Source organism: Hyphococcus formosus, from assembly GCF_046736345.1.
Lineage (GTDB): Bacteria > Pseudomonadota > Alphaproteobacteria > Caulobacterales > Parvularculaceae > Hyphococcus > Hyphococcus formosus.
Map to the genome: position 1 here is coordinate 2,384,259 of NZ_CP157210.1, position 57,671 is coordinate 2,441,929.

Annotated in this window: 56 protein-coding genes and 1 other RNA gene (2 of these 57 cut by a window edge); 23 read left to right on the forward strand and 34 right to left on the reverse strand. The window is 54.5% G+C overall.

Annotation, left to right across the window (positions count from 1 at the left end; translation table 11 throughout):
* On the forward strand, window positions 1–36 hold the final stretch of the coding sequence (locus ABFZ83_RS10950) for a PAS domain-containing protein (protein ID WP_411816591.1). 879 nt of this gene lie to the left of the window's left edge; only the last 36 of its 915 coding nucleotides appear in the window; its start codon lies off the left edge, out of view; its stop codon occupies window positions 34–36.
* Window positions 37–93: 57 nt separating this feature from the next.
* On the opposite strand, the gene ABFZ83_RS10955 is transcribed toward ABFZ83_RS10950, so the two are convergent.
* Both ABFZ83_RS10955 and ABFZ83_RS10960 read right to left on the reverse strand, forming a co-directional pair.
* Complete coding sequence (locus tag ABFZ83_RS10955; RefSeq protein ID WP_411816592.1) at window positions 94–1,317, reverse strand: acyl-CoA dehydrogenase family protein; 1,224 nt, start codon at window positions 1,315–1,317, stop codon at window positions 94–96.
* A 63-nt stretch (window positions 1,318–1,380) separates the two neighbouring features.
* Window positions 1,381–1,839, reverse strand: a complete 459-nt coding sequence (locus ABFZ83_RS10960; RefSeq protein ID WP_411816593.1) for a nucleoside deaminase — start codon at window positions 1,837–1,839, stop codon at window positions 1,381–1,383.
* 99 nt (window positions 1,840–1,938) lie between these two features.
* On the opposite strand from ABFZ83_RS10960, the gene ABFZ83_RS10965 reads away from it, so the two are divergent.
* From ABFZ83_RS10965 to ABFZ83_RS10995, 7 genes are all read left to right on the forward strand, one after another.
* On the forward strand, window positions 1,939–2,703 hold the full coding sequence (locus tag ABFZ83_RS10965; RefSeq protein ID WP_411816594.1) for a pseudouridine synthase: 765 nt from the start codon (window positions 1,939–1,941) through the stop codon (window positions 2,701–2,703).
* Entirely contained in the window at window positions 2,700–2,879 is a 180-nt protein-coding gene (locus tag ABFZ83_RS10970) for a DUF4169 family protein (protein ID WP_411816595.1), read from the forward strand. The genes ABFZ83_RS10965 and ABFZ83_RS10970 overlap by 4 nt, the downstream gene beginning before the upstream one ends.
* Complete coding sequence (gene rsmD / locus ABFZ83_RS10975; RefSeq protein ID WP_411816596.1) at window positions 2,879–3,442, forward strand: 16S rRNA (guanine(966)-N(2))-methyltransferase RsmD; 564 nt, start codon at window positions 2,879–2,881, stop codon at window positions 3,440–3,442. Before ABFZ83_RS10970 ends, rsmD begins: the two co-directional genes overlap by 1 nt.
* Window positions 3,443–3,559: 117 nt before the next feature.
* Window positions 3,560–3,847: an XrtV sorting system accessory protein gene (locus ABFZ83_RS10980; RefSeq protein WP_411816597.1), complete on the forward strand. Its 288-nt coding sequence runs from the start codon at window positions 3,560–3,562 to the stop codon at window positions 3,845–3,847.
* A 54-nt stretch (window positions 3,848–3,901) separates the two neighbouring features.
* Window positions 3,902–4,059, forward strand: a non-coding RNA gene (gene ssrS, locus ABFZ83_RS10985) — 6S RNA.
* 25 nt (window positions 4,060–4,084) lie between these two features.
* A complete protein-coding gene (locus ABFZ83_RS10990; RefSeq protein WP_411816598.1) occupies window positions 4,085–4,669 on the forward strand; it encodes a 5-formyltetrahydrofolate cyclo-ligase in 585 nt (194 codons plus the stop codon).
* A gap of 25 nt (window positions 4,670–4,694) precedes the next feature.
* Window positions 4,695–5,513 carry a YmdB family metallophosphoesterase gene (locus ABFZ83_RS10995; protein ID WP_411816599.1) on the forward strand — a complete coding sequence of 273 codons (819 nt, stop codon included), beginning with the start codon at window positions 4,695–4,697 and terminating at the stop codon, window positions 5,511–5,513.
* Here the strand turns inward: ABFZ83_RS10995 and ABFZ83_RS11000 are convergent.
* The 3 genes from ABFZ83_RS11000 to ABFZ83_RS11010 all read right to left on the reverse strand — a co-directional run bounded on the left by ABFZ83_RS11000 (window position 5,510) and on the right by ABFZ83_RS11010 (window position 8,584).
* Window positions 5,510–7,423, reverse strand: coding sequence for a serine hydrolase domain-containing protein (locus ABFZ83_RS11000; protein ID WP_411816600.1), 1,914 nt, complete (start codon window positions 7,421–7,423; stop codon window positions 5,510–5,512). The genes ABFZ83_RS10995 and ABFZ83_RS11000 overlap by 4 nt on opposite strands.
* A 60-nt stretch (window positions 7,424–7,483) precedes the next feature.
* A complete protein-coding gene (locus ABFZ83_RS11005) occupies window positions 7,484–7,744 on the reverse strand; it encodes a YjhX family toxin (protein ID WP_411816601.1) in 261 nt (86 codons plus the stop codon).
* A 237-nt stretch (window positions 7,745–7,981) separates the two neighbouring features.
* Window positions 7,982–8,584 (reverse strand): hypothetical protein, encoded by a 603-nt coding sequence (locus ABFZ83_RS11010; protein WP_411816602.1) that lies wholly within the window; start codon window positions 8,582–8,584, stop codon window positions 7,982–7,984.
* A 130-nt stretch (window positions 8,585–8,714) separates the two neighbouring features.
* Between ABFZ83_RS11010 and ABFZ83_RS11015 the strand changes: the two genes are divergently transcribed.
* Window positions 8,715–9,590: a LysR family transcriptional regulator gene (locus ABFZ83_RS11015; protein ID WP_411816603.1), complete on the forward strand. Its 876-nt coding sequence runs from the start codon at window positions 8,715–8,717 to the stop codon at window positions 9,588–9,590.
* Here the strand turns inward: ABFZ83_RS11015 and ABFZ83_RS11020 are convergent, their stop codons facing one another.
* A complete protein-coding gene (locus ABFZ83_RS11020) occupies window positions 9,591–10,346 on the reverse strand; it encodes an SDR family NAD(P)-dependent oxidoreductase (protein ID WP_411816604.1) in 756 nt (251 codons plus the stop codon).
* A 176-nt stretch (window positions 10,347–10,522) separates the two neighbouring features.
* On the opposite strand from ABFZ83_RS11020, the gene ABFZ83_RS11025 reads away from it, so the two are divergent.
* Both ABFZ83_RS11025 and efp read left to right on the forward strand, forming a co-directional pair.
* Window positions 10,523–11,269 carry a YebC/PmpR family DNA-binding transcriptional regulator gene (locus tag ABFZ83_RS11025; protein ID WP_411816605.1) on the forward strand — a complete coding sequence of 249 codons (747 nt, stop codon included), beginning with the start codon at window positions 10,523–10,525 and terminating at the stop codon, window positions 11,267–11,269.
* 70 nt (window positions 11,270–11,339) lie between these two features.
* Window positions 11,340–11,903, forward strand: coding sequence for an elongation factor P (efp, locus tag ABFZ83_RS11030; protein WP_411816606.1), 564 nt, complete (start codon window positions 11,340–11,342; stop codon window positions 11,901–11,903).
* Here the strand turns inward: efp and ABFZ83_RS11035 are convergent.
* From ABFZ83_RS11035 to mutL, 6 genes are all read right to left on the reverse strand, one after another.
* Window positions 11,900–13,636, reverse strand: a complete 1,737-nt coding sequence (locus ABFZ83_RS11035) for an amidohydrolase (protein WP_411816607.1) — start codon at window positions 13,634–13,636, stop codon at window positions 11,900–11,902. The two genes, efp and ABFZ83_RS11035, sit on opposite strands and share 4 nt — an antisense overlap.
* A 66-nt stretch (window positions 13,637–13,702) precedes the next feature.
* Window positions 13,703–15,502, reverse strand: coding sequence for a translation elongation factor 4 (lepA, locus tag ABFZ83_RS11040; protein ID WP_411816608.1), 1,800 nt, complete (start codon window positions 15,500–15,502; stop codon window positions 13,703–13,705).
* Between the two features lie 195 nt (window positions 15,503–15,697).
* A complete protein-coding gene (gene mscL, locus ABFZ83_RS11045) occupies window positions 15,698–16,123 on the reverse strand; it encodes a large conductance mechanosensitive channel protein MscL (protein ID WP_411816609.1) in 426 nt (141 codons plus the stop codon).
* A 181-nt stretch (window positions 16,124–16,304) separates the two neighbouring features.
* A complete protein-coding gene (locus ABFZ83_RS11050; protein ID WP_411816610.1) occupies window positions 16,305–16,988 on the reverse strand; it encodes a nitroreductase family protein in 684 nt (227 codons plus the stop codon).
* A 29-nt stretch (window positions 16,989–17,017) separates the two neighbouring features.
* A complete protein-coding gene (locus tag ABFZ83_RS11055; protein ID WP_411816611.1) occupies window positions 17,018–17,548 on the reverse strand; it encodes a hypothetical protein in 531 nt (176 codons plus the stop codon).
* A 36-nt stretch (window positions 17,549–17,584) separates the two neighbouring features.
* The gene (gene mutL / locus ABFZ83_RS11060) at window positions 17,585–19,489 is read right to left on the reverse strand and encodes a DNA mismatch repair endonuclease MutL (RefSeq protein WP_411816612.1); all 1,905 of its coding nucleotides are present in this window, start codon (window positions 19,487–19,489) and stop codon (window positions 17,585–17,587) included.
* 211 nt (window positions 19,490–19,700) lie between these two features.
* Here mutL and ABFZ83_RS11065 point away from each other — a divergent pair, with 211 nt between their 5' ends.
* The 3 genes from ABFZ83_RS11065 (at window position 19,701) to ABFZ83_RS11075 (ending at window position 21,920) form a co-directional block, all read left to right on the forward strand.
* On the forward strand, window positions 19,701–20,423 hold the full coding sequence (locus ABFZ83_RS11065) for a helix-turn-helix transcriptional regulator (protein ID WP_411816613.1): 723 nt from the start codon (window positions 19,701–19,703) through the stop codon (window positions 20,421–20,423).
* A gap of 104 nt (window positions 20,424–20,527) precedes the next feature.
* Entirely contained in the window at window positions 20,528–21,274 is a 747-nt protein-coding gene (locus ABFZ83_RS11070) for a LuxR C-terminal-related transcriptional regulator (RefSeq protein ID WP_411816614.1), read from the forward strand.
* A gap of 241 nt (window positions 21,275–21,515) precedes the next feature.
* Complete coding sequence (locus ABFZ83_RS11075; RefSeq protein ID WP_411816615.1) at window positions 21,516–21,920, forward strand: hypothetical protein; 405 nt, start codon at window positions 21,516–21,518, stop codon at window positions 21,918–21,920.
* A gap of 120 nt (window positions 21,921–22,040) precedes the next feature.
* On the opposite strand, the gene ABFZ83_RS11080 is transcribed toward ABFZ83_RS11075, so the two are convergent.
* The 8 genes from ABFZ83_RS11080 to ABFZ83_RS11115 form a co-directional block, all read right to left on the reverse strand.
* Entirely contained in the window at window positions 22,041–22,601 is a 561-nt protein-coding gene (locus tag ABFZ83_RS11080) for a DUF3035 domain-containing protein (protein WP_411816616.1), read from the reverse strand.
* Between the two features lie 86 nt (window positions 22,602–22,687).
* Window positions 22,688–23,242 carry a signal peptidase II gene (gene lspA, locus ABFZ83_RS11085; protein WP_411816617.1) on the reverse strand — a complete coding sequence of 185 codons (555 nt, stop codon included), beginning with the start codon at window positions 23,240–23,242 and terminating at the stop codon, window positions 22,688–22,690.
* Entirely contained in the window at window positions 23,239–26,142 is a 2,904-nt protein-coding gene (gene ileS, locus ABFZ83_RS11090) for an isoleucine--tRNA ligase (RefSeq protein WP_411816618.1), read from the reverse strand. The genes lspA and ileS overlap by 4 nt, the downstream gene beginning before the upstream one ends.
* A 276-nt stretch (window positions 26,143–26,418) precedes the next feature.
* Window positions 26,419–27,153, reverse strand: coding sequence for a hypothetical protein (locus tag ABFZ83_RS11095; RefSeq protein ID WP_411816619.1), 735 nt, complete (start codon window positions 27,151–27,153; stop codon window positions 26,419–26,421).
* Window positions 27,154–27,286: 133 nt separating this feature from the next.
* A complete protein-coding gene (locus ABFZ83_RS11100) occupies window positions 27,287–28,180 on the reverse strand; it encodes a bifunctional riboflavin kinase/FAD synthetase (protein ID WP_411816620.1) in 894 nt (297 codons plus the stop codon).
* Window positions 28,174–29,025 (reverse strand): TIGR01459 family HAD-type hydrolase, encoded by an 852-nt coding sequence (locus ABFZ83_RS11105; RefSeq protein ID WP_411816621.1) that lies wholly within the window; start codon window positions 29,023–29,025, stop codon window positions 28,174–28,176. The genes ABFZ83_RS11100 and ABFZ83_RS11105 overlap by 7 nt, the downstream gene beginning before the upstream one ends.
* Window positions 29,026–29,135: 110 nt before the next feature.
* Entirely contained in the window at window positions 29,136–30,206 is a 1,071-nt protein-coding gene (locus tag ABFZ83_RS11110; RefSeq protein WP_411816622.1) for an EAL domain-containing protein, read from the reverse strand.
* A 195-nt stretch (window positions 30,207–30,401) separates the two neighbouring features.
* Window positions 30,402–31,064 carry an OmpA family protein gene (locus ABFZ83_RS11115; protein WP_411816623.1) on the reverse strand — a complete coding sequence of 221 codons (663 nt, stop codon included), beginning with the start codon at window positions 31,062–31,064 and terminating at the stop codon, window positions 30,402–30,404.
* Window positions 31,065–31,441: 377 nt separating this feature from the next.
* Between ABFZ83_RS11115 and ABFZ83_RS11120 the strand changes: the two genes are divergently transcribed.
* Window positions 31,442–31,729 carry a co-chaperone GroES gene (locus tag ABFZ83_RS11120; RefSeq protein ID WP_369312495.1) on the forward strand — a complete coding sequence of 96 codons (288 nt, stop codon included), beginning with the start codon at window positions 31,442–31,444 and terminating at the stop codon, window positions 31,727–31,729.
* A 30-nt stretch (window positions 31,730–31,759) separates the two neighbouring features.
* Entirely contained in the window at window positions 31,760–33,418 is a 1,659-nt protein-coding gene (groL, locus tag ABFZ83_RS11125) for a chaperonin GroEL (RefSeq protein WP_411816624.1), read from the forward strand.
* Between the two features lie 90 nt (window positions 33,419–33,508).
* Here groL and ABFZ83_RS11130 read toward each other — a convergent pair whose 3' ends face one another.
* Window positions 33,509–35,419, reverse strand: a complete 1,911-nt coding sequence (locus ABFZ83_RS11130; RefSeq protein WP_411816625.1) for a LysM peptidoglycan-binding domain-containing protein — start codon at window positions 35,417–35,419, stop codon at window positions 33,509–33,511.
* 150 nt (window positions 35,420–35,569) lie between these two features.
* Here ABFZ83_RS11130 and ABFZ83_RS11135 point away from each other — a divergent pair, with 150 nt between their 5' ends.
* Window positions 35,570–36,214 (forward strand): MarC family protein, encoded by a 645-nt coding sequence (locus tag ABFZ83_RS11135; RefSeq protein WP_411816626.1) that lies wholly within the window; start codon window positions 35,570–35,572, stop codon window positions 36,212–36,214.
* Here ABFZ83_RS11135 and ABFZ83_RS11140 read toward each other — a convergent pair.
* The 4 genes from ABFZ83_RS11140 to ABFZ83_RS11155 all read right to left on the reverse strand — a co-directional run bounded on the left by ABFZ83_RS11140 (window position 36,211) and on the right by ABFZ83_RS11155 (window position 39,738).
* Window positions 36,211–36,681 (reverse strand): hypothetical protein, encoded by a 471-nt coding sequence (locus ABFZ83_RS11140; protein WP_411816627.1) that lies wholly within the window; start codon window positions 36,679–36,681, stop codon window positions 36,211–36,213. The two genes, ABFZ83_RS11135 and ABFZ83_RS11140, sit on opposite strands and share 4 nt — an antisense overlap.
* Before the next feature lie 61 nt (window positions 36,682–36,742).
* Entirely contained in the window at window positions 36,743–37,603 is an 861-nt protein-coding gene (locus ABFZ83_RS11145) for a DUF4908 domain-containing protein (RefSeq protein ID WP_411816628.1), read from the reverse strand.
* A gap of 118 nt (window positions 37,604–37,721) precedes the next feature.
* Window positions 37,722–38,447: an acetoacetyl-CoA reductase gene (gene phbB, locus ABFZ83_RS11150; RefSeq protein ID WP_411816629.1), complete on the reverse strand. Its 726-nt coding sequence runs from the start codon at window positions 38,445–38,447 to the stop codon at window positions 37,722–37,724.
* A gap of 115 nt (window positions 38,448–38,562) precedes the next feature.
* Window positions 38,563–39,738, reverse strand: a complete 1,176-nt coding sequence (locus tag ABFZ83_RS11155) for an acetyl-CoA C-acetyltransferase (protein ID WP_411816630.1) — start codon at window positions 39,736–39,738, stop codon at window positions 38,563–38,565.
* 258 nt (window positions 39,739–39,996) lie between these two features.
* Here ABFZ83_RS11155 and phaR point away from each other — a divergent pair, with 258 nt between their 5' ends.
* The gene (gene phaR, locus ABFZ83_RS11160; protein ID WP_411816631.1) at window positions 39,997–40,605 is read left to right on the forward strand and encodes a polyhydroxyalkanoate synthesis repressor PhaR; all 609 of its coding nucleotides are present in this window, start codon (window positions 39,997–39,999) and stop codon (window positions 40,603–40,605) included.
* 12 nt (window positions 40,606–40,617) lie between these two features.
* Here the strand turns inward: phaR and ABFZ83_RS11165 are convergent, their stop codons facing one another.
* The 3 genes from ABFZ83_RS11165 to ABFZ83_RS11175 form a co-directional block, all read right to left on the reverse strand.
* Window positions 40,618–42,393: a putative bifunctional diguanylate cyclase/phosphodiesterase gene (locus tag ABFZ83_RS11165; RefSeq protein ID WP_411816632.1), complete on the reverse strand. Its 1,776-nt coding sequence runs from the start codon at window positions 42,391–42,393 to the stop codon at window positions 40,618–40,620.
* A 413-nt stretch (window positions 42,394–42,806) separates the two neighbouring features.
* Window positions 42,807–43,217, reverse strand: a complete 411-nt coding sequence (locus ABFZ83_RS11170) for a hypothetical protein (protein ID WP_411816633.1) — start codon at window positions 43,215–43,217, stop codon at window positions 42,807–42,809.
* Between the two features lie 116 nt (window positions 43,218–43,333).
* Entirely contained in the window at window positions 43,334–44,074 is a 741-nt protein-coding gene (locus ABFZ83_RS11175) for a glycosyltransferase family 2 protein (protein WP_411816634.1), read from the reverse strand.
* A gap of 116 nt (window positions 44,075–44,190) precedes the next feature.
* On the opposite strand from ABFZ83_RS11175, the gene ABFZ83_RS11180 reads away from it, so the two are divergent.
* Window positions 44,191–45,849 carry an ArnT family glycosyltransferase gene (locus ABFZ83_RS11180; protein ID WP_411816635.1) on the forward strand — a complete coding sequence of 553 codons (1,659 nt, stop codon included), beginning with the start codon at window positions 44,191–44,193 and terminating at the stop codon, window positions 45,847–45,849.
* Window positions 45,850–45,869: 20 nt separating this feature from the next.
* A complete protein-coding gene (locus tag ABFZ83_RS11185; RefSeq protein ID WP_411816636.1) occupies window positions 45,870–47,354 on the forward strand; it encodes an ArnT family glycosyltransferase in 1,485 nt (494 codons plus the stop codon).
* A 1-nt stretch (window position 47,355) separates the two neighbouring features.
* Here the strand turns inward: ABFZ83_RS11185 and ABFZ83_RS11190 are convergent, their stop codons facing one another.
* The 4 genes from ABFZ83_RS11190 to yidD all read right to left on the reverse strand — a co-directional run bounded on the left by ABFZ83_RS11190 (window position 47,356) and on the right by yidD (window position 52,021).
* Window positions 47,356–48,336 (reverse strand): glycosyltransferase, encoded by a 981-nt coding sequence (locus tag ABFZ83_RS11190; RefSeq protein ID WP_411818827.1) that lies wholly within the window; start codon window positions 48,334–48,336, stop codon window positions 47,356–47,358.
* Between the two features lie 6 nt (window positions 48,337–48,342).
* Window positions 48,343–49,608, reverse strand: a complete 1,266-nt coding sequence (locus ABFZ83_RS11195; protein ID WP_411816637.1) for an O-antigen ligase family protein — start codon at window positions 49,606–49,608, stop codon at window positions 48,343–48,345.
* Between the two features lie 9 nt (window positions 49,609–49,617).
* The gene (gene thrS / locus ABFZ83_RS11200) at window positions 49,618–51,582 is read right to left on the reverse strand and encodes a threonine--tRNA ligase (RefSeq protein WP_411818828.1); all 1,965 of its coding nucleotides are present in this window, start codon (window positions 51,580–51,582) and stop codon (window positions 49,618–49,620) included.
* Window positions 51,583–51,673: 91 nt separating this feature from the next.
* Complete coding sequence (gene yidD, locus ABFZ83_RS11205; RefSeq protein WP_411816638.1) at window positions 51,674–52,021, reverse strand: membrane protein insertion efficiency factor YidD; 348 nt, start codon at window positions 52,019–52,021, stop codon at window positions 51,674–51,676.
* Between the two features lie 123 nt (window positions 52,022–52,144).
* On the opposite strand from yidD, the gene trpA reads away from it, so the two are divergent.
* From trpA to ABFZ83_RS11220, 3 genes are read left to right on the forward strand one after another with little or no spacing between them, the layout of a single operon-like run.
* On the forward strand, window positions 52,145–52,969 hold the full coding sequence (trpA, locus tag ABFZ83_RS11210) for a tryptophan synthase subunit alpha (RefSeq protein ID WP_411816639.1): 825 nt from the start codon (window positions 52,145–52,147) through the stop codon (window positions 52,967–52,969).
* A 47-nt stretch (window positions 52,970–53,016) separates the two neighbouring features.
* Complete coding sequence (gene accD / locus ABFZ83_RS11215; protein WP_411816640.1) at window positions 53,017–54,003, forward strand: acetyl-CoA carboxylase, carboxyltransferase subunit beta; 987 nt, start codon at window positions 53,017–53,019, stop codon at window positions 54,001–54,003.
* Window positions 54,004–54,035: 32 nt separating this feature from the next.
* Window positions 54,036–55,337 (forward strand): bifunctional folylpolyglutamate synthase/dihydrofolate synthase, encoded by a 1,302-nt coding sequence (locus ABFZ83_RS11220; RefSeq protein ID WP_411816641.1) that lies wholly within the window; start codon window positions 54,036–54,038, stop codon window positions 55,335–55,337.
* Here the strand turns inward: ABFZ83_RS11220 and trxA are convergent.
* Complete coding sequence (trxA, locus tag ABFZ83_RS11225) at window positions 55,334–55,669, reverse strand: thioredoxin (RefSeq protein ID WP_411816642.1); 336 nt, start codon at window positions 55,667–55,669, stop codon at window positions 55,334–55,336. The genes ABFZ83_RS11220 and trxA overlap by 4 nt on opposite strands.
* 80 nt (window positions 55,670–55,749) lie before the next feature.
* Window positions 55,750–57,671, reverse strand: the 3' portion of a protein-coding gene (gene addA, locus ABFZ83_RS11230; RefSeq protein WP_411816643.1) for a double-strand break repair helicase AddA. Its footprint extends 1,561 nt past the window's final position; the window shows 1,922 of its 3,483 coding nt (coding positions 1,562–3,483); the start codon falls outside the window, past its right edge; its stop codon occupies window positions 55,750–55,752.

Sequence of the window (57,671 nt, forward strand, 5' to 3'; positions counted from 1 at the left end):
TGCTTCTCTGACATTCACAATTACATCGACGCATAGAAAAAGCGCCCAGACCGAAAAGATCTGAGCGCTTTTGATCAATTAAGCCGAAATTCGTTAGACCGCGTTTGAGTGCTTTTTGAACTCAATGCGCGAAATCGCACGGCAATGAACCTCATCGGGGCCATCGGCCAAGCGAAGCGTGCGAATACCCGAATAAAGCCGCGCAAGGCCCGGATCTTCGGATACGCCAGCGCCACCATAGGCCTGAATGGCATCGTCAATGACTTTCAGCGCGATGCGCGGTGCCGCCACTTTGATCATGGCGATTTCGCCCTGCGCCACTTTGTTGCCGACTGTGTCCATCATCCACGCCGCTTTCAGCGTCAAAAGCCGCGCCATTTCGATATCGATGCGCGCTTCGGCAACCCGTTGTTCCCAAATGGAGTGCTTGTAAATCGGCTTGCCAAATGCTTCGCGGGTCAAAAGCCGTTTGACCATTTTCTCAAGCGCGACTTCTGCAGCGCCAATCGTCCGCATACAGTGATGAATACGGCCAGGGCCAAGCCGCCCTTGGGCAATTTCAAAGCCACGTCCCTCGCCCAGAATAATATTCTCTTTCGGCACACGGACATTTTTAAGTTCGACTTCCATATGGCCGTGCGGCGCATCATCGAACCCGAATACGGGCAAATGGCGAAGAATCTTGACGCCCTCTGCGTCCGCCGGAACAAGGATCTGGGACTGTTGTTTGTGGCGGTCAGCGGTCTTGTCGGTCTTGCCCATGACGATGAAGATCTTACAGCGCGGGTCACCGGCACCTGAAGACCACCATTTGCGGCCATTAATAACATAATGATCGCCATCAAGCTTGATGTCGGTCTCAATATTGGTTGCGTCCGAAGATGCGACCTGTGGTTCGGTCATCAAAAAGGCCGAACGGATCTTGCCTTCAAGTAGGGGCGTCAACCACTGTTCTTGCTGGGCCGGCGTGCCATATTTCATGAGCACTTCCATATTGCCCGTATCCGGCGCGGCGCAGTTGAATACTTCAGGCCCAATGTGACAGCGGCCCATTTGCTCCGCCAAGGGTGCATAATCTGCATTGGACAGGCCGGGACCAAAATTCGGGTTTGTATGGAACAAGTTCCACAACCCTTCTGCCTTGGCTTTGTCTTTTAGCTCATCGATAATCGGTGGGATTTTCCAGCGACCTTCGCCGGGGCCAAATTCTGCATGCTGACGTTCATAAATTTCTTCGCCTTCATAAACATATTTATCCATGAAATCGGTGACACGTTTTAGGTAATCTTTACAGCGGTCAGAATATTCGAATTGCATTATTGGCTCCTTGTTTGGCGGCATGATAACCGTCCGCCGCCACGATGAAAGAGTCATATGCAGTTAGCGGCGACGCGCTTTGAAAAATAAACGAAGGAGTTTACTCGACTCCTCGGCCAATGGCCCCTCAACGACGTCCGGTCGCCAATGGCAGGTCGGCTGTTCGAAATAGCGCGGCCCGTGAAAAACCGCGCCGCCTTTTTGATCCTTTGCCGCAATGACCAGCCGGCTGACCCGCGCAATGGAAATCGCACCGGCGCACATGGCGCAGGGTTCAAGCGTCACGAACAGGGTCGTCCCTGTCAGGCGGTAATTGCCGACTTTTTCGGCGGCGGCGCGCAATACCCGGATTTCCGCATGTCCGGTCGGGTCATGGGTCGCGATAGGCGCATTACCGGCGGCCGCCAGCATCGCGCCATCCGCACCAATCAACACCGCCCCAATCGGCGCTTCGCCCGCATCGGCGGCCTTGTGCGCCTCTTCGAGCGCGCGCGTCATATATTCGAGATCGTCATTCACCAAATCTGATTACGCCTAAGCACGCCCAGATCATAGACCGCACTTGATGCATGTGCATATAAGGCGCACCTATAGACGACGAATTCAAAGGACGCCGACAAAATGACCGACAATTCCGCCGGAACACCACCAGAGGGCGAACGTATCGCCAAATTTTTAGCCCGTGCTGGTGTGGCGTCCCGCCGCGAGGCCGAGCGTATGATCGAACAGGGAATTGTCACGGTCGATGGCAAAGTCCTCGAAACGCCGGCCTTTAAGGTTACGCCCGATATGGACATCCGGGTCGATGGCACCCGGATCGGCAAGCCGGACCAGCCGCGGCTGTGGCGCTATCACAAGCCTGATGGATTGGTCACCACCCATAAAGACCCGCAAGGGCGCGCAACGGTATTTGATGCGCTTGCCGGGCGTTTGCCGCGCGTGATCTCTGTCGGGCGGCTCGACCTGACCACAGAAGGTCTCTTACTGTTGACCAATTCCGGTGCGCTGTCGCGGCGGCTCGAATTGCCGTCAACCGGCTGGGCCCGGCGTTACCGCGTGCGCGCCCATGGCCGCGTGCGCCAATCCGCGCTCGACCGCCTGAAAGACGGCGTTGAAATTGACGGTATTCAATATGGTCCCGTTCGGGCAACCCTCGACCAGCAACAGGGCGGCAATGCGTGGATCACGCTTTCCATCAATGAAGGGAAAAACCGCGAGGTCAGAAATCTGATGCGGTATCTCGGGCTGAATGTGAACCGGCTTATTCGTACCGCCTACGGACCATTTCAACTTGGCAAGCTGCCGAAAGACAGTTTCGAAGAAGTTCCCGGCAAGCAGCTAAAAGAACAATTAGGGAAATCGATCTGCGAAGAGATTGGCCTATGAGCAATGTGATCAACCTCAATCAATTCCGCAAAAAGAAAAACCGCGCCGAAAAGGAAAAACAGGCGGAGGAAAACCGCGCAAAATACGGCCAATCCAAAGCGGAAAAAACAAAAACCAAAGCCGACAAAGAGAAAAATGATCGGCATCTCGACCAACATAAAAACGATAACGAGTAATGCGCATTATTGGCGGTGAATATAGCGGGCGGAAAATTATAGCGCCCAAGGGCACGACCTCGCGCCCGACCACAGATCGCACGCGCGAGTCGCTTTTCAATATTCTTGGCGCGCGGCCGGATTTTGATTTCGAAGGCGTGCGCGTCATTGACCTCTTTGCCGGGTCCGGCGCATTGGGATTCGAGGCGCTCTCACGCGGGGCATCATGGTGCTTATTCGTCGAAACCGATGCCAATGCCCGGGGCGCAATCCGCGACAATATCGAAGCGCTTTCGCTCTTTGGCATCACCCGTATCCACCGCCGCTCGGCGACGGATCTAGGCCCAAAACCGGCGGGCGTCGGCCCGGTGTTCGATTTGGCGTTTCTCGATCCGCCCTATCAAAAGGATCTGGCTGGCCCGGCGATGGCCGCCCTTCATAAAGATGGCTGGCTCGCTGATGGCGCATTATGCGTCGTCGAACAGGCAAAATCGGAAACCCCAATCACCGCTGACGGTTTTTCCGAGGTTGATCGCCGCATTTATGGCGACACCCAGATCGGCATTTACGTTTATACGCCTTAGACCACGCCATTTTTTATGGTTAACGAAGTTTTCCCCAAAAAGACAAAACGAAAACATTCATTAAGTCGGATTTAACGGGGGTTATGTATAGTGAACCCCAATTAGCGGGGAATTTATATGTTCACGATCTTTGACCTGTTTTCTTTGGCTCTGTTGCTATCGTCGATGGCGCTCTTCGTCAGCCGTTACATGGTGCAGGATCCACCAGTTTATCCCTATCTGATCATCGCCACGACCTGTCTTGTGGCGAATTGGCTGGGCAATGCCGGCGGCGGTATTTTTGCGCTCGTTCTTTTGATTGCGGCGGCGTTTTCGTTCCTTGGGTGCCTGCTCTATCCGAGCTGGCGCTCCATGGACAGCAACGACCAGAACTCAAGCGAACCACAGGCAGACGCCGGGAAATAACCGAACCGGCTGCTCCGGGCCCCTTTACGGCTGGCCCTAGGACACCTATCTACGTGGCTGCTGCCCGGCCCGTCAGGACGACATTCCCCGGGGCCTTAATTCATCCATCGGGAGCTGTCTCTGGCGAGGATCGTGGTCCTCATCACGCGGTGCCCACCTGTACCTTAGGGTCCAGGGCGAACAACAAGTCCAACGGCCAGGGCGGCACCTGAATTTCGCTGAGATAGCCGAGAGACGATGCTGCCGCCAATTGCCCCTTTCAATAATCCGAAATCCGTCCTGCGCGAGCGGATGAAGGGTGAACGACGTGCCGCAGCCCGCGCGCGACCAGACGCGGGAAAACATGCGGCGAGTGCATTTTTGAACGCCATCGAGCGCCCGCAAGGCACCATCATCTCGGCCTATTATCCCATCAAAGGCGAACTCGACACCGAGCCATTGGTCAGCGCGCTGATCGAGGAAGGCACGCGGGTTGCCATGCCGGTCGTTGTGAAAAAGAAAGCGCCGCTGATTTTTCGGGCCTATATGCCCGGCGAAGAATTGGTGCCCGGCCCCTATGGCGAGATGACCCCGGCGGAAAATGCCCCCGAAGCCATCCCCGATATCATTATCGTACCACTTTTGGCTTTCACCCGTGACGGGGGCCGGCTTGGTTATGGCGGCGGCTATTATGACCGCACCCTCGAAACGCTTCGGGCACAAGGCAATCCGATTGCGGTTGGGTACGCTTATGGCGTGCAGGAAGTTGACGCCATCCCCCTATCCCCACTAGACCAACCGCTCGATTGGGTAGTGACCGAACGCGGCGCGATCCGGTGTTAGAGCATAGTTAGAAACGAGGCGCGTTTTGCGGATTGCGGTTTTTGGTGATGTTATGGGGCGAAGCGGCCGAACGCTGCTGCTCGAACGCCTTCCGGGCCTACGCAAAAAATTCGCGCTGGATTTTATTGTGGTCAATGTCGAAAACGCCGCCGGTGGTTTCGGGGTGACCCGCCGGATTGTCGAGGATTTCATCGACGCAGGCGCAGATGTCATGACCACGGGCAATCATGCCTATGACCAGCGTGAAGAGCTCGATGTCTATGACCGCGAAGACCGCATTCTTCGCCCGGTCAATTTCCCAAGCAGTAATCCCGGTCGCGGTAGCGGCGTATTTCCCGGCCCGGATGGCACCAGCATTCTTGTGGCCCACGCCCAGGGCCAACATGGCATGCCGTCATGCGATGATCCCTTTGCCGCGCTTGATCGCGAATTGGGCGGCGCGGTTTTAGGCCAAGATGTCGACGCCGTTATTGTAGATTTCCACGCCGAAGCGACCTCTGAAAAAGGCGCAATGGGGCATTATCTTGATGGCCGCGCCAGCCTCGTGGTTGGTACCCACACCCATATTCCGACGGCGGATGATCGTATCCTGCCGGGCGGTACAGGCTTTATCACGGATCTCGGCATGTGCGGCGATTATGATAGCGTCATTGGCATGGACAAAGCGGAACCGATGCGGCGCTTCACCACTAAAATGCCGGGCGGACGCTTTATGCCGGCCTCCGGCGAGGCAACGATTTGCGGCATCATGATCGATACGGACCCGCGCACCGGTCTTGCACGGACGATTGATCCGATCCGCATTGGCGGTCATCTACGCAGCGTTGGCCCTTCGCTTGACTAAGCGGTCGCCGAGAAAATCACATTCCAGATAATCAATACAGCCGCCAGCGCCCCGAGCGCCAAGGCGAAAAGCGAATGATGGAGCCTGCGCCACAGGCTAAATCCTGATTGTCGCCATGTTGGCCAAAGGCTGGCAATCGCCAATAAGGCAATCACAAAAAGCCCATAACCGAGTATGCGCATCACCATCACCGCCAGCGGCGGATAGCTCGACAAGGTCTCCAAATCGCTCAGGGCGGCACCAACACCGAGCGCTGCGCCAGAAAAACCGAACACCATAAGCGCCGACAACAGGTCAAATCTGTTTATCCAGCCACCGATTGATGTGTGATTGGCGGGACGCCCCTGTCGCCGCCACGCCCCAAGCCAAGCGGTCAAACTGAAAACAACCGCAGCCGAGATGGCCACATTCAGGAAATTCGGTGAGCTGAAAAAGCCGACCCGTTCATGGGAGTGGGCACCCAAATGACCGACAAAATGGGTAATCTTTCCCGCATCATTCCGTAAAAAGACGATCTGATTTCCGTTACGGTCTTCGAACGTATCGCCCGCGCCCGGTACCGGTGCATATCTTGAAACCTCTGCACCGTTTGAAACCGTTAGCGCGCCGCCTTCTGCGGGGGCGACGGTAGAAACACTGGGCGCGGAGAAAAGCTTTTCAAACTTCGAGAATGAACGCCGGTTCGAAAAGTAAGTTCCCGCATAGGCAGCGGCTTCGAAATCCGGATCATCACTCGGCGAGCGTTCAATATTATCGCCGACCAAATGATCGAGCACCAGATCAGACAAGCCCATGACGAGGCCACGATCGCCGCCTGAATTTTGTGATACGTAAATACCGATATTCAGCTCCGGTATTAATGTCATATTCGTCAGAAAATACGCCGTCGCACCGGGATGACCAAGCGTCTGAACGCCGTGATAATTACGGGTTAAAAACCCGCTCGTCATTGAAGGCACATGAGGCAGCGCATCAAGCATGGTCGCATGGGTTTCAGGCGTAAAAAGCGCGACGCCATTATGGCTGCCGCGCCCCAGCAAAACCAACATCCATTGGGCCATATCATCTGCGGTCGATGCCATGCCGCCAGCCGGGGTAAAGGGGCCTAGCTCCATATATTCGCCGCTGACATAGGTGCCCGCTTCATAGCGGTATCCCTTGGCAAGGTTTTCCGCGAGGGCGGTGTTCATCGCCGCAGGCCCATCAAGGGTCGTGCGCCGCATGACGAGGGGCCGGAGGATCTCGCGATCCAGAAATTCCGCATAAGACATGCCGGCAATGTCTTCGACAATCTTTGCCGCAAGCGCTGCACCCCAATTTGAATAGGAAACACGGGCTCCCGGCGCATAAACCCGCTTTGGCATTGTATCTTTGAGCCCCGCCGTCAGGTCCCCCTCATCGCCATAAACGAAAACGCCAAAGGAATCCTCAAACCCCGCATCATGGGCCATCAGATTTCGCATCGTAACCGGCGCATCGAACGCAGCGGGTATTTCCATGCCCTTTAGATACTGATTTACATCCGTATCAAGATCAATCAGGCCGCGCTCATGCAACATCATGACAGCAACCCAAGTAAAAGTTTTTGATACCGACCCGATCCGGAAAAGCGTTTCCTGACCGCTGGCGAGAGTTTTTGTATCCTCATCCGCATAGCCATAGGCCTTTGCGAACAGGATCTTGCCGTCTCTGACGACACTCAGTGAGACCGCGGGAATATGATTATTGCGCCGATAGGCTGCGACCACGCCGTCAATATAGGCCTCTAGCACGGCCTCTTCGCGCGTCGGTTCAAAGGCCATCATCGGCACTTCGTCCACCGCCACGGATGGCGCAGCATCAGGCGCTTGCGCGCTGACACCTGCAACAAAAACCAACCATGCCAAAACACCAAAAACGGAAAGTCGCATTCCCTGTCCTCCGAAACTCTGTTGCGAAGCTAACAGACAATGCGACTTTGCCAAATGGTGTTAGGCCCGGTTATCCAGTTGAGCCCGAACGGATATTCGCCCTAAACGTGTAGCATGATAGGGTCCGCCATTTTTCGACGCGATGAGCCTGCGCCGCTTGAGTTTTTGAAACACGCCAAGCGTACAATCTTCGAGTGTCCACCCTTCGCGGGTGATGCAATTGACGCGGAAAATTTTTCCGGCTTCGTTTTTCTCAACCAGAATGCCGCCACCACGGGCGAGTGCATGGAGCGTTTTTTGCTCCGCCTTAGAAATGTTCATGGATAAATCCGAGATGTATCGCTAAATCTGGGCGCGCAAAAACACTCCTACCGCCGTTGGCAATCGGTGTTTTTAATGCGCCGTTACAGTCGGCTTAGTTGGATACAATCTCAGACATAAAATTCGCACTTGCTGCGTATGTCGGACTTCTACCGTCAGCATGCGCATCATGCAACATCAAAACGTCACGAAGAGAGACCCCGGGGGGAGGTCCCTGCTCCGTGACATCTGTCGACATTAGTTCATGTCGACAAGCGGCTCATCCGCGATCAACACCGTCGGATCAGATTGATAGCCTTGGCTTTCTGCCTCAGCGACACGCATTTTCTCACGTCCTGTTGCGATCATTTCATTGCCTGTCCGCACCATGGATTCACCATTGGCAATCTCCAGTTGTGCGTCGCTCACGCGGGATTTTTGCTTCTCCACCCGCTTATAGGCATCGCTCCAATCATCCGCCGCTTTCTTCAGCGCTTTGATCTCTGTCTCGACCGCAGATGGCATTGAAGCGCCGCCGAATCCTGCAACCAATCGCACATAGGCCGCACGCTGTTCGTCAGATTCGGTGACCGCCTTGTTCAGCTTTTCAGTCGCTTTGCGCTCGTCTTTTTGCGCTTTGCGGATCAGCTTGCCGCCCTCTTCCACGTGCTCAAGGCCAGTCATTTCCTGACGACGGCCATCAACCCATTGAGACGACAGCGCAGCTGCGTTTTGCATTTGGCTATTGGAAACCGACAATGGCGCAACAATTTCAGCGCTCTTACTCGCGCAGGCACCGGTCGCGCTCAATGACATAATCGCCAGAGCGGCAGCAGCGGTTTTAAGCATTTGTTTGGTCATGGATCAGTCCTTTCGTTTGGGCCGGACACATCTGTGCCGGTCACCCTAACAATGTCGGGTCTGACAAACCATTTTGCAAACGAATATAATTGCATGATAATATCGAAAATATCGAATTAAAGAGGGCTCGATGGATATCACCACCGCAAAAACATTCCTTGCCGTGATCGAAGGCGGCAGTTTCATTGCCGCCGCCCGTCGGGTGCACGTCACGCAATCAACCGTAAGCGCCCGGATAAAGGCACTTGAAGACCAGCTCGGGAAAACGCTTTTCGTTCGGACAAAATCGGTATGCGACCTGACCCCGGCGGGACATCAATTCCGCCGCTATGCGCGGGCGATGGTGCGAGCATGGGAAGAAGCAAAACATCAGGTGGCCGTCCCCGATGGATTTGACGACACGCTGATCGTCGGCGGCCAGTACAGTCTTTGGAACAGGCTTTTATTGTGGTGGGTGCCCGCCTTCAGGGAAGCCATGCCAAAAGTTGCACTTCGTTGTGATATCGGCATGCCGGCAAGAATGATGCGCGCGATGGCCGAAGGCGTCATGGATATGGCTGTCATCTACCAGCCCGAACACCGCCCCGGTATTATCGTTCGCGAACTGATCGAAGACCATCTTGTGATGGTGACAACCGATCCATCTACATCTTTTGCAGAGAATTATATTTATGCGGATTGGGGGGATGCTTTCCGCGACATGCATGCGGCTGCGTTCCCTGAATTGGTCACACCAGCATTAACGCTGGAGCTTGGCGCACTGGGCGTCAATATATTGCTGAACAATGGCGGAGCCGCCTATTTCCCCGAACGCATCATTGCGCCACATCTTGCGAAAGGATTGCTCCACCTTGTGCCGAATACACCAGTTTTTCCTTATCCGGCCTATGTCGTTTTTCAGGAAAATTTTTCATCGCCAAAAATTATGGAACGCGCCCTAAGCACGCTCGACGACATCGCACAGCAATCACAGAACGGCGGTTTACCGCAGCCTTATTGGATGTAATCAGCGCACGTACGAAGCGCCGTTAATATCAAATGTTGATCCGGTCGCTGCGGGTACAGCCCCCGACAATAGAAATACGCTGGTGGCTGCAACTTCTTCCGGAGTGGCAACACGGCCGAGCGGGATCTCCTTTACCGCTTGCGCGCGCTTTTCAATATCTTCAGGGGCCATGCGTGTTTCCACAAAGCCAGGCGCGATGGCGTAAAACAAAATGCCTTCACCGGCCAATGACCGGGCAAAGGTTTTGGTCATGGCCAGCACCGCGCCTTTTGATGCCGCATAGGCCGAATGATCCGGCCCATCACCGCGATGCCCGGCCCGGCTCGCAACATTAACAATGATGCCGCCAGATTTACGGCCCTGAAAATGAGCAATCGCGGCGCGGCAGATATCGGCCGGGGCCTGCACATTGATCGCCATTGTCTTGGCCCAGAGGTCCTGCCATTCCGCGTCATCGCTTTCCAATGGCGTTGCGATATAAGCCCCCGCATTATTAAGGACCGCATCAATCTGGCCCGCTTTGGCAACGGCCTTTTCGACCAAAGCCGCCCCTGCGCCGTCTTTGGTGAAATCTTGATAGAGGAATTCATCTGCGCTCTGGCCGATCGCCTCAGCGGCTTTGGCCGCCGCATCGCTCTTGGCGCTGGCATGAAGAATGATCTTGGCCCCTGCCTTGTGACAGGCAAGCGCGCTCGCCGCGCCGATCCCGCGTGCAGCCCCGGTGATCAGGATGGTTTTGCCGTTTAGGTCATTCATGCCGGTCTCCCTAGTCTTTTGGGGGCAATTGGCGTGATCACCGCCCACGGGTCAAGGCGAAATCACGGGGACAACAGGCCGCTTTGATAGCTCATTTGCCTCCCCCGCTTGAAATTTCAGCTATCCTCGGCATAAACGGGTCCAATCCACGCTAAATGACGAAGGAAGAGGTCCCCATGGCCGGGCATAGTAAATGGGCGAATATCCAGCACCGTAAGGGTCGCCAGGACGCCAAGCGTTCGAAAATGTTTTCGAAGCTGTCAAAAGAGATCACCGTTGCCGCGAAAATGGGCGCGCCAGATCCGGAATTTAACCCGCGTCTGCGTCTTGCGATCATGGCGGCGAAAGCCCAGTCCATGCCCAAGGACAATATTGACCGCGCCATCAAGAAATCGACCAATGCCGACGAAGCCGCGTTCGAGGAAATCCGTTACGAAGGATTTGGCCCGGCGGGCGTTGGCCTGATCGTCGAAGCATTGACCGATAACCGTAATCGCGCCGCCAGCGAGGTCCGCACGATCTTTTCGAAAAATGGCGGTAATCTCGGCGAAACCGGATCGGTTTCGTTCATGTTCGATCTTGTCGGCTATATTGAATATGCCGCCGAGGTCGCAACCGAGGACGAAATGCTTGAAGCGGCCATCGAAGCGGGGGCCGATGATGTTCAGTCATCCGAGGACAGCCACGAAATCTATTGTGCCTTTGACCAGCTCAACGAAGTCAGCACGGCACTAGAGAAAACCTTTGGCGAGGCGCGTTCGGCCAAGCCGATCTGGAAACCGCAAAACACAATCGACGTCGAAGGCGACAAAGCGGCGACGCTGCTCAAGCTGATGAACGCGCTTGATGATTGCGACGACGTACAGAATGTCTATGCGAATTTTGAAATTTCCGACGAGGAGATGGAGCGGCTGGCGGACTAAGCGCGCTTGCCACACCTGCGCCCGCCTGTTAGAGCGGCAAACCTTTTGAACTCAGATCCGTGAGAGCCATATGAAAATCAACGGCAATGAAATCCGCCCCGGCAATGTCATCGAACACCAAGGTGGCCTGTGGGCAGCCGTCAAAATCAACGCAGTGAAACCGGGCAAAGGCCCTGCCTATGCGCAGGTTGAGCTGAAAAACCTGATTGATGGCCGCAAGATGAACGAACGCTTCCGCGCATCAGAAACCGTTGAGCGGGTTCGCCTCGAACAAAAAGACCACACCTATCTCTACCAAGAGGGCGACATGCTGGTCTTTATGGATCAGGAATCATACGAGCAGATTTCAATTCCAACAGACATGATCGGCGAGCGAGCGGCTTTCCTTCAGGACGGTATGGCCGTCACGATCGAAAGCCATGAAGGCCGCCCGATTGGTGTTGCCCTGCCCGAACATGTGACGCTTGAGATCACCGAAACCGAACCAACGGTAAAAGGTCAGACGGCTTCATCATCATACAAACCATCGACGGTTGATAATGGCCTGCGCATTATGGTGCCGCCTTATATGAGCGTTGGCGAAAAAATTGTCGTCAACACTGAGACCCTCGAATTTGTAAAACGCGCGGATTAATCTCCCGCGCCGCTTACGGGGCGTTTTTCTCCGTCCAGAACCACACCCCAAACGCCAATATCCGGCCATTCAGCGCCCCGCACCACCAGCGGGTTTTCCGACAAGATCGTGAAATCCGCCCGCTTGCCTGGCGCAATTGACCCTAACTCATCCTCAAGCCCTAATGCGTATGCCGCATCAATCGTGATGGCTTCCAGCGCTTCGTAGGCGGACATTTTTTCTGAGGGCGTCAACACACCGCCCTCACGGGTGGCACGGGTCATTTGAACACTCGCGGCCAAAAGCGGCAATGGCGGCGCAAGCGGCGCATCGGAATGAAGCGTGACCGGCACCCCGGCCGCCGATAATGACGCTAATGGGGAAATCCACTGCCCGCGCTCAGGCCCCAATGGCGCTTGATAGGCCTCCCCTAGGTAAAATACATAATGGCTCGCCGCAGAAACGGCTGCGCCAAAAGCACCGGCCTTCGCCACATGATCGGGCGAGAACAATCCGCCATGTTCGATCACGAAGCGCAAATCCTGGTTCCGGTTACGAAGCGCGGCCAAGGCCGCAAGCGTCGCCGATTGCGCCTCATCACCGTTCGAATGAATGCGCACGGCAAGCCCGGCATCCCAATAAGGGGCGATCACCGATGTAAGCTCATCGGGCTTGATGACCCAAAGACCTTGCGATCCTTCGGATTGGCCCGCCAAATATCCCGGCTCGGAAACCCGCATGGTTTGGGAATAAAACGCCGCATCCGCAAAAAACTTGACCTGCGGCAATACGGGTGCGGGCGTGCCGCGTGCGCCCGAAACCATATCTTTGATGGTTTCTACGCGCTTATCGCCAAATTTTTTCTCAAAGGCCCGATGCTCCGGAACCAGATAAAGCCGGTAACCGCTATGTGCCGGTGATTGCCAGTTCACTTTGATATTGAGGTCTTCCAGCCCCAAACCGAACGCGCCATAGCCCAAATCAGCAACCGTCGTGACACCGCCTTCGCGCAATAATTTTGAAAACCCATCAAGGCCCTTTTTGATCTTGAACGGATTCATCAGAACACCGCCTAATGTTTCGAGCAAATACGGCACCGCATCTTCGAAGACCCGGCCCGTCGGCAGGCCATCTTCGCCCAGCGGCACGCCTTCGAATTTTTCGTGCAAGGACGCATCGATCTTTGCCCATTCGAGCGCCGCAGAATTCAGATAAAAATCATGGCTCGAATAATGCCAAATGATCAAAGGGCGATCAGTCGTTACTGCATCAAGATCATGTCGATCAAGCGGGCCATGGACGAGATCATGAAAGCCATAAATCACCAAGGGCTCGCCGGGTTTTGCCTCGGCCTCTACCGCACGCACCCGCGCAAAAAATGCTTCGCGCGTGGGATATCCATCGCGCATGCCATCAGGTGTCGCCATCGGCCAAGGCGGCGCAGTGGGCACCGCATATTGCAGCGATGAAAGTACCATATGGATATGCGGATCGATGAAACCGGGAACAATGAACTGATCCGCAAATGTTTCGTCTATCCGCGCGTCAGGGTAATTCGCGGTCAGTGTCTGGCGCGCACCAACGCCAAGGATGCGCCCGTTTTGTACCGCCACGGCCTCGGCGATTGTGTCTGGCCCATTGACCGTTACCACGCCCTTTGCCGGGTAGATCACAATCTCGTCGCGCTCTGGCATGAAACGCCAGCCAATAATGACCAGCAGAACAGCAACGATCGCAGCAATAATCCAACGCATAAGCAAGGCTCCTTTGCCTTAGCTTATGGCACCATGCGCAATGGCGACAACAACCCTGCGCAGTGATTAATTGTCGATTTTAAGGGCCTTGATAAACGCCTCTTGCGGGATTTCGACCCGGCCGAACTGGCGCATCTTTTTCTTACCGGCTTTTTGTTTATCGAGCAGCTTGCGCTTACGCGAAGCGTCACCGCCGTAACATTTTGCGGTCACGTCTTTACGCATTGCGGAAATGGTTTCCCGTGCAATCACCCGGCCACCGATAGCGGCCTGAATCGGGATTTTAAACATATGGCGCGGGATCAGGTCTTTCAGCTTTTCACACATCGCCCGGCCACGGGTCTGTGCCTTGTCGCGGTGCACCACGATTGATAGCGCATCAACCGGCTCGTCATTTACCAAAACCTGCATCTTGACGAGATCGCCCGGACGGTGATCCGTGATCTGATAATCAAAACTTGCATAACCCTGCGAGACTGATTTCAGGCGATCATAAAAGTCGAACACAACTTCGTTCAGCGGCAATTCATACACCAGCATCGCCCGCGTCCCCGCATAGGTCAGGTTTTGCTGAATACCGCGACGTTCCTCGCAGAGCTTCAGGATGCCGCCGAGATATTCATCCGGTGCCATGATCGTCGCTTTAATCCACGGCTCTTCGATATGGTCGATCCGTACAGGGTCTGGCATATCTGCCGGATTGTGCAATTCCTGCATCGAACCGTCGGTCAAATGGATGTTGTAAACAACGCTCGGCGCAGTGGTGATAAGGTCGAGATTGAATTCCCGCTCCAGACGCTCGCGAATAATTTCGAGGTGTAAAAGCCCAAGGAAACCACACCGGAAGCCAAACCCAAGCGCGGCAGAGGTTTCCATCTCGAACTCAAAGCTCGCATCATTAAGGCGGAGCTTGCCCATTGCGGCCCTGAGATCTTCAAAGTCATTCGCATCAACAGGGAAGATACCACAGAAAACAACAGGCACGGATGGCTTGAAGCCCGGCAGGATATCTGCGGTCGGGCGCTTGTCATCGGTGATCGTGTCACCAACGCTCGTATCCGCGACTTCCTTGATCGAGGCCGTTAAATAGCCAATCTCGCCGGGGCCAAGCTCTGCGACCGGGGTCTTTTTCGGCGTCGATACACCGACCTGATCGACCGTATAGACCGCATCAGCACCCATCATGCGGATACGCATTCCCTTCTTCAGGGTACCGTCGATGATACGGACGAGAACCACAACACCCAGATAAGCGTCATACCAACTATCGACCAAGAGCGCTTTGAGCGGTGCGTCCACATTCCCCGTTGGGGCCGGAAGGCGCGTGACAATCGCTTCGAGAACTTCGTCAACGCCGACGCCCGTCTTTGCAGAAATCTCAAGCGCCTCGGAGGAATCGATTCCGATCACATCTTCGATCTGATCTTTGACCCGATCGACATCCGCCGCAGGCAGATCCACCTTGTTCAGTACGGGCACAATTTCGAGATCAACGTCAATTGCCTGATAGACATTGGCGAGGGTCTGGGCCTCGACGCCCTGGCTGGCATCAACCACCAAAAGCGCCCCTTCACACGCATAGAGCGAGCGCGAGACTTCATAGGTGAAATCCACATGCCCCGGCGTGTCGATAAGGTTTAGGACATAGGTCTCGCCATCCTTGGCCTTATAATTAAGGCGCACGGTCTGGGCCTTGATGGTGATCCCGCGTTCGCGCTCAATCTCCATGGAATCGAGAACCTGGCTCTTCATCTCCCGGACGGTCAGGCCACCGGTGAGCTGAATCAAACGGTCAGCCAGCGTGGATTTCCCGTGGTCGATATGAGCAACGATGGAGAAGTTTCGGATATTTTTGAGCGGCGTCATAAATCTGGGTGTAACAAAGGACCAAACAAAACCCCAGCGGTAAATGCGGGGCCAGCGAGGCATATAGACGGGGCGGCGCTTGGGGACAATGGCCCAGCCCAGACAATCGTCGTCAGGCCGCCCTGATTGGCCCTGAGCGCATAAAAAAACCCGACCGCATGGCGGCCGGGCTTCTCTCACTGGGTAGGGGTCGTTTTATGAGCGCGCTTTGAGAGCGTCGCGAATTTCTTCGAGCAGAACCTCTTGGCGTGGTGGTTCCGGGGCTTTGGCCGGCGCTTCTTCCTGCTTTTTCTTGAGGTTGTTGATGCCCTTGACCAAGAGGAAGACGGCGAAAGCAACAATCAGGAATGAAATGACATTGTTGATAAATGTGCCATAGGCAATCACGGGGGCACCGGCTTCTTCCGCCGCCGCGAGGCTGTCATATTCGATATCGGTCAGATTGATGAAAAGGTCGGAGAAATCGACCCCGCCCAAGGCGAGACCGATTGGCGGCATAATAATATCGCTGACAAGCGATTTTACGATCGTACCAAATGCGCCACCGATAATGATACCGACGGCCATATCGACCACATTACCCTTTACGGCAAATTCCTTGAATTCCTTGATCATGCCCATAGCTCTGGTCCCTTCATGCTTCGCGCGCCCGATTGCAGCGAGCTGCGTTTGTTGCGGTCTCCCCCCGCGAGATTGTGACTAGCTTTTTCCTGATGGAACCGTCAGCCACCTGCAGGCCGAATCATCGGCAACCATTGTGCTAATATGATTTGCGATTAGCGCAAACAGAGAAGGGCTTCTGTCAGTACACTTTCATGATGTCGCTTAGGGGCTTTTTGCGCAGTGCATGTTGCGGCACTTTCGCCTCAGCCACAGGATAGCCCGCAACAATTAGAAGAAACGGTTTCTCCGTTGCCGGACGACCTAATTTTTCGTTCAAAAACCCCATTGGTTTTGGCGTATGGGTGAGCACGCTCAATCCCGCTTGATGCAATGCGGCAATCAAAAAGCCGCTCGCAATGCCGACGCTTTCATTGATGTAATAGTTCTTTTTATCCATGCCCGCCTCGACACCGCCACGCCGTTGCGCAAAGACCGCAATCAGCCATGGCGCTTTTTCGAGAAACGGTTTTTCTGCATCGGTACCGATTGGCGCAAGCGCATCAAGCCATTCATCGCCCGCGCGCCCGCCATAAAACGCTCGCTCTTCTTCCTCTGCGGCCAGGCGGATTTCGCGCTTTACATCCGGATCACAGACAAGACCAAAAAACCAGGGCTGATGGTTTGCGCCCGACGGGGCTAACCCCGCCGCCGCAATACAACGCTCCATAATTTCGAGCGGCACAGGATCGCTGGAAAATTCCCGCACGGTGTGGCGGGTTTTCATGGCCTCCAGAAATATGTCCGAACGCTCAAACGCTTCTGTATCGTCCAGCCGGTTGAAATGCCCTAACGCATCCAGTGTTGTAAATTTCGCATCAGACATAAAACGCTTCTCCGGCTACAGATACTTTTTTAAAATAACGGACCCGGATCATCTATTTCCGTATAGGTTCGCCCTTCGCCCGCGGACACCTCACCATCATGGGTGATATGGCTCGATTTAATATCGATTTTGCCATCACCGAAAATCACTTCACTGCGGACTTCGCGATAGGTATCATGGCCGATGACCGCCTCAATCGCCGTGAAGCCAGTATCGGTCTGCTCCAATGTGCCAGAGGTCATGAACCCGGCGGTCGTGAAATAATGAAAAACATACTCTTTGGCGGCTTCGTCGAAAAAGAAAATCGTTCGGCCGCCATAGCTGCCATCGTCGAGACGATGCGTCGCCTGAAATGCGCGCCCATCCAAGATCATCTCGTAACGGGCAATATCGACAATCTTTTTGCCATCCGGCCCGGTGCCCTCACCGCGCCAAGCCTTGCCAACCAACGGCTCGAAAATTGCCATTGGCGCATAGCCGGGTTTCGGCACCTCCGCCGCCCATGACGACGACAACAAACAAAACACGCTTACGCAAAATCCGAAAATAAGTTTCTGCACTGTCTTGTCCTCCCCTGTTGTTGGTGGCCACTGTTGTTAGCGGCGGCCAAATAACCGCTCAATATCGGCAAGTTTCAACTCAACATACGTTGGTCGCCCATGGTTGCACTGGCCCGAATGGGGCGTCGCTTCCATCTGGCGTAAAAGGGCGTTCATCTCGTCGCCGGTCAAACGACGGCCCGACCGAATAGACCCGTGACAGGCCATTGACGAACAAACTTCCTCCAATCGCTCTTTCAGCGCAAGACTTTCGCCAATCGCCGAAAGATCATCACATAGGGATTGGACCAGCCCTTTAATATCAACCTCGCCGAGCATTGCCGGGGTTTCGCGGACCATGATCGCATCATCGCCGAAACGCTCCATGACCAGACCAAGGCCTGCAAATTCATCGAGCCGCGGTTCAAGCCGCGCAACTTCATCTGCCGTCAGATCAACGATCTCTGGCAACAACAAGCCCTGACTGGCGACGCTGCCTTCGGCCAATGCGGTTTTCATTTTCTCATAGACAAGCCGCTCATGCGCCGCATGCTGATCAACGATAACCAAACCGTCCTGCGTCTGCGCAACGATATAGGTTTCATGCAATTGTGCCCGCGCCGCGCCCAATGGCTTGTCGGTAAGCGGCGTTTGCGGAATCTCCGGCTCGGTGCGGGCGCTTGGCACGCTTGTTTCGTCAAAGGCACGCTGCGCATCACCTAGCCCGGACATAGGCTCCGCTAAGGACGCTGGGCGCTGAAACGGATTTGGCGCAGGGGAATAGCCCTTTGATTGCGGCATGAAAGGCGAAACATTTTCAGAGGATTGCGGCGACATGCGGCCTAATGCGTAGTTACTGACTGTGGTCGAGGCACGATGCCCCGCCGCCGCCAAGGCATGACGCAGCGCGCTGACGAGAAGCCCGCGCACGCTGCCCGCATCGCGGAACCGCACTTCGGTCTTTGCCGGATGCACATTGACGTCCACAAGCTCCGCGGGAATATCCAGAAACAGGGCCACCGCCGGGTGCCGATCACGGGCCAGAAAATCCGCATAGGCACCGCGCACCGCACCAACAATCAGCTTATCGCGGACAGGCCGTCCGTTTACGAACAAAAATTGTTTATCGGGCAAGCCGCGATTGAAGGTCGGCAGACCGGCAAACCCGCTCACATGTGCGTTGTCGCGTTCCGCATCAATCGCCAATGCGTTTTCCGCGAAATCCCGGCCCATAATTGCGGAGAGCCGTTTGAGCCTTCCGTCCTCATCCGGCGTTTCTGCCGCGAGGTTTAAAATCTTTCGGCCTGACGAGGTGAGCGTAAAAGCAACATCATGACGCGCCATGGCGAGCCGCCGCACGGCCTCACCGATTGCTGTTGATTCTGCCTGATCGGATTTCAAAAACTTCAATCGCGCGGGGGTTGCATAAAAAAGATCACGCACCTCAATCCGCGTACCATGGCCGCCAAAGGCAGCCGGCGACGGGCCAGATAATGCTCCGCCTTCAACCGACAATGCCCATCCATCAACCGGCGCGTCAGATTGCGGACGGGACGTCATGGTAAGCCGCGCAACCGCACCAATAGAGGGCAGCGCTTCGCCGCGAAAACCCATCGTTGCAATGTTCATCAGGTCATAATCGCCATCATTGGCGGGCTTGAGTTTTGAGGTGGCATGACGCTCCACCGCGAGCTGCAATTCTTCCGGCGACATGCCGCAGCCATCATCGGTGACCACCAGACGGGACTTACCACCATGCTTGATCTCGATATCTATGCGGCTCGCCCCGGCATCGAGCGCATTTTCCACAAGCTCTTTCACGGCAGCGGCCGGACGCTCAATCACCTCGCCAGCAGCAATGCGGTTCACCGCACCGGGCGGCAAACGATGAATGCGCGGCGCGTGACCGTTATTCTGGTTGGGGGCGGAATTTTTGGAATGCTGTACTGTTCGATTCGTCATAATCGTTTATGGCAAAGTCAAAGCCGGGTTCAAACACCGGGGCGGTAGAATATCGCGATAAATTCTCAATTAGCAGCATTATGGATAGCATAACATCGCTGCGCGGGCTAAAATGAATTAATCAACTATGACACATAAAAAATATCATGGTTTGATCTTAGTCATGCATAATAATGAAAAGACGAAGAAGATTGTTTAGGGAGGTCAATCTTTGCGCGACGATATCGATACCTTTATTCAGGATACACTCTACATTACTGAGCGTACCGCTTTGCGACGCTATTTCATCGATTTTATGAAAAAATACGGTTTCGATATGATCAGCTATCATTACGTCGCTGATAATTTTCGAAAAATCCCAATTGAAACCGCCTTTCCGATCAACACGCTCCCGTCCTGGTGGAACGAAACCTATATCGAATCCGATTATTTCGAGATTGACCCCGTTGCGGAAGAAGCGCGCAAAAACCCGCTGCCGTTTTACATTCCTGACATTGCAAAGCGTAGTGACCTGACACCGGCGCAAAAGGCGTTTCTCGACGATCTCGACACCGCTGGCATCCATAACAGTATTGCGGTGCCGGTCTATGCGCGGTTGGGCGAGATCGCACATTTCTGTCTTGGCAAGCACGGGGCAAAAGAAGTCAAACTTTCCCTTGCTGAACTACTTGAAATTCAAGCCATATGCCAACACATGCATATACGCTTCAACGAAATCTCTAAAAAACGTCCCGCACCCAAACTATCCGTGCGGGAAGTTCAGGTTCTTGAGTTGATTGCGCGCGGTAAAAGCAACACCGCCATTAGCAAAGATTTGGGTGTCTCGCCGAATACGATCGACACCTTGGTACGCCGATGTTTCGAAAAATTAGGCGTTACGTCACGCGTAGAAGCCGCGTTGGCGGGCGTGGGGCAAGGGCTAATCCTGCCCTGACAAGGCCGAGACAAAAAGTCTCACACGTATACGAATATTTTCAGATGACTGCCTGACGGTACCTGTTTAGAAGCCGCGGCCCGGCAATAATAAAGAGAAAAATAATGCCTGATCTAAAAACCATTAGCGGATTAAGCGCTATGATTGCGTCGCGCCGAACGGTTGCGCAATTACTGGCGCTATTTGATGAATTCGTCGAAGATTGTGGCGCCGTTGCGAGCTATGGGTTTGCATTCGCCTATGGCCAATATGATGAGCCCGCCCTATTGGCACCTTTACACTGCACTTTTCCGGAAAGCATATTGAAGTTCTATACGGGTAATGCGGTCATGGCCGTCGATCCGATTGCCAGGGCCGCCCTCGCTTCATCCGTACCCGTCAAATATAGCGCGCTAAAAAAGGAAACCGACGAAGTTCCCCTGATGAAGGAACTGCTGCGTCAGATGGCAGAACACGGCATACGCGATGGCCTTTCGATGAAAACGCTCTCGCGGCCGGGGCGCATCATTTACATTTCACTTGGCTTTCCGCATTCCGCCGATAAAATCTCGGAATACGATATCAGGCGCCTGCGAAGCGCGATGGAAATCTTTGTGCGCCACGGGGCGAGTTTGCCGGATAACCCGGTCGACCAGCATATCGTCAAGCCGCTCTCCGACAAGGAAGTCGAAGTCATGGCGCAGGTCGCGCGGGGCGCATCGAACAAGGAAATTGCGCGGTCAATGAATGCGTCGGTGGGCGCGATAAACAACATTGTCAGCCGTAGTTTTGAGAAACTGAACTCAAGCTCGCGCCCGCAAGCCGCCATGACTGCGTCACGCCACGGGCTGATTATCGGCGACAAAGATTAGTACATACGAACTATTCAATTGATATTGATTATCACCACAAGACAGATTCCCACAGTTTTTTGCCAATAATCGATTTTTTCTGCCAACGCCCTTTCTTCAAAGGCGCTATTAATATAGTATTTGTATGTTATTTTATATTAGTACACCTTATCTAATTGACAGGGTAAATCACGTGACAGACAGCAAAATATAAAATGACTAGGTAGAGAACATTGCTAATTTTCAAAGTGGGGGAGCCACGATGAATGTCACGTATCTGACAAAAGAAATTGAATCGATCCGGAACGGCGCTTCACCTGCGGGTGCTGAGCGCACCGACCACCACAGACAGCTGTTCGAGGTGTTCCGGAAGATTGAAAATGCGCTGGCGGTTAATCCCGACCCCGATGCCCCAGAAACCGCAGCGCGTATCGACGGGCTTATTGAAGCTCAGACGGTCGTCATCCGTACCGCGGCGACACTACCTGCCCGCAGCACGGAAGACCTTTTGTACAAGCTTGCGATTTGGCGTTGGGATTCGCCGGATTTAGACAAGCCAGTGAATGAGATGAATCGCGCTGATGCGATCGCTTACACTGCCTTCAGGGATCTCGCGAATATCCTAAGCGACGATTCCGCGTTGAAGGAAACCGACCATAGCAATTGAGTGAGCGAAGGAATTATTTCTCCCCCCATTCCGACGTTACCTTAATTGTCTTGCGGAGAAACGCGGCTCGAAAGAGCCGCGTTTTTTCGTTGTGACGTGTCTGAAGCCGGCTAAGCGGGCCTAAAATACGCCCGGCAATTTGAGCGATTTTGACTGCTCGATCTCAACCTTGCCTTCTTCGCCGATCACCGCCTTGATGGCTTTCTCACGTGCTGCCATCCATTCTTCGGGATTCTCGACCTGAAGCGGTGCAGCCGAATCATCGACCTCACCATCAAGGAAATTCCAGAACATGATCTGGTTTGCGAGGCTTCGGTCTTTTTCACCACGGCCACCACTTTCGGCGTCAAGAACCGCACGGATTGACGGGTCTGAGCCAAGCGCATTGGCCTTGCGCAGCAACAGTTGCTCGCCCTGGGTTGGCGGCTGTGCCGTAGAGTCACCGAGCAACACCTGCTGTGCGCGCTCAGATGGTGACAATTCCTGCGGACGTGATTCGCCGGGACGTGGTGGACGCAGCGCATAATCTGGCGGCACCACGAGCGGCGCTTTGGTTGCGATCGCAAATTCATCGGGTGCGTTCTTGCCGCCACCGACAGCCTTGCCGATGCCGCAGCCGCTGGTCAGAACCGCCACCGCAATCGCTGCGACCGTCATTTTTAATGCTGAATTCGAAATCATTGGATATTCACTCCACGCCTAATAGCGCCCCTTTGGTCGCGCACTATAACGAAGCGCGCGATACACGCAAACGCCCATTCACGCTGTCAGGCATTTTTGGATTCGTCGGATGAAGGCATATCGCGGGTTTGCCACGCATCCAACAATAGAAATGCAATCCCGACATTAATGGCGCTATCGGCGATATTGAAAACCCACGGAAAGCCGATCCCTGAAAAATCAAGAAAATCGACCACAAACCCATAGGCCACGCGGTCATAGAGGTTACCCAATGCGCCCCCAATAATGAAGGCAACGCCGATTGCCGCAATCGGCCGGGTCAACCGGCCCAGCCAGATGGCCAAAGCGCCAGCCACCCCAATCGACACCAGCGAAAGAATAACCCGCATGCCCGATAGCATGCCAAAACTTGCGCCGGGGTTTTCGAGATAGGTCAGGTCAAAAATCCCGGAGATTTCGATCTTTCCAATCTCAGGCAGGCCGACCACATGAACAATCCAGTATTTCGATGCCTGATCAAGCAAGGCGACGACGAGCGCACCCACCAGCCCCCAAAGGAAGAACCGGTTTTGGCGCGCATCGGACCACCAGTCCGATGCGCCTTTGATCAGCTTCGAAATCTGAAACGATGATTGTGTCATGCGCCGCTATCCGATGCGCTGACCGCATCATCACAACGATGACATAGATCCGTTTCGACCTCTGGCAGAATGCGCCAGCACCGTTTGCATTTTTGGCCGCCTGCCTTTTGTGGCACGACAGCGACATCGATATTCTCTCCGTCAAGGCGGAAGGCATTATCAGGGGCCGCGTCACCACTAAACGTCGCGCCCGAGGTAATGAACAACTCCGCCGCATCAAGACCATCATAGGCACGCAGCATTTCAGCATCAGCCACATAAACGACAGGTGCCGCCTCAAGGCTTGCACCGATACGCTTTTCACGGCGTTCGACTTCGAGCGCGCCAGTCACGACACGGCGAACATCGCGGATCTTCCGCCATTTCGCAGCCAGCTCGTCATTGCGCCATTCAGATGGTGTTTCCGGGAAAAGCTGAAGGTGAACCGAACCATCCGCAGACGGATAACGCTCCTGCCATGCCTCTTCCATCGTGAACACACAGATCGGCGCGAGCCATGTGGTCAAACGGTCAAACACCGCCGACATGACCGTACGAGCCGAACGACGGCGCGTAGAATCCGGCCGGTCGCAGTAGAGGCTGTCCTTGCGGATATCGAGATAGAACGCCGATAATTCGAGCGAAGCGAAATCGAGGCATTTACGCCAAACGCCTTTGAAATCGAGCTTTTCATATCCCGCCCGCACTTCACCATCGAGAACCGAAAGACGGTGCAGGATATAGCGTTCAAGCTCCGGCATTTCCGATGGCGCGATCTTTTCGTCATCTCCGAATTCATGGAGTGCACCCAAAAGATAACGCATCGTATTGCGCAGCTTGCGATAGGCATCGACCGAAGAGCCAATAATTTCCTCTGACACCCGCACTTCGTCGGTGTAATCAGAGCTGGCCATCCATATACGGATGATCTCCGCACCATATTGGTTTACGACCTGCTCCGGTGCCATGACATTGCCGAGGGATTTCGACATTTTCCGGCCTTCACCATCGACCACAAAACCATTGGTCACGAGATGCCCATAGGGCGCACGACCCCGCGTGCCGCAGCTTTCGAGCAATGACGATTGGAACCAGCCACGATGCTGGTCGGAGCCTTCACAATAAATGTCAGCCGGCCAACGAAGGTCCGGACGATCTTCGAGCACAAAAGCATGGGTCGAACCAGAATCGAACCAGACGTCGAGAATATCGTCGATTTTCTCGTAATCATCGGCGGAATAATCCGCACCCAAGAACTCGCTCGCAGGCATATCGAACCAGGCGTCCGCGCCTTTTTCGGCAATCGCGGAAACAATGCGCTCATTGACCGCGTCATCCACAAGAACTTCGCCTGTTTCTTTATGGACAAAGATCGTGATCGGTACGCCCCATGCGCGCTGGCGCGAGATCAACCAATCAGGCCGCCCTTCGACCATGGTTCTGATCCGGTTGCGCCCTTGCGGCGGCGTGAATTTTGTCTCGTCGATGGCGTTGAGCGCATTCTCGCGCAGGGTCTTGCCGTTCTGCGTTGGTTTATCGAGCGCGATGAACCATTGCGGCGTATTCCGGAAGATCACGGGCGCTCGTGAACGCCATGAATGTGGATAGGAGTGTTTGATCCGGCCGCGTGCCAAGAGTTTTCCGTGGGCAATGAGCTGATCGATGACCGCTTTATTTGCGCCGCCATCTTTGCCCTTTTTCTTGCCCTCGATCACCAAAATTTGTTCGCCGGTAAAGCCCGGCGCTTCGTCTGTATAGACACCAAACTCATCGACCGTATAGGGGATTTCCGCCTGCGTACCAAAGGCACTGACCCAAGCGATATAGTCGTCCTGACCGTGGCCCGGTGCTGTATGAACAAAGCCGGTACCCGCTTCGTCAGTGACATGATCACCGGCCAAAAGTGGCACGTCGAATTCATAACCGCCGGCGAACCCTTTAAGCGGGTGCGCACAGTGCTGTCCTTCCAGCGCTGATGCAGGCACATCGCTGACCCGCTTCCATTCCTCGATCAACCCCGCTTCGCGCACGCTTTCCGCGAGAGCGTCAGACAGGACCAATTGATCACCGGGGGCCGACCATGGTTCAAAGTCTAGATCACCTTTCATGGCGACCACTTCGTAAAGACCATAAGACATTTTCGGCCCGTAACAGATCGCCCGGTTGCCGGGGATCGTCCACGGGGTCGTCGTCCAGATCACAACCGACGCGCCTTTGAATTCGCCGCCCTCCAGCGGGAATTTGACCCAGATCGTTGGTGACTGGTGATCGTGATATTCGATTTCCGCTTCGGCGAGCGCTGTTTGCTCAACTGGTGACCACATCACCGGCTTAGAACCGCGATATAAAAGCCCGGCTTTTGCAAATTTCAAAAGTTCCGACGCAATCCGGGCCTCTGAGGCAAAGGCCATTGTCGTGTACGGATTATCCCAATCGCCCTCACCGCCAAGACGCTTGAACTCTTCGCGCTGAATATCGAGCCATTTCTGCGCATAGACACGGCAGGCCGAGCGGAATTCAGAGGAAGGAACGTCGCGCTTCGCACGGCCCTTGCCGCGGAATTCCTCTTCGACTTTCCACTCGATCGGAAGGCCATGACAGTCCCAACCGGGAACGTAATTGGCGTTATACCCGGCCATTTGTTTTGAACGGACAATCAGATCCTTGAGGATCTTGGTCAGCGCCGTTCCCATATGGATATGCCCATTCGCATAGGGCGGCCCATCATGAAGGACAAAATCCTCGCGGTCCTTCGCATCGTCGCGAAGGCGCTGATAAAGGTTCATCTCCGACCAGCGCTTTAGCCATTGTGGCTCCCGCTTGGGCAGACCGGCCCGCATCGGGAAATCGGTCTTTGGAAGGAATAAGGTATCTTTGTAATCGCGGCCCTTGGTTTCATCTTCGGCCGATGCATCTGGCATCGTTTTTCTCTTCTCTATTCAAATCGCCCCCGCAGGAGCCAAAAAGGGTGAGCAAAGCCCGGTCCCGGCCGCCAATCACAAGCGCAAGCGCTGAGGCGTTACCGAGCCGGGCAAAGAATTCGCGCCCCGACCCCAATCGGGATGGTCGCGATGGAAAAACTGAACCGTGCCATCATCATTGCCCTATAACAGGCACGCCCGCCCCCGTCACGGGGGCGGGCGCATCGAACCCACATAAAATGTCAATTTTGTCGAAATGCCCCGTTCGGCCTGCGGCTAGATCAATTCCATCCGGTAAACGCGGCTCTCGCTCGCCTCGCAGGACATGGCCCGGGCCCAACGATCGCCGCCACGCTGCGCGGTGACAGTAGCGGTCATCATCCATGACCCGCCGCGATCCTCGACCGTATCGGGGCGGTAAGGCGCGGTGATCACGAAACCACGTTCCGCCAATGCCCCACGCGCCTGATCAAGACATACCTGATAGGCCGCATCAGGCGAGCCAGAATAACGACGCTCATCATTGCCGCCAGCCAGTTCATCATCATAACGATCATCTAGCGGTTCATCGTCATAGCGCCGATCCGCATAGCGGTCGTCGTCATACCGATCTTCGTAATAGGGATCATAGCGATACGCATCGCGGCGATAACGGTCATCATAATACCGATCACGGGCTCTTGCCTCAGCCCGATCCTCAGCCAATTCATTCAGGATAATCGCACCACCAATTACGCCAAGCGCAATCGCGGCTGCTTTGCCTCCGCCGCCGCCATGACGGTGGTGTCGACGGTGATGCCTGTGATGGCGATGACCGCGATAATGACCGCGGTGATAATTACTATATCCGGCATTATAATATCCGCCGCCGCCATAATAGCCGCTCGAATAACCAACGCTGACGCTGGAACCCGCCATCGAGGTTGCGCCCGCGCCAAACACCATCGCGACCGCCGCCGCCGCAAGCGACAATTTCCGCGCTTTTTGATTTCTGGATTTGCCTGACGTCATTACACAACCTCCACCGCCCGCGCGCAAAAGGCACAGGTCTATCACTTCGAGCCTTTATTCTATCATGAAAATTGTCGAGATTGTGGCGGTCGCACGCACATTTGCGCGAGTGCTAACGGCCAGCAACCGGGCATTATTGGCTGAGGATTTCCTTGGCCTGCTTACAGTCCAATGCGATTTGTGCACTTAACTCTTCAAGGCCATTGAACTTTTTCTCTTCGCGCAGAAAGGCGATAAATTCGACCTCGATTTCCCGGCCGTAAAGATCACTATCAAAGTCAAAGAAATTGGTCTCAAGCAAAGGCGCGTCGGCCCCAACGGTCGGTCGGCGGCCGAAATTTGAAACCGCATCATAGGTCTTGCCATCCACCGTCGCACGGCAAGCATAGACGCCCTGACGCGGCGCAATTATCTCCCCGAGCATCATATTCGCGGTCGGGAAACCAATCGTGCGACCGAGCTTGCGACCTTCTTCGACTGTTGCAACAACAGACCAGGGCCGGCCAAGAATTTCTGCCGCGCGCTGAACATCGCCTTCAAGCAGCGCCTTGCGCACGTCACTTGAGCCAAATTTATCCGCACCGGAACCATTTGAAATTACATCGACGAGCTTAACCTTCAGCCCCAGCTCTTCGCCACGCTCTTTCAACATTTCGCCATCGCCAGCGCGGCCGGCACCAAAACGGAAATCGGCCCCAGCAACCACACCAGCAAGACCAAGTTGCTTTTTCAAAACATCTTCGATGAAATTTCCGGGCGGCATGGTCGCCAATGTTTCGTCGAAGGTCAGCGCATAGACTTCTTTTGCGCTATAACGACGTAACAATGCATCCCGATGCTTTGGCGTCGTCAACAGAAAGGGCGGATCATTCGGCCGGAAATAACGCCGTGGATGTGGATCAAACAAAACAACACCGGGCTCGGCCCCAAAAGATTGCGCAAACTTCGCCGTTTCGTCCAATAGAAACTGATGGCCACGATGGACGCCATCAAAATTCCCTACGGCTGCAATAATCGGTTTTACCACTTTAATGCCTCAGCTGCTGCAATTGCCGTAACGCCAGCCTCGTCAAGTTGAGCCGTAATGGACGCACTATCCGTTGCGCCATTATGTATGCCCCCTTCGCCCGCGATCAACAACACATCTATATCCTGTTTATTAGCACCAAGAATATCGGTTTTAAGACCATCACCGACCGCGAGGATACGGTCTTTCGCAGTCTCGTGACCGCGAATATCATCAATCATCTCTAAGGCGAGATCATAAATCGGTGCATGCGGCTTACCGCCAAAGATCACCTCGCCGCCATATTCCGCATAAATCTCCGCAAGCGCGCCTGCGCACCAGATCATCCGCCCACCCCAATTCACGACGATATCCGGGTTGGCACAGATCATAGGCAGCCCCCGCGCCGCAGCCTGTTGTAACATGGCGCGGTAATCTTCGGGGCTATCATTATGATCGTCCATCATGCCGGTACAGATGATGAATTCGGCCTCGTCGATCGGACGAAAATCGATATCGAGACCATGATAAAGAGCGTCATCTTTTGGTGGGCCAAGACGAAAGGCGGGCGCAGGCAATTTCGCAATAATCGCAGCCCGCGTCGCATCACCTGAGGTCACAATGCCATCAATTGCGTTTTTTGGCAGTCCCAAACGGTCAAGCTGCGCCGGAATAACCGAGGATGGGCGCGGCGCATTGGTCAGGATGATAACCGGCCCGCGAGTTTCACGAAAACGGGTCAACGCGTCGGCAACACCGGGGAACAGCGAAACGCCATTATGGATAACGCCCCAAGCATCGCACAAAAGGGCGTCATAGCGCTCTGCGATTGCGCCAAAAGACGGAATGATCGGTATCTCTTTCACAAGGCATGGGCGATACGGCCATAGGCGCGAGTGGTCAAGCGTAGATCGAGAACCGATCGCCGCAGGATTGGTGCGCCGGCATCGCCGTGACCGGCGCGTAGCGCGCCGGGCTAGGCCGCTTCGTCTTGGGCCGGGTCGGTCATGAACTGGGTTGCGACTTGCGGGACGCCAAACAGCGCGCCCTGCCCATAATCAATGCCCAATTCAAGAATATGCGGCATCTGCGATTCATATTCGATTTTTTCGACGATCAGATCGATGCCGTTATCGTAAAGCGCCTGTTTGAACTGATGAACGCGCTTGCGGCCTTCTTCGCCCGCATTGCTTTCCGCCAGCAACATGGCGCTCGACGCTTTGACAAAGCGGAAGTTCTTTTGGCGCAACGCCGCCCAATCATGGTCAAAGCGGCGGATATGGTCGACGGAAAATGCATAGCCGCGCTTGGCAATTGATTCGAGGTTCGTGCGCACGCGCTCGTGCATCATCTCAACCGCCGGATAGGTGAATTCGAAAACCAACCGGTGCGCCAGATCTTCGTTAGCGTCGAGATAGTCGGTAAAGCGCGTGAAAAAGTCATGATCGAAAATTGTCGCCGGCGACAAGTTACAGAAAATGCGGTGTTGATTGTTGATCGGGTCGAACTGGCGCAATGCCTGGACCGCCCGGAGTAAAATCATATTGTCGATCACGCCAATACGGTTCGCGCGTTCCGCCGCATCAATATAATCGACCGGGCGCAACACATCCCCATCCGCCTTGCGCAGGCGTGAAAACGCCTCGTAACAGCGCAGCTTGCGCTGGGGCAGGCTGACAATGGGCTGAAGATATAAATCGATGCGATCATTCTCGATGGCGTCTTGCACCTCGCCAAGAATTGTCGCGTCGCTCTCATTGACATCCGTTGCTGGTTCAAAGGCCAGCTCTGGTTGCGCTTTCTTTTTCGCAGGTTGGAATTTGTCGACCAAGCCACGGAGCATTTCCAGCTCTTGCTGCGCGCGGCTGAGAGCAAAGCCCGCCCGTGCATGCAGGATGATCGAAACGACCAGCGCTGTCGCCAACCAGATTTCAATTTCCAACTCAAATCCGGTTGCGATGCTAGCAATCAACAAGATTGCGCCGGCGATGCCCGCGGTGAACAGGACGGCCCCGCTATATCGAGAGCTCTTCTGCCGAAAATTCATGTTTACGCCTCGTTTCTGACGATCCATTTCAACGCGTCTCTCCCCTTACGCACTTCAACCCGAACATTTTTAGAAAAAGTGTCTTTATAAGGGCTTAATGGTCCGCGCTGTCTTTAACGGTCCGAAACGAATAAACGCCGGGCATTCAGCAATGCCCGGCGCTTTGATAGCGTTAACGATTTAGCAACAACTCGATTAGAATTGCGCCTCAATCGGATCGATCAGGATTTCGACACGGCGATTTGCCGCCCGGCCATAATCGGTGTTGTTGTCCGCAATCGGCCGCGATTCACCGAAACCAACGGCGCGCAACCGGCCTGGCGCGACGCCTTGGGCCGCCAGATAATTCGACACAGACAGGGCACGGCGCTCAGAAAGTGTCTGGTTATACGCCTCTGGGCCCGTTGAATCCGCATGGCCATAAACACTCACAGAGGTCTTGTTATACTCTTTGAGGACCAGCGCCACTGAATTGAGGGTTTCGTAAAAGCCCGGCGTAATGTCGGACTGATTGGTGCCAAAAGTGATGTCTGACGGCATGTTCAGGCGGATATTGTCGCCCTCACGCGTGACCGAAACCCCTGAATTTGCAAGGCGTTCACGCAATTTCGCTTGCTGGCGGTCCTGATAGACGCCAATCCCGACACCCGCGGCTGCGCCAACACCAGCGCCAATCAGCGCGCCTTTACCGGCATCACCGGCGATGGCACCAACGATTGCGCCTGCCGCCGCACCAGCGGCTGCACCACCGGCACCTGACGTTACTGTGCGGCTTGCCCGTTGCTCGCCCGTATAAGGGTTAGTCGTACAACCGACCGCGAATACAGCGATCGCTCCGATAATGAGTGCTTTCCGCATAAATGTTCTTCCTTTCGCGCCTTGCGCAGACAAAATCCATTCGCTTCTTCCGAATTGGGCTCCAGCGCCCGTCCGGTCACCCGCCAGCTAACACTGGCCCGTGACCGCAATATGGCGTTATTGCTGTTCAGCGAGAATTAAAAACACGTAATTGCGGCAAAAGTTTCGCCGAGAAGTGGCAGGGACGAATTTTCCCTGCAGCGAATCCTAAATTTTCTGAAAAATCATGGCCGAGCAGCCCTTGACGGTTTCGTGATCGCTACCTAAGTCCGCGCTAGCACTCGCACCAAGTGAGTGCTAACAGGCGGCCTGTCCGCCCTGTTTTTGTAATTAATCGGTTGTTTTTATTAACATATCAACCCAGGGAGACGTAAGTTATGGCTTTTCGGCCTCTCCATGACCGTGTGCTGGTCCGTCGTATTGAAGAAGACGCGAAAACACCAGGCGGCATCATTATCCCCGACACCGTAAAAGAGAAACCACAGCAGGGCGAAGTCGTTGCTTGCGGTACAGGTGCTCGTGGCGACGACAACGAAATCGTTCCACTCGACGTTAAAGCCGGCGACAAAATCCTTTTCGGAAAATGGTCGGGTTCTGAAGTCAAGATCGACGGCGAAGACCTGTTGATCATGAAAGAGTCGGACATCCTCGGGATCATCGACTAACCCATTCAATTCAATTTAGGAGACGCATAAATGGCTGCTAAAGAAGTCAAATTCGACGTCGATGCGCGCAACAAAATGCTGCGCGGCGTTGATACACTCGCAAATGCCGTAAAAGTAACGCTGGGCCCAAAAGGTCGTAACGTCGTTATCGAAAAATCTTTCGGCGCACCACGCATCACCAAAGACGGTGTATCGGTCGCAAAAGAAATCGAACTTGAAGACAAGTTTGAAAATATGGGCGCACAGATGGTGCGCGAAGTTGCTTCCCGCACCAATGACGAAGCTGGTGACGGTACAACAACAGCAACTGTTCTTGCTCAGGCAATCGTAAAAGAAGGCGCGAAAGCCGTTGCTGCTGGCATGAACCCGATGGACCTGAAGCGCGGTATTGATCTCGCGGTTTCAAAAGTCGTCGAAGACATCAAAGCACACGCAACGAAAATCGCTTCAACTGACGAAATCGCACAGGTCGGTACGATCTCTGCGAATGGCGAAAAAGAAATTGGCGAAATGATCGCCAAAGCCATGGACAAAGTCGGTAATGAAGGCGTCATCACGGTTGAAGAAGCGAAGTCGCTCGAAACCGAACTTGAAGTCGTTGAAGGTATGCAGTTCGACCGCGGTTACCTTTCACCATACTTCATCACCAATGCTGACAAGATGATTGCTGATCTCGAAGATCCGTACATCCTTCTTCACGAGAAAAAACTCAGCAACCTTCAGTCAATGCTTCCGCTTCTCGAAGCTGCTGTTCAGTCTAGCCGTCCGCTGCTTATCATTGCAGAAGACGTCGAAGGCGAAGCGCTGGCGACACTCGTTGTCAACAAACTCCGTGGCGGTCTGAAGATCGCTGCTGTTAAAGCGCCTGGCTTTGGCGATCGCCGTAAAGCGATGCTCGAAGACATTGCTGTTCTTACCGGTGGTCAGGTCATCTCTGAAGACCTCGGCATCAAGCTCGAAAATGTCACGCTCGACATGCTCGGCACAGCGAAGAAGGTATCGATCAGCAAAGACGATACGACAATCGTTGACGGTTCTGGCAACAAAGCGGACATCGAAGCACGCACAGCGCAAATCCGCCGTCAGATCGAAGAAACAACTTCTGACTATGACCGCGAAAAACTCCAAGAGCGTCTTGCGAAACTCGCAGGCGGTGTTGCAGTGATCAAAGTTGGCGGCGCAACAGAAGTCGAAGTGAAAGAGCGTAAAGACCGCGTTGACGACGCGCTGAACGCGACGCGCGCTGCGGTTGAAGAAGGCATCGTCCCAGGCGGCGGTTCTGCTCTTCTTTTTGCTGCTCGCTCACTCGAAGGTGTTTCTGGCGAGAATGCTGACCAGAATGCTGGCATCAACATCATCCGTCGTGCACTCGAAGCACCGATCCGCCAGATCGTTAAAAACGCTGGTGGTGAAGGTTCGATCGTTGTTGGCAAGCTCAATGAGCAGGACAACAACAAGTTCGGCTTCAATGCGCAGACTGACGAATATTGCGACCTTATCGCTGCGGGTATCGTTGACCCTGCGAAGGTTGTTCGTCACGCCCTTCAGGACGCCGCTTCAGTTGCTGGCCTGTTGATCACAACAGAAGCCATGGTCGCTGACGCGCCGAAGAAAGAAGGCGCACCTGCTGGCGGCATGCCAGACATGGGCGGCATGGGCGGAATGGGCGGCATGGGCGGCATGATGTAAGCCACCCCGCTCTAATCTGTTTTAGTAGCGTAAAAGGAACGGCGGCTCGAAAGAGCCGCCGTTTTTTTCTGCTCTCGAGGGGGGCGAAATTTACCAAGGAGCAGATTCTATTCCGAAGACCTGAATGGTCTCGGCCTGACCGCAAATTCGGTCATCAGCCTGTACGGAGCCGCGCACCAAAACGCGGTCACCATCGTCAAATCCTTCCATATCACCGAGCAAGGTGAACAGATTGCCAGCGTCGTCTCGCAAGGCCGGACATTTCTCGCCTTCATCCGTCAGGATACCGACAATCGCCGCTTGTCCAGCGCTATCAACGCCGCCCGTGGGGCTGGTTCTGACCGGCCCGACATAATCGTCATTGCGGGTTTTGCGGAACCGCGAGAACCAGCCGCGATTATCCTCGCGGCCACGCTCTATTTTCTGAGGCGAACGCGCCGGCATGACAGCGGCATTGTTCCGCTCGCCAATCCGGCTCGACATTCGCCCATTGTCGCGGGTCATCACGCGAACCCGTTCGCTGAATATCGTACGCGGCCCATCTTCGATTGCGGCGACGAATAATGCTGATTGCCCGGTAATGTTTTCAGGCACATCGACATCGATGACAAAGCGGCCGCGCGGTCCACTGCGGACCTCTGAAATTTTCTCCAGCCGATTGCGATTATCGCCGCCATAAATCGCGACGGGCGTATTCGCAGGGAACCCCTCAGCCGCAAGGGTAATCTGGTCATCAAAATAGACACTACGCTGGACCGCAGACATCACCGGCTCACGGCCTGTGGTGGTATTCGGGTTGGCACTTTCAGGGAGGCGCAAACGCTGTCCGCGCTGCAACGATGAAAAATCAACATTGGGATTAGCATTTCTCAGTTCCCACATGCTGACATTATAACGCTGCGCAAGCCATGCGAGGCTGTCGCCATTGCGTACAACATGGGTTCGATTCCCAGTCCGGTTGCCCGCATAGTTGCGCGGGCGCTCACGCGCTTCGATCGCATACGCCTCGGTCATGAAATAGCCGTCATAATTATTCGGGCGCAGACCAAAATAGGCGCGATCATTATTGTAGCTATCGGGCAGGCGCACATATTCATCAATGCGGCCGTCGCCATCGGTTTCAACAATCTTTAGCTTGGTCAGACTATCTCTATCCTGACCAAAGAAAACCGTTACCTGCTCGCCCTGGCGGAAGTTCTCGCCAATCACGCGGATTTTCCCATCACGCGGACCGAGCGCTGGAGAGATTGAGACCAGCGGCGGTTCGTTTTCATAATGGACATAATCGCGGCGCGGGCGCTCAGAGGGCGCTTTGCGCGCATAGTCTGGCAGGTAAATCCGTTGCCCAACCTGCAAGGCATAGGGGTCTATCCGGCCATTCAGGCGGCGAATTTCGCGCAAGGAGACATCAAACTGACGGGCGATTTCACCAAGCGTGTCCCCCCGACGCACCACATAATAGTCACGGTTGCGCCGGTCTGTTTCAATCACGCCTGCTTCGACATAATCGTCGGAATAATCGATATTGCGGTATCGGCGCGACCCTTCGTAAACATTCCCTCTAACATTTGGTATGCGGAGAATTTCACCGGCGGAAACTGAACGCGGGTTACGGATATGTGGATTGGCGTCGATAATCGCTGCCACCGGGACGTCACAATATTCCGCAATGTCGGAAAGTGTCTCGCCGCGCTCAATATTGACGCGCATCTCGCAATCACCATCAACACGCTCTGCGCGGGCATCAGAATATAGTCGGTGCGCCACGCGCGCGCCGTTTATACCGTCGAAGCTGCGGCGCTCGGTGCGATAATTATCGTTATAGCGATTGACGTCATAACCGTAATCATAGGTCTGGTAGCCATCGCTATACCGGAAATCGTCGTGACTGGCGCAAGCGGCTGCGCCCAAGGCAATTGCGCTCGCGCCTAAAATCTTTGCGGCGGTCCGCAATGCACGGCGCGAATTTCGCAAGCGGCCAGCCGGGAATTCGTTATTCATACTACCTTCTCCACAGCGTCGACATGGTTAATGACTTGTTAATCGAACACGATGGGTTGGCTTTTGTTCCGACCTGTGAAACCTCTTAGGTTTCGGTTTTCGCTTGCGTCTTGAACGACGGTTGTGCAGAAGGCCGCTAAGGAAGAACTTATGATTGCTGAACTATTACCGACCTTTATCGCATCATTCGTCACGCTGTTTATCGTGATCGACCCAATCCTTGTGACGCCGATCTTCGCATCACTGACCAAGGACGAACTCCCGCGCGAGCGCCTTCGCATCGCGTTGATGGCGGCGCTTTATTCGATATTGATCCTCGTATTTTTCGGCTTTGCCGGTAATGCGCTCTTACATCATCTGGGTGTGTCGCTAGATGCCTTCCGGGCCGCAATGGGCATAATCCTGTTTATCATGGGCTTTCGCATGTTCTTTGACCCGGACAGCGAAACCCAGGCCAAAACCCCCGGCCCCAAAGCATCAGCACGCGATAATATTGCCTTCTTCCCGCTGGCGATTCCCATGCTTGCTGGGCCCGGCGCGATTGCAACGATTATGCTCGTCATGGGGCCGGACACCGAAATGGTCGAAAAAGGCGCAGCCATGGTTGCCGTGGTGATTGTACTTGCGATCGGTGTATTAATGATGGCGTTCGCCAGCCGGATTGGTGACGTACTTGGCCGTACGGGGATGAATGCGATTACTCGATTGCTCGGTATGCTGTTGATGGCCTTGTCAACGCAATATGTCTTTGACGGCATTCGCGTTGGAATTCTGGAACAGATCAGCGCCGCTTAATTCGCGCGATCTAAAACAGCTTTGGTGCTGGAAAAACCGTTGTCACCGGGGCTCGCACCATAGCGTAGCGTGCCGCCCCGATAGGACGCACCCGAACCATCTCCGGCACAAACAAACCGGCTAACGCGCGGCGCATTGCCTTTCCGGCAAGCCGCTTCCAATGCGCCCAGCGCACCATCGCAGGACGAGGCAATGCTCGCGCCATCGGGCCACCCTTTAGCGGAGCGCCAATCAATGACGGTGACAAACCGCATGCCGCAAACCGATTGCGTAAAAGCCGCTTCGCGGTCGAGCGCTTTTTCTTCTTGCTCCCGCTCACGGATCTCCCGCAGGGATTGCGCATCCGCGGTTGACGACCAGATGCTGACCATCGTCAAGGTCGCCGCGAATAGCGCCGCCAAGAGCCGGGAAGCCAGAAACCGATATGTGAAAACCGCAAGTTGCATAAGAAAATAATGTTCACCCAATGCGGCTCTTTTAAGACGTAAACCTGTCTAAATCCTAACCGGCGCGGCAAAAACCGCGGAATTAAAGCGTTTCTTCGAGGAAATAGCTGATTTTCGACGACGATGGACGGCCATCAATATCTTGGTCCGGGGCATAGGTGATCCGCAAAACCGCGCCATCGAGCGTGACATCGGCGGCTCCGCCGGGGACGAAAGAGACCCTTTTGATGCGCGCCGCAATGACCCGCGCGCCGGTGGGATCGCTGGCGACACTCGCAAGCCCCTTGGCTGCGGTCAGGATTGCGTCCGCCAAGACAGCAGCATTTTGGCCCGGGCCACGGGGAGCGGCGCTAATATCGAATAAAATCGGCGTGCCGGTTTTGGCGCTGATATGGGCCGCAGCACTCTGCGCCCGCATGACCGCCACCTGTCGGCCCTCAAAAATCAGCGACAGGGAATGATCGTCGCCAAAGGATTTCGACGCTGCCGTCCCCTGAATTTCTCCGGGCCAGAACACGGTCGCCCCGCCATAGGCGGCAATCCGCAACAGCGTTTCACCTTCGTCGTTTTTATAGATCACATCGCCCCGTGGGCCACGGATCGCATTGAGCTGATAGATCTCTGGTGAGGGGATATCATCAAGCGCGCAATCAATTCGCTTATCCTCTGCGCCGCACAGAAATTGCACCCGCGCAACCGATCCGCGCTCCTCAAACAGGAACATCCGTCCGTCACCGGCAAGCACGTAGCGCTCAACTGCGCCGGCCGATTGGCGGCGCTCTTCCCGCCGGTCGCGCCGTTTTCCAACAAGGCTGTTAAAAGGGTTATCCGCCTGCGCCAGATGGCTGCGCGGCATCTCCGCACGCGCATCATTACCCTGCCCCGCCACACCAATAAGTGCGAGCAGCGCTATAAGGGAAATGCGTGAAAACAAGCGTGTCAAAATCGGGCCCTATCGGATTAATTCGATCATGAAATATAGGACAGGAATTTGGTGAAAAAATGGCTCTGCGCCCGCCGAAACCGGCGACAGAGCCCGGTAATTTCAGATTAGCTGGCCTTTAGGCCGCGAAATATTGGCCGCCATTTGCCGTCAGGACGGAGCCCGTAATAAATCCGGCTTCATCACCCGCAAGAAACGCAACGCTGGCCGCGATTTCCTCAGGCGTGCCAAGGCGCCCGACGGGGACCTGCGCCACGATGCTTTGCAACACTTTCTCATCGAGCGCAGCAACCATCTCGGTAGCAATATAGCCCGGTGCCACAGCATTTACGGTGACGCCCTTGCGCGCACCTTCCTGCGCGAGCGCACGGGTAAAACCAAGCATGCCGGCCTTCGCCGCTGAATAATTGGTCTGGCCCATCTGGCCCTTTTGCCCATTGATCGACGAGATATTGATGATCCGGCCAAAGCCCCGCTCACGCATGCCGGGAAACACCTGATGGGTCATGTTGAAAACAGAATCGAGATCAGCACGAATAACCTCAGACCACTGACCGGGTGTCATTTTGTGGAAGAACCCGTCACGGGTAATCCCCGCATTATTCACAAGAATGTCCGTTGGGCCCTGCTCGGCTTCGACTTCAGCAACCCCTGCCTTACACGCTTCGTAATCACCAGCGTCCCACTTATAAACGCCGATACCGGTTTCCGCCTTAAACGCAGCGGCGGCATCGTCATTACCGGCATAACTTGCCGCAACGGTGTAGCCTTTTTCCTTTAGCGCGAGAGAAATTGCACGCCCAATCCCCCGCGTTCCACCGGTTACAATTGCTGTCTTTCCCATTTCATTTCTCCCAAATACCGGCTTTAATCCCGGTCATTCTAATCTTTATACGGATCGATAAGCACGCATCCCCACGAACAGTGCCGAAGGTCAAAACCTTCGGCACAGGGATAGTTTACCGCTCTACACAAAGCGCGACGCCCATGCCGCCGCCGATGCATAAAGTGGCCAGACCCTTCGACTTGCCCGAACGTTTGAGTTCATAAAGCAAGGTCGTCAAAATCCGAGCGCCAGACGCGCCGATCGGATGGCCGATCGCAATGGCACCACCATTCACATTCACCTTTGATGCATCCCAGCCGAGCTCTTTCCCAACAGAAAGCGCCTGCGCCGCAAATGCTTCATTGGCCTCAATCAGATCAAGATCATCAAGCGACCATCCGGCTTTTTCAAGCGCAATTCGTGTGGCCGGTGCCGGACCGATACCCATGATCGACGGATCCACGCCGCAATGGGCCCATGACGCGATCCGCGCCAATGGCTCCAACCCGCGCTTCTCCGCTTCCGCTTCGGACATAACGATGAGCGCCGCAGCACCATCATTGAGGCCCGACGCATTCGCCGCCGTAACCGATCCGCCATCGCGTTTAAATGCAGGCTTGAGGCCCGCAATACTGTCGATCGTGACGCCTTCGCGAATATATTCGTCCTGGTCGAATACGATTTCGCCCTTCCGGGTTTTGATAACCACCGGCGTAATCTCGTCGGCAAATTTGCCGGCCTTTTTCGCGGCTTCCGCTTTGTTCTGGCTCGCGACCGCAAAAGCATCCTGATCTTCGCGGCTAATCTCGTATTTATCGGCGAGGTTCTCTGCGGTTTGGCCCATATGGAAATCGTTGAACGCATCCCAAAGCCCGTCGACGATCATTGAATCGACAAAGTTCTTCGGCCCCATTTTCACACCATCGCGAAGATGCGCCACATGCGGCGCGAGCGACATGTTTTCGTGACCGCCCGCAACGACAATATTGGCATCGCCAAGTCTGACCGCCTGCGCCGCCATAGCGACCGCCCGAAGGCCAGAGCCGCAAACCTGATTGATCGTCATGGCAGGCCGCTCTTTGGCAATCCCTGCATTGATACTCGCCTGCCGAGCCGTATTTTGTCCCTGTCCGGCCTGAAGCACGTGCCCCATGATGGTTTCTTCAACGTCTTGGCCCGATAGGCCCGCCCGTTCCATCGCCGCTGCGATCACGGTTTCACCAAGCTTTGCCGCGGGAACCGTGCTCAAGCCACCACCAAAAGAACCGACACCTGTTCGCGCCGCCGAAACGATTACTGCTCCGCTCATAGAGCCTCCTGATTTGCTGTTACGTACCGGCAGAAGCCAATGGTCTTAACCATTTATCCCCCCGTCAGTACTAAGGGTAAACTATCTCAATGGCTTACGCAGACGCAAAAGATCGTGCGAACGCGTAGTCAAATCTTAATTTCATGCTATAGCAGTATTAGCAAGCGCACAAAAACTCTGCGCCGCGGTGCCGCACGAATATTGCAGTGCCGCAGCCTCGCGAGACGAGGCAAAAATGGGGCATCGGAGGAAGTACCAATGACAGAAAAAACAAATAAGGGTCGATCCAAGACCGAAGGCGATGCAATCGTCATCAAGAAATATGCGAACCGCCGCCTATATAACACCGCCACGTCATCCTATGTGACGCTCGATTTTTTGGCCGAAATGGTCAAAAACGGCGAGGATTTTGTCGTCTATGACGCGAAATCCGGTGAAGATATCACGCGGTCTGTCTTAACCCAGATCATTTTCGAAGAGGAAAGCAAGGGCCAGAATTTGCTGCCAATTCAATTCCTGCGGCAGTTGATCAAATTTTACGGCGACAGCCTTCAATCTTTCGTGCCGTCTTATCTTGAGATGAGCATGGACAGCTTTACGAAAAATCAGGACGAGATGCGCGACCGCATGCGCGAGACGTTTGGTGCCGCGCCCGGTTTTTCGATGTTCGAAGATAGCGTTCGCAAAAATATGGAACTCTACGAACAGGCGATGAAAATGTTCTCGCCGCTTGGCCCGGCCTATACGCCACAAAAGAGCGCCGCATCAGCACCCGCTGGAAAAGAAAGCGATGCTGATATCGACGCGCTTAAATCACAAGTGGAAGCGCTTCAGAAAAAGCTCGACCGGCTCGAAAGCGAAGACTAAACCGCGCGGCAATTATCCGCGTTCAACGCTACGCTGAGGCGCATCGTTCGGTGCGCCCTCAGGTAGCCAGTCCGGCGTAATTTCAGGCTTACCAATCATAAAGCCCTGAAGGTAATCGACACCCAGCCCTTTCAGCAACATGGCGTCGGCTTCGTTGTCGACCCATTCCGCAACGGTTTTCATACCGAAATTGCGCGCGAGATCGAGCAGGGTACGGACGAAAAGCTGGTTTTCCCGTGAAGACGAAACGCCAGTGACGAAGGACCCGTCAATCTTGAGGATATCGATATCCATTGCTTTGAGATTGCGGAACGAGGTGTAACCCGCTCCAAAATCGTCGATACCGAACGAACAACCAAGGCGTTTAATCTCTGAGACGAACTCAATCGTCGCATCGATCGAGTCGATAATCTGGGTTTCCGTCAACTCGACAGTGATGCGGTTTGTAAATTCCTGATGGGCGCGCAACAGAGCGATATAACCTTCTGCCCAAACGAAATCCTTCACCGTTTCCATGGAAATATTCACATTGAGATGAATATTCGGACACACGGCAAGCGTATTCAATGCCAATTCCAGAACACGCCGATCAAGCAGGTGAACAAGCCCCAAACGCTCAGCCGCCGGAATAAATTCCGGTGCAGGCACAAGCTGGCCGTCCTCGCCATGCATACGGATCAGGCATTCAAACTTGGCCGGCACTTCATCAAGATCGCCAACGATTGGCTGGAATGCGAGCCGAACACGGCGTTCGTTCAGCGCGGTCAGAATAACGTCTGACATATGTGTGTTGCGCCGACGCATGCTGACGACGTCGGTTTTGTCCGTAAACAATGACCAACTTGATTTACCGATACGCTTGGCGGCGTCCAGTGCCGCTTCTGCGCGGGTCATGGTTTCGTTTGTTGTTGTCGCTTGTTCAGGCAAGCTGACTGCGCCCAGCGAAACCGATGCTGCGACCGCGCCGCTTTTTGTGTTCACGACATTTTCGCGAACGACGTTTAACAGCCTTACACAAACCTGACGCAACTCTTCCGCATCACAATCATTAATGATGATACCGAATTTCGTTCCCGCAACCCGGCCGATACGGTCCTTCGGCCCTAACACACCGGAAAGCCGCTGCGATGTTTCGACAATGACCTTGTCTGCGGCTTCGAAACCGAAATCCGCATTGATCGCGCCGACATCGTCGATCCCCGCCAGAATATAAGCCCCTGTTTGCTCACCGCTTTCGAGGCGCGCGATATGCGTTTCGAGGGTTTTGCGCAGATGGGCCCGGTTTAACAAACCGGTCAATTCGTCATTTAAAGCGAGCCAGGACAATTGCTCTTCGCGGCGCTTACGGCCTTCGATAGAGCGGATAACACTGATAAGCCGACGGTTCGGACCGGTACCGATCCATCCGCCACGCTCCTCGACCCAATGGCCTTTCCCGTCGGGACGGCGGAGCTGGTATTCGCAGGCATAGCTCGGGCGCTGGCCGACAAAGGCGGCAACCCGCGCTTCATCTTCATCGTCGAGAATGCACTCGGAAAACGCCGTGCCGGTCGATGCAATCTGATCGCGCGCGACACCGAAAATCCGCGAAGCGGCTTCGTCGTCCGACCATTTCAACGTGCCGTCATTCGGATCGAATTCGAACATCGTCTGCAAGCCGCGATCACTCGCATTCGCAGCCCCGTTACCACTCACATCAACATCCGCCAAAGCAGACGGATTCTGCTCGGCTGACGGGACAGAACTGTCCTGATTTTCAAACGGGAACGCCTCAGCGTTTTTTACCATTAATCCCACTCACACTTTTTACGAACGTACTATAGGTGCAAAGCCGTAAATAAAATTTGAAGCGAGCGAATTCGCACTTATATTATCTTCGGCACCGATTTTGCCTTGTAAGGCACGGTATGAAAGAAATACTTAACCAACCCGCTATTTGGGGCCGAAATTCAGCCCTACAGCGACTTGAAAAAGTCACTGAGCCAACAGGCTCGCGCGCATTGACGGTTCATTCAACCCCGCTTTTCTACGCGAATTGCCCAAATAGCTGGACTAAGTCAAAGCCCCATGAAAACAAACTGGCGCGGGTTTACCAACAAACAGAAACGCGTGCGTCCCAATTTGGTCCACACGCGCTTGATCGCTACGTATAAAATTGTTTCGTGGTGAGACAGTCCTCGTCAATCAAGACGTGACATCAGCTAAGCGCCACCACCACCGACAGCCAAATCACGCCGCGCTGTTACCGTGGTCACGATAAACCCGGCCATGAAATCAAGAAATGTCATCGACAGGAAAAGGAAGAAGACCGAGTTTCCGAACCCTTTGACGATGATGAAAAGCAAAAGCGACACGATGAATACGACAACCGACAGGGCGTGATTCATGATCGAATCTGACCCGGTTTTCGTTGCGCGCAGTAATTCGACAAATAACAGCCCCATACTCGCGAGCAAGAAAACGTCACCCCAGCTGACGCTCCAAGTCTCGCCTGAGACCATCGGCAATTCGACAAAAACGATTTCATACCATAGCGGCCCGGCAGCACCGGTTAGCGCCAACACCGCATAAACAATCAGGCTGACCGCCAATAATGGAAACATTTGATACATAGTCCGAAATCCTTCTCTCTCGCCGATACCAAGACCAATGGCGTCGACATCCCCTCTTTTCCCTATAGCTTAGCACGGCTCGCGACGCGCGCCAAAAATGGTAAACAACTGGTAAATTATGGTTGTTCTGTGATTTTTCCGGGCGATTTCGCCCGTGCGCGGAGCCACATCACCCCAAAAAGGTCGCGAACCGCAACGAGTGCGCGCCCGATATTGGTGTATTTTGATACGCCATGCGCCCGCGCGCGGTGGGACACCGGCATGAAGACGACCTTGAACCCTTCGCGCCGGATCAGCGCCGGCAAATAGCGATGCATGTGATCGAAATAGGGCAGCCGCAAAAATGCCTCGCGCCGAAAAACCTTGAGCCCGCAGCCCGTATCCGCCGCGCCGTCATCGAGCAATTTCTGCCGGATCGCATTCGCCGCCCGCGACGCCCATTTTTTTGCACGGCTATCCTGACGTTTCTGCCGTTCGCCCGCGGCCATCGCAACATCCGGATCTGCATCCATCAGCACACGGTAAAGCGCGGGGATATGAACCGGATCGTTTTGGCCGTCGCCATCAAGCATGGCCACAATATCCGCCCGCGCGGCCAACACACCGGTTCTGATTGCGCGGCTTTGCCCTGCATTTTGTTCATGGCACAGAATGCGCAGTTGCGGATGAATCTTTCGCGCCGCCCGCAATTCCGCCCGCGTTTCATCCGTCGAAGCATCATCGATAATGATGATCTCATGCTCAAATTCTGCCAATGCCGCAGCAATTTCATCCACAAGCGTAGAAGCGCCGCCGGCTTCGTTCAGCATCGGCGCGATCACACTAATAATAGGATGTCGGTTTTCACTTTGATTCATTGGCCAATGCTCATAACTGATCCGTGGCCAATGGTCACCCTATTCTCTTTGGCCGATAGACAAGACAAATGCATATAGACCTTTTACTATAATCCATCCATGGGGGCATATTGACGATGGATTTAAGACAAGGCACGTCATCCGTGCGTCTAGGCATTGTGGGGCTTTTTGCCTTGGTCACGGCCTTTGCCGGGCTTTGGTCACTACCGCCGCTTGACCGAGACGAAGCCCGCTTTGCGCAGGCCACGGTGCAGATGCTTGAAAGCGAAGACTATATCGTCATGCGTTTTCAAGATCGTGAGCGCAACAAAAAGCCCGCGGGTATTTATTGGTTGCAAGCGGCGAGTGTGAAACTCTTTTCATCGGTCGAATCCCGGGAGATCTGGGTCTATCGCATTCCCTCGATGATCGGTGTGGTGATCGCTGCGATTTTCACCGCATTGGCCGGGGCCAGACTTTTTGACGGACGCACCGGGTTTCTGGCTGGGCTATTCATCGCAAGTGCACCTCTGGTTGCCGCCGAAGGAACGATTGCAAAGACCGATGGCGTCTTGCTGGGATTAATCTGTGTAGCGCAGTTTGCGTTCCTGACTGTTTACCGACGAACCTTGAGTACAAATACGGGCGACAGCAAACCAACAGGTTGGCGTTGGCCATTGGTGTTCTGGTTATCGCAGGGTGCCGCAATTTTGATCAAAGGACCGATTGCGCCGCTCGTGGCATTGTTAACGGGCGCGGGCTTATCGACTGGCCGAAAACGGTTTGGCTGGATCTGGCCGATGCGACCGATCACCGGCGTGATCATCCTTTTACTGATGATTAGCCCTTGGGCCTATGCGATCTGGTCAGCGACCGAGGGCCGTTTCTTTACCGAGGCGATTGGCAATGACATGCTCGGGAAAGTCGGCAATGCGCAAGAAGGGCATGCGGGTGGTCCGGGCTATCATTTCATTTTGCTTTGGCCACTTTTTTGGCCCGCTACGGCTTTGGTGCTGAGCGGCTTTGCGCGTGCATGGGGCGGGCGCGATCAATGGAATATGCGGTTTTTGCTGGCTTGGATTATCCCGGCATGGATCGTTTTTGAACTGGCGGGTACAAAACTCCCGCATTATGTCATGCCGCTTTATCCCGCACTGGCCATTCTTGCGGCCTATGCGGCGACGGACATCGTGCGAAATACCCTTCCAGAAAAAATTGGCCCGATAATTTACTGCGTGGTCGGATTGATTGCGGCTGGTCTCGTCGCCGCCCTTCCGGTTTTCTTTAGCGATATGGCAATGTCCATGCTTTGCTTTGGCGTTAGTGGTGTCATCGCCCTCGCAACGATTTTCATCACCATGCTCTATTGGCGCAAAAAATCTTATGAGGCCGGGATCGCCTCCGCCGTCTTGGCCTCGCTTTATGCCTGGACATTAATGACCGTAATTTTGCCGAGCCTGTCGGATCTTGCGGTTTCGCCCCGAATGTCAACTGCGCTCGAATTGGCGGATCGACATCCCATTCGCGACAATCAGCTCCCTGTGGCCATTGCGGGCTATTCCGAACCTTCAGCTGTTTTCCTTTTGGGAACTGCCACCAAGCTGACAAATGCCGCCAATGCGGCAACGCTTTTGAAGACCGGCAAGGTAATCGCGGCCATCATCGAAGAAAGACATAAACAAGAGTTTATGTTTGAACTCGCCGAAAGCCCGGTAAAGACTCTTGCTGTTATTGACGGTCTAAATTACTCCAATGGGAAAACCGTAACACTTACCATTTATATTCGCAGCTTCTGACCTTTGCGAATTGGCAGTGCATGACAAAAGACAATATCAGCACCACGACCACACCACTTTGGTGTAATTTCTGGGCGATTGCCACCGCATTGACCCTTGCGCGCATTCTGACTCTGGTGTTCTCACCCGCAGAAATTGGCCCCGACGAAGCACAATATTGGTATTGGTCCCGCGATCTGGACTTTGGCTATTATTCAAAACCGCCAATGATCGCATGGGCAATCGCCGCAACGACCGATTTATTCGGCAATGCCCCTTGGGCGGTTCGGCTGTCAGCGCCATTATTCCACCTTGGCACGGCAAGTTTTCTTTACCTTGCCGGCGGCCAACTGTTCAGTAAGCGAATTGCATTCTGGACGGGGCTTGGATGGCTCACGTTACCGGGCGGTATTCTCTCTTCATTCGTTATCACCACCGATGCGCCTTTATTATTTTTCTGGTCGGGCGCGATTTATTTCCTCGCGCGTACCTCTGAGGGCGCGAAAAATCGTGCGCTCAATTTTGCAGCACTCGGGGTAATGATCGGCCTCGGCCTGTTATCGAAATATGCAATGGTCTATTTCGTCGTCGGATTGGGCGTGATGTTCATGATCGCGCCGTTGCGTAAATCGCTATTGCGCCCTGAACTGGCGGCGACCCTATTCATTGCCTTTGCGTTGTTCCTGCCGAACATCATCTGGAACAGCCAGAACGATTTCCAAACCCTCAGCCACACCGCGGACAATGCCAATTGGGGGGCTTCCATGTTCAAGCCGCTAAACCTGTTGGAATTCACGGCGGGTCAGTTTGCGGTATTTGGTATCATTCCGTTCAGCGTGTTAATCTATCTAACCGCAAAAAGCCGCCAATGGCGTACCCAAGAGGATTCGTCAAAGGCATTGATGCTCCTGGTTTTGGCCCTGACGCCGCTTTGTATCGTTGCCATTCAGGCATTCCTATCACGCGCCCATGCCAATTGGGCCGCGGCGTCTTACCCGGCGGCGATATTGTTGGTGACCTGGTTTCTAACCACCACTGGTAGAGCGTATTTGGTGAAAATCAGCGTCGCCTTGCATGTCGCGCTCGCGATTTGTTTCATGATCGGCATGCTGAATTTCAATCTGATTGATCGGATTGGTCTTTCAGAACCGATCAAAGACCTACGCGGCTGGCAGGAACAGACTGACAATATTACCGCCAAGGCCCACGGCTTTGACGCAATCGTCGTGGATGATCGTTATTTAATCGGCGAGATGCTCTACCATCAGCGTATGACAACCCTACCGATTGTGGCGATCGACCCGAACAGCAATATCGATAATCACTTCGAAGCCTTTCTCGCCTTTGATCCGTCGCGGGCGTCAAAAGTCTTGTTTGTTACAACCCGCGATGATTCTGCGCATGTTGATTACCGCTTTGGCAGCATAGAGCCCATGGGCGTCAGCACAGCCGAGATCGGACCCGACGCCACCCGTCGCTATACGCTTTTCGCCCTTGAGGATTATTACGAACCCGGCAGCCGATAAATCAGCGTTCGGATTGCCGTTTCGACAATGATCGCGCGCGACGCAACCCGCGCTCGCCGCGCCGCATACCAAAGCCCACAAGCCGCAGCGCCTTTAGAATAGCGCGTTTAACGAACAACAAGCCGAACGATACCCAAAGCGCCGCATCCACCAACCACAGAAACGGGCGCGGATAGGCATTTGAAAAATGCTTATGAAAATAGCGAATGATGCCGGCGGTTTTTCGCGCTTCGATACGCACCGGATTAGCGCGGCTCGAACTTTTGAAATGAACAACCGGAACATGCGGGTTGAAATAAACCGTGCCGCCCGCATCCGAAAAGCGCAGACAAAAATCGACATCTTCGACATGCATGAAATAATGCTCATCCATGCCGTCAATCGCCATATAATCAGCAAGCGGTAAAAACATGACCGCGCCAGAAATTGTCGGCACGTCGATGACCTCGTCCGGGCATGCGCTTGTATGCATGTTAAAGCGCTGGAAATAAGGATGTTGTGGCGCGAGCCGATAAAGTCGGGTTGCCTCGACAAAGGCGCGGCCGGGGGTCAGAACCCGGCGCCGCGATCCTTGTTGTTCGACCCCATCGGGACCGACTAACTTTGCCCCCATCAGCCAAGGGCGCTCAAGCTCTTCGGCGTCAACGAGCATTTGCGCGATTCCGCCATCCGGCATGATCGCATCGGGATTGAAAATCAAAACATAGTCGGACTGGGCCAGACGCGCACCCAGATTGCACCCGGCAGCAAAACCAATATTGCCATGCCCAGAGATGACGCGAACCAACGCGGTGCAATCGCTATCATTGATGGCCGCGTCGATATCGCCGTCGAAATTGCCGTTATCAACGAGAATGATTTCAGTGATTTCCGGTTGCTGGCCCAAACTTGCCAGTGACCGCGCCAACACCGGTCCGGTGAAATAACTGACGACCACCGCAGTGACCGAAGGCGTTCTCTCTTGGCCCGGCTCCACGCCCATCACTCCTTAGCGCTTTTCAAGCGAATGCAGGAGCGCAACACCGCTTGCTGCGAGCGCCATCGCAGCCATGCGCCAGACCTGCCACAAACTGCCTTCCACTGTAACGGAAACCAGTATCGCCGCAAACGCGCCCACAGACGCCGCGCTAACCGCCTTTGAAAGGTTTGCGCGCAGCAACGTGATCAGGCCGTAATAAAGAAATATCGTAAGTGCCGCGATCCCCGGCACACCTAGCTCAAGCCAGACCTGAATAAAGACATTATGCGGATGATTAGGGCTGACGGACACGGGCAAGGGCATGCCCGGCACGTCGATTCTTGGCGCAACTTCTTTGAACATGCGCGCATAATCCGCGCCGTGGCCAAACGGCAAACCGCCAATGCTTTCTGTTGCCGTGGCTTTCCAGATCGCCAATCGGTGCATCAATGAGGCAATTGCCGCTTTCCTATCCGCAGAGGCCTCACTCTCGACATAGGTATAGATTGCATCCACCGGTATAAACATTGCCGCAATCGGAAAGGCGAACAGCACAGCAATTGCGCCGCAGGCTGAGATTTTGAGCGCCGTGCGCGGTATCGCCAAGGCAACCATGGTCGCCGCCATACCGATCAGGATCGCAACCACATTCGCGGTCACATCATTGAGAGCCGCAGCGATCAATCCAAGGATCACCGCAAGCACCGCCGCCGGTTTTGACCATAACCTGACCGCAATCGCGGCTGCAGGAAACAAGGCCGGCGTTAGCGCCGTGACCCCACGGGCAAGCGCAATCGTATCACGCGAAGGGTCAGCCTCTTGCGGCGGTAACAAGCCGCGCAAAACACCGCCGCTCGCACCCTCAAGCGCTAGAACAACCATGCCGCCGACGATGGCCAATAAGAATGCCCGCCCCAGTCGCCATGCCCAGATGCGCGAAAGATTGAGCGCATACCAGGTGACGCTGCCGCCGACCAACACCGGCGCAAGAACATAAAGCGCCAATCCGAAATGATGTTTGGGCGACCAGAAGCCAGATAGGAAAATCCAGAAACAGAAAAACAAAATGGCGGTAAAGCCCGCAAATTTTGGATCTTTCAAACTTGGGTTATCGAACAGTTTGCCAAAGGCCGCCTGCCAAAAATCACCGCGCGCAAAGGCCGGTAAACTCGCTAGCAACAACCATGGCGCGAGACCGCGATGACCAAACACCGCCGTTAAGGGCAATAGAAAAAACAAGCCGTAGAATAAACGACGGCTTGCCTTATCGCGCTTATCTCGCCAACTCAGTTCCATAACGGAACGCTAGATGGATTTGAGATCAGGGGCCAGCGCTTCCTCAGCCAGCGATGTTTTTGCAGCATCGAGGGTCATCGATTCCTGATCTTTCGACCCCAATCGGCGGAGGGATACTTTTTTCTCTTCCGCTTCGCGCGCACCAACAACAGCGATGACCGGCACTTTCGCATGGGAGTGTTCGCGGACTTTGTAATTGATCTTTTCGGCCCGTGTATCGAGATCCACTCGAAGCCCCGCGGCGCGCAATTCATCGGCAACTTCGCGGGCATAATCATCGGCCGCTGACGTAATCGTTGTTACGACCACCTGCACCGGCGCGAGCCATAATGGCAAACGTCCTGCATAATGCTCAATCAGTAGACCAATGAAGCGTTCGAAAGTACCAAATACCGCCCGGTGCAGCATGACCGGACGCTGGCGACCACCGCTTTCATCCACATAGCTGGCATCAAGCCGTTCCGGCAGCACATAATCGAGCTGGAACGTCCCGGCCTGCCATGTACGACCAATCGCATCCGTCAAATGGAACTCAAGTTTCGGTCCGTAGAACGCGCCTTCGCCCTCGGCGATTTCGAATTCAAGCCCGGCGGAGGTCAATGCATCGGAAAGCGCCTTTTCCGCGAGGTCCCATGTGGCATCATCGCCTGCACGCATTTCTGGCCGCGTTGCGAGTTTATAAGCGATATCGGTCATGCCCATATCGTTATAAACGCGGGCAAATAACTCGAGGAAACGCTTGGTTTCTTCGGTGATCTGGTCTTCGCGACAGAAAATATGCGCATCATCTTGCGTCATCTGACGTACACGCATCAAACCGTGCAGCGCGCCATGAGCTTCGTTCCGGTGGCAGCATCCAAACTCCGCCATGCGGATCGGCAAGTCGCGATAGGACTTGATGCCCTGTTTGAAAATCTGCACATGCGCCGGACAGTTCATCGGCTTGAGCGCCATCAAATCGGCCTCGCCGGTCAAAACCGGGCCTTCGTCCTCAGTTGACGGGATCTCATCGGGCACCACAAACATGTTCTCGCGGAACTTGCCCCAGTGGCCAGAAATTTCCCACAATTTCGAATCCAGCAATTGCGGCGTTTTCACTTCGCTATATCCGTCCGCATCAAGACGACGGCGAATATAGGCTTCAAGCTGCCGCCAGACGAGATATCCCTTGGCATGCCAGAAGACCGAGCCTTGCGCCTCTTGCTGGAAGTGGAATAGATCCATCTCGCGGCCAAGCTTCCGGTGATCGCGCTTTTCCGCCTCTTCGAGCCGTGTGAGATAAGCTTTAAGGTCTTTCTCATTGGTCCAGGCGGTCCCATAGATCCGCTGCAGCATCGCATTGCGATGATCGCCGCGCCAATAGGCACCAGCAACCTTCATCAGCTTGAACGCCTTGCCAATATGCTTTGTAGACGGAAGATGCGGCCCGCGACACAAATCATGCCAATCGCCGTGATAATAGATTTTGACATCTTCACCTTCGGGCAGATCAGCAATGATCTCGGCTTTGTAATGTTCGCCAATATCCTTGAAGTGCTTGATCGCTTCATCACGATCCCAGACTTCTTTGCGGGTCAAGCGGCCTTCTTCGACGATTTCGCTCATGCGTTTTTCGATCGCCGCAAGGTCATCAGACGAAAACGGCTCGTCGCGCGCGAAATCGTAAAAGAACCCGTCCTCGATATTCGGCCCGATCGTTACCTGTGTGCCGGGAAATAGCTCCTGCACCGCCTGCGCCAAAAGGTGCGCCGTATCATGGCGGATGATGTCGAGTGCGTCTTCATGATCGCGCGTGATGATCTCGACGCTTGCATCATCTGTAATCTCACCAAAGAGGTCGCGGACTTCGCCGTCGACCTTCACCGCCAATGATTTCTTGGCGAGGGATTTCGAGATATTCTCAGCGATCTCGGTGCCGGTCACGGGACCGTCAAATTGGCGAACGGAACCGTCAGGCAAAGTAATGGCGACCATGGTCATTTTCTCGTTTATTGCAGGCGCAAAATAGTCCTGTCACTTCCCAAAGTGCGGACCATTCGTCAAGCGCAGGAGTGATGTTTGCTGGCTATTGGTCGTGATCGGGGCTTTTTCCATCATCAAGCGGGCCATTTCGCACGCTCCATGACCAATCGCCGAGCCGCCAAAACCGCCACCCGACCTTTGGCGTCGTCGTGGGCACCGGGTCAAACCCGCTCGACCCGAAGGGGTGACAGCGCAAAAGGCGCGACAGGGAAAGCCAGAAGGCCCGGCCCAATCGGTGGCGACTAAAGGCTTCGCGCGCATATTGCGAACAACTCGGCTCATGCCGGCAGCGAACCCCCAGAAAATAAAACAGCGGCGATAACGAGCGGCGGTAAAGCCAAATCGCTCCGATGGCGATATTCCCGGCAATCCCTGAGCGCGGCTGCGTCATAAATTCATGGCTTTCGTGATTTTCTAGGGGAGAAATAAGCGCGAATTGACCGTTCGCCAAGGCAACTGCTTGCAATCTTGCGCCAGCACGTTACGCAGTCCGGCAAAGTTCAGGTTTAATCTCATGTCACGCATCAAAACCCGCTTCGATCAATTACGCGCCGAAAATCGCGCGGCCTTCATTCCTTTCGTCATGGCTGGCGACCCGGATACGGAAACGTCGCTGGAATTGCTGAAAAAGCTGCCCGGCGCGGGGGCAGACCTGATTGAGCTTGGCGTCGCCTTCACCGACCCGATGGCGGATGGCCCCTCAGTGGCCGCAGCGGGCCTGAGAGCGCTCGAAAGCGGGCAAACCTTGCGTAAAACGCTTGATATGGTTCGGTCATTTCGCACCCAAGATGATGAAACACCGATCATTCTCATGGGCTATTACAACCCGTTTTACGCCTATGGGCCCCAGCAATTCGTGGCTGACGCCAAGGCAACTGGTGTTGACGGCTTGATCATCGTTGATCTGCCGCCGGAAGAAGACGAGGAACTATGCCTGCCGGCGCGGGCAGCGGGACTTGATTTCATCCGCTTGGCGACGCCCACAACCGATGATGCGCGCCTGCCTTCAGTGGTGAAAAATACTTCTGGCTTCGTCTATTACGTCTCCGTCGCGGGCATCACCGGAAAAGCGGCCGGTGAGAAAGCCATTGTCGAGGACGCGCTCAATCGCATTCGGGCAGCATCTGGCTTGCCTGCGGCCGTTGGTTTCGGTATCAAAACAGCTGAAAAAGCTAAAGAATTCGCCGGTTTTGCCGACGCCGTCGTGGTTGGCTCTGCCTTGGTCGATGAATTCGCTAAAGCCCTTGAAGCGCACCCCGGTGAGGCCGATAATGCTATTAACGCCGTTTTGACACTGGCATCGGATATTTCAGGGGCAATTCGCGCCGCACGGAAATAGATAAGAACCCTTCTACAGGAAAATAAACAAGGAAAGCGCTGTCGTATATGAGTTGGCTGTCGAACATCCCTCCGGGCATCAAGAATATTTTCAACCGCAAAGATGACGGCTCGGATTCTTTATGGACCAAATGTCCCGGTTGCGGGGAAATGGTGTTCCAACGCGATCTCGACGCTTCCAATCAAGTGTGCCCTTCTTGCGATCACCACCTTGCAATCGGCCCGGCTGAACGCCTTGCGATGGTATTTGACGACGGTAAATTCGAAGACATCGAACTTCCCGATCCTGTTATGGATCCGCTGAAATTCCGCGATGAAAAAAAATATGTCGATCGCCTGAAAGACAATCGTCGTAAAACAGGCCAGCAAGACGCAATGCGCGCGGCCTTTGGCAAGATTGACGGTGCCCAAGCGGTCGTCGCAGTGCAGAATTTCAAATTCATGGGCGGATCAATGGGCATGGCCCTTGGTGAAGCGATGCTGAAAGCCGCAGAGACGGCAGTTGAAAAACGTGCGCCGCTTATCGTGTTTGCCGCATCCGGCGGCGCGCGAATGCAGGAAGGCATTTTGTCATTGATGCAAATGCCGCGCACGACCATTGCCGTTCAAATGGTCAAGGAAGCTGGCTTGCCTTATATCGTTGTCCTCACCAATCCGACGACCGGTGGTGTGACGGCCTCTTACGCCATGTTGGGCGATGTAAACTTGGCGGAACCTAGCGCATTGATTTGCTTCGCCGGCCCACGGGTTATTGAACAGACGATCCGCGAAAAACTGCCTGAAGGCTTTCAGCGTGCTGAATTTCTCGAAGAAAAAGGCATGGTGGATATGGTGGTGCGTCGTGGCGACATGAAATCCACGCTGGCGCGGCTCGTTCGGGTGTTGTTAAACGACCGCCAGAGCGCCGCATCGCAAGGCAAAGCCACGACCGAACTGGTTGCGGCCAACAGCGAAGACAAAGCTTCGCCCAGCCCAAAAGCGCGCAAAACAGTGACGCCGAAACCGCCACAAAAGCTGGATAAAGCCGCAGAATAATTCTGCGCCCAGACATTTAAGGACCCTGTCCGTTGAGCAAGGTTGAAACCACGCTCGCAAAGATTGCGAGCCGACGCCCCGTTATCATCGATCTCTCGCTCGACAGGGTCTACGCAGCTTTGGCGCGCCTTGGCGACCCTCAGAAAAAGCTCCCGCCCGTTATCCATGTCGCTGGCACGAACGGCAAAGGCTCGACGGTTGCCTTTATTCGCGCAGCGCTCGAAGCAGCCGGTAAATCCGTACACGTCTATACCTCACCGCACCTCGTTCGCTTTAACGAGCGGATTGTTCTGGCCGGGCAACAAATTAGCGATGATGCGCTCATCGATGCGTTGGAAGAGACCGACAAAGCGATGGGTGACGACCATCTCACCTATTTTGAAACCACAACCTGCGCGGCACTTTTAGCATTCTCCAGAACACCCGCCGACTATGCGATTATCGAAGTTGGCTTGGGCGGCAGGCTTGATGCGACCAATGTTTTTGACGACCCGTTGATCACTATCGTAACACCGGTCGATCTCGATCATCAGTCTTTTCTTGGCGACACAATTGGCGAAGTCGCCGGCGAGAAGGCAGGCATTTTCAGGCGCAATCGCTCGGCCGTCATCGCAAAGCAAACGCCGGAAGCCATGGCCGTGTTACAACGCCACGCACAAAAGGTCGGTGCAAAAATTCATGCGTTCGGCGAGCAATGGAATGTTCACTCCGAACACGGACGGCTTATTTATCAAGATGATGATGGGCTGTGCGATCTTGATCTGCCGCGCCTAGCCGGTGCCCATCAAATTGAAAATGCAGGAACGGCAATTGCCGCGCTCCGCGCAGGTGGCATCGCCATTGATGAAACCGCGATGTCAACCGGGCTACAAAGCGCGAAATGGCCTGCGCGCATGCAGCGCCTGACGAGCGGCCCAATCGTCGATCTTGCGCGGCAATCACTGGGGGCAGATCCCGAAATCTGGCTTGATGGCGGCCATAACCCCCATGCCGGACGGGCAATCGCTGCGGTCATTGCCGATTTCGAGGCACGGAACGCAAAACCGCTGGTGATGATCGCAGGGATGCAGGCCAATAAAGATGCTGCTGGCTATTTCGCGAATTTTTCCGGGCTTGTGCGATCGGTCTTTTGTGTTGCTGCGGATCACGATGGGGTGATGCGCCCCGATGAAGTGGCAAACGCCGCAACCAAGGCTGGCCTTTCTGCCACGCACTACGCATCGCTTACGGACGCCATCAAAGCAGCATGTGCGCAAAATAAAAACGAGCCGCCGAGAATTCTCATCGGCGGCTCGCTATATCTTGCGGGGGAAATTCTGCGCGAAAACGCTTAGGCCGCAGCCTCTTTCAGAACTTCATCAATCCACGCAGCAATCTGGCTTTTCGGTGCCGCGCCCACGCGGGTCGCGATATGTTCACCACCAGAGAAAATCATCAGGGTCGGAATTCCGCGCACGCCGTATTTCCCAGGCGTTTCAGGGTTTTCGTCAATATTCACTTTTGCGATATTGATCTTGCCGTCATATTCAGTCGAAATTTCCTCGAGCGCTGGCGCAATCTGCTTACAAGGGCCACACCATTCCGCCCAGAAATCAATCAGCACAGTGTCGCCAGAGGTAAGGACATCGTCGGCAAAGCTGGCATCGGTTACATTTTTAATCGTCATGGCTCGGTTACTCCTGAATGCGCCGTTTAATCCAGTTTGCTGGATCGGTAGAGTGCAAGATAGACGCTGAGCGCAGGGTTTCAACCCATAGACTTTATGCGCGCGAAGGCGTGATCGAGAATTTCCCCTGGCAGCTCCATCAATCGCGCATCAAACGTCCATAGCAATGCACAGATGATCTCATGTTCAGGATAGATTTCCTGTAGCAAGGCGCGATAGGCCGCCATCTGCGCCACATAAGTGGGATCAACCTTTACCACATCATGGGGTGGCGGGCGGTTGGTTTTATAATCCACAACCAGCACTTGTTTTTCGGTTATCACCAATCGGTCAATTTGACCATTGATCCGCAAATCCGCAGGCGCATTGGCAGGGCGTCCGACAATCGGCACCTCGGCGCGCGAGCCCGGCGCGAATACGGCAGAAAATTTTTCATCGGTCAAAACCGTCAAAACTTCGTCGCGCCATAAATCCCGCTCATCCGGACTTACAGTCTGCGCAAGGCGCGCCAATAGCCGGTCCGCCGCTTCTGAACGCACCTCTGCTGCAACCTCCGGCAATAGCTCAAGGAGGCGGTGTATAATCCGGCCACGGAAATATTTGTCGCCGCCGCTTTCGCCGAGCACTGGTGAATAGGCTGGTGCTTGCGCTTCTAAATCCTCTTCACCCAATAGCTTCGATGGCGTCAATCGCTGTCCGCGCCCTTCGGCGGGGGCTTTTTCAAACATCCAATCGGGCGCGGCGAGTGCACTTGTCGTCTCTATCGCTTTTTCCGAAGGCTTTACCTTTGCCGTTTGTGGACAGCTAATCCGCATAACGGGGCTGTCGTCATTCGGCCAAAACCCTTCCGCGCCAATTTTTGCCCGTTTGCCCAACCGCTCAAACGCGTCAATCGATAACGCATGCCAGGATTTAACGCCCGTTTCCTTATCGTTTGGATTTTTGTTGTTGCCTTGCTGAACGCCGCAAATATAGAGCCGATCACGGGCGCGGGTTGCCGCTACATAAAACAGGCGACGATATTCTTCATAGTCTTGTTGCAATTTCTCTTGGCGGGCGCGGTCGGTCAGGTCGACATCATTCGTCTTTGACCCCGCGAGAAGCGTTAATCCATCGGGCAAGTTTGTGCCGCTTGGGGGCGCAAATAATGGACCGACATTTGCTGATCGAACCTCGCGATGCGCATCGAGTAAGAAGACAACATCGGCCTCTAACCCCTTTGCGCCATGTACCGTCATGACACGAACTGCATCATTCTGGCGGTCCATCTCGCGTTTGATATCCGTCGCTGATTTTTCAAACCATGACAAAAATTCGCGCAAAGAGCGGGGAGAAGCGTTTTCAAAATCGATGGCCTGGCGCAGCAATTCATCCATGGCATCACTGCTCACCTCTCCCAACCGGCGATAAAATCGCTGCCGCCCCGAAGGCGTACCGGTTTCCAGAATATGATTGAAAAAGGCGAATGGGCCTTGCTGCCTTGCGATATCGCGCGCAAGGGAAATTTCATCGAAAGCCGTTTTCCATTTCGGATTTTCGCTCGCTCGTTTGCGTAACTCTGCCCACAAACTATATTCCCTGTCATAGGCAAGCGGGAACAGATCATTGTCGTCATCAAAACCGAAAAGCGGGCTTTTTAAAATTTCGGCCAGCGATAAATCATCCGATTGATTGAGTGCGAACCGCGCATAGGACAACAGATCCTCAATCACCGGGTCTTCGAGCAATACCAAACGGTCGGGCCCCGCGACCGGCACTCCCTGGGCCGATAGGCGTTGAATGACTTCGCGGAAAAGCGTGCTCCGGCTTTGCACCAATATCATGATATCGCCGGGCCTGATGGGCTTGCCGCTCGATTGTAAAATCTCATCGCGATCAAGCCAGCCTTTTATGGTCGAAGCAATTTTCTCGCAAAGCACCCTGACCGGATGATCACCCGCCGGTGCATCAACGGGGGCATCCCAGACATTGACTGTCTCACTCTCGGGGCGCGGCGTTAACG

Coding starts and splice junctions, on each gene's coding strand:
- ABFZ83_RS10955 (WP_411816592.1), bottom strand. CDS start 1,317: ATGCAATTCGAATATTCTGACCGCTGTAAAGATTACCTAAAACGTGTC.
- ABFZ83_RS10965 (WP_411816594.1), top strand. CDS start 1,939: ATGACCGACAATTCCGCCGGAACACCACCAGAGGGCGAACGTATCGCC.
- ABFZ83_RS10970 (WP_411816595.1), top strand. CDS start 2,700: ATGAGCAATGTGATCAACCTCAATCAATTCCGCAAAAAGAAAAACCGC.
- rsmD (WP_411816596.1), top strand. CDS start 2,879: ATGCGCATTATTGGCGGTGAATATAGCGGGCGGAAAATTATAGCGCCC.
- ABFZ83_RS10980 (WP_411816597.1), top strand. CDS start 3,560: ATGTTCACGATCTTTGACCTGTTTTCTTTGGCTCTGTTGCTATCGTCG.
- ABFZ83_RS10990 (WP_411816598.1), top strand. CDS start 4,085: ATGCTGCCGCCAATTGCCCCTTTCAATAATCCGAAATCCGTCCTGCGC.
- ABFZ83_RS11000 (WP_411816600.1), bottom strand. CDS start 7,423: ATGCGACTTTCCGTTTTTGGTGTTTTGGCATGGTTGGTTTTTGTTGCA.
- ABFZ83_RS11005 (WP_411816601.1), bottom strand. CDS start 7,744: ATGAACATTTCTAAGGCGGAGCAAAAAACGCTCCATGCACTCGCCCGT.
- ABFZ83_RS11010 (WP_411816602.1), bottom strand. CDS start 8,584: ATGACCAAACAAATGCTTAAAACCGCTGCTGCCGCTCTGGCGATTATG.
- ABFZ83_RS11015 (WP_411816603.1), top strand. CDS start 8,715: ATGGATATCACCACCGCAAAAACATTCCTTGCCGTGATCGAAGGCGGC.
- ABFZ83_RS11020 (WP_411816604.1), bottom strand. CDS start 10,346: ATGAATGACCTAAACGGCAAAACCATCCTGATCACCGGGGCTGCACGC.
- ABFZ83_RS11025 (WP_411816605.1), top strand. CDS start 10,523: ATGGCCGGGCATAGTAAATGGGCGAATATCCAGCACCGTAAGGGTCGC.
- efp (WP_411816606.1), top strand. CDS start 11,340: ATGAAAATCAACGGCAATGAAATCCGCCCCGGCAATGTCATCGAACAC.
- ABFZ83_RS11035 (WP_411816607.1), bottom strand. CDS start 13,636: ATGCGTTGGATTATTGCTGCGATCGTTGCTGTTCTGCTGGTCATTATT.
- lepA (WP_411816608.1), bottom strand. CDS start 15,502: ATGACGCCGCTCAAAAATATCCGAAACTTCTCCATCGTTGCTCATATC.
- mscL (WP_411816609.1), bottom strand. CDS start 16,123: ATGGGCATGATCAAGGAATTCAAGGAATTTGCCGTAAAGGGTAATGTG.
- ABFZ83_RS11050 (WP_411816610.1), bottom strand. CDS start 16,988: ATGTCTGATGCGAAATTTACAACACTGGATGCGTTAGGGCATTTCAAC.
- mutL (WP_411816612.1), bottom strand. CDS start 19,489: ATGACGAATCGAACAGTACAGCATTCCAAAAATTCCGCCCCCAACCAG.
- ABFZ83_RS11070 (WP_411816614.1), top strand. CDS start 20,528: ATGCCTGATCTAAAAACCATTAGCGGATTAAGCGCTATGATTGCGTCG.
- ABFZ83_RS11075 (WP_411816615.1), top strand. CDS start 21,516: ATGAATGTCACGTATCTGACAAAAGAAATTGAATCGATCCGGAACGGC.
- ABFZ83_RS11080 (WP_411816616.1), bottom strand. CDS start 22,601: ATGATTTCGAATTCAGCATTAAAAATGACGGTCGCAGCGATTGCGGTG.
- lspA (WP_411816617.1), bottom strand. CDS start 23,242: ATGACACAATCATCGTTTCAGATTTCGAAGCTGATCAAAGGCGCATCG.
- ileS (WP_411816618.1), bottom strand. CDS start 26,142: ATGCCAGATGCATCGGCCGAAGATGAAACCAAGGGCCGCGATTACAAA.
- ABFZ83_RS11095 (WP_411816619.1), bottom strand. CDS start 27,153: ATGACGTCAGGCAAATCCAGAAATCAAAAAGCGCGGAAATTGTCGCTT.
- ABFZ83_RS11110 (WP_411816622.1), bottom strand. CDS start 30,206: ATGAATTTTCGGCAGAAGAGCTCTCGATATAGCGGGGCCGTCCTGTTC.
- ABFZ83_RS11115 (WP_411816623.1), bottom strand. CDS start 31,064: ATGCGGAAAGCACTCATTATCGGAGCGATCGCTGTATTCGCGGTCGGT.
- ABFZ83_RS11120 (WP_369312495.1), top strand. CDS start 31,442: ATGGCTTTTCGGCCTCTCCATGACCGTGTGCTGGTCCGTCGTATTGAA.
- groL (WP_411816624.1), top strand. CDS start 31,760: ATGGCTGCTAAAGAAGTCAAATTCGACGTCGATGCGCGCAACAAAATG.
- ABFZ83_RS11130 (WP_411816625.1), bottom strand. CDS start 35,419: ATGAATAACGAATTCCCGGCTGGCCGCTTGCGAAATTCGCGCCGTGCA.
- ABFZ83_RS11135 (WP_411816626.1), top strand. CDS start 35,570: ATGATTGCTGAACTATTACCGACCTTTATCGCATCATTCGTCACGCTG.
- phbB (WP_411816629.1), bottom strand. CDS start 38,447: ATGGGAAAGACAGCAATTGTAACCGGTGGAACGCGGGGGATTGGGCGT.
- ABFZ83_RS11155 (WP_411816630.1), bottom strand. CDS start 39,738: ATGAGCGGAGCAGTAATCGTTTCGGCGGCGCGAACAGGTGTCGGTTCT.
- phaR (WP_411816631.1), top strand. CDS start 39,997: ATGACAGAAAAAACAAATAAGGGTCGATCCAAGACCGAAGGCGATGCA.
- ABFZ83_RS11165 (WP_411816632.1), bottom strand. CDS start 42,393: ATGGTAAAAAACGCTGAGGCGTTCCCGTTTGAAAATCAGGACAGTTCT.
- ABFZ83_RS11170 (WP_411816633.1), bottom strand. CDS start 43,217: ATGTATCAAATGTTTCCATTATTGGCGGTCAGCCTGATTGTTTATGCG.
- ABFZ83_RS11175 (WP_411816634.1), bottom strand. CDS start 44,074: ATGAATCAAAGTGAAAACCGACATCCTATTATTAGTGTGATCGCGCCG.
- ABFZ83_RS11180 (WP_411816635.1), top strand. CDS start 44,191: ATGGATTTAAGACAAGGCACGTCATCCGTGCGTCTAGGCATTGTGGGG.
- ABFZ83_RS11185 (WP_411816636.1), top strand. CDS start 45,870: ATGACAAAAGACAATATCAGCACCACGACCACACCACTTTGGTGTAAT.
- ABFZ83_RS11190 (WP_411818827.1), bottom strand. CDS start 48,336: ATGGGCGTGGAGCCGGGCCAAGAGAGAACGCCTTCGGTCACTGCGGTG.
- ABFZ83_RS11195 (WP_411816637.1), bottom strand. CDS start 49,608: ATGGAACTGAGTTGGCGAGATAAGCGCGATAAGGCAAGCCGTCGTTTA.
- thrS (WP_411818828.1), bottom strand. CDS start 51,582: ATGGTCGCCATTACTTTGCCTGACGGTTCCGTTCGCCAATTTGACGGT.
- yidD (WP_411816638.1), bottom strand. CDS start 52,021: ATGACGCAGCCGCGCTCAGGGATTGCCGGGAATATCGCCATCGGAGCG.
- trpA (WP_411816639.1), top strand. CDS start 52,145: ATGTCACGCATCAAAACCCGCTTCGATCAATTACGCGCCGAAAATCGC.
- accD (WP_411816640.1), top strand. CDS start 53,017: ATGAGTTGGCTGTCGAACATCCCTCCGGGCATCAAGAATATTTTCAAC.
- trxA (WP_411816642.1), bottom strand. CDS start 55,669: ATGACGATTAAAAATGTAACCGATGCCAGCTTTGCCGACGATGTCCTT.